At 58.4% G+C, this 57,248-nt stretch carries 50 protein-coding genes and 1 tRNA gene (2 of these 51 only partly in view); 19 read left to right on the top strand and 32 right to left on the bottom strand.

Annotated features, from left to right (window positions below; genetic code table 11):
• The 7 genes from D7S44_RS10590 to D7S44_RS10625 form a co-directional block, all read right to left on the bottom strand.
• A protein-coding gene (locus D7S44_RS10590) for a siderophore-interacting protein (protein ID WP_120454642.1) crosses the window boundary here: on the bottom strand, positions 1-208 show its beginning. It extends 584 nt beyond the left edge of the window; 208 of the gene's 792 nt are visible here — the first part of the coding sequence; it begins with the start codon at positions 206-208; its stop codon lies off the left edge, out of view.
• Positions 209-437: 229 nt separating this feature from the next.
• Positions 438-641 (bottom strand): hypothetical protein, encoded by a 204-nt coding sequence (locus tag D7S44_RS10595; RefSeq protein WP_120454644.1) that lies wholly within the window; start codon positions 639-641, stop codon positions 438-440.
• 183 nt (positions 642-824) lie between these two features.
• Positions 825-1,688, bottom strand: coding sequence for a helix-turn-helix domain-containing protein (locus tag D7S44_RS10600; RefSeq protein WP_120454646.1), 864 nt, complete (start codon positions 1,686-1,688; stop codon positions 825-827).
• A 630-nt stretch (positions 1,689-2,318) separates the two neighbouring features.
• A complete protein-coding gene (locus D7S44_RS10610; protein ID WP_120454651.1) occupies positions 2,319-2,486 on the bottom strand; it encodes a DUF2474 domain-containing protein in 168 nt (55 codons plus the stop codon).
• Between the two features lies 1 nt (position 2,487).
• Positions 2,488-3,492, bottom strand: a complete 1,005-nt coding sequence (cydB, locus tag D7S44_RS10615; RefSeq protein WP_120454654.1) for a cytochrome d ubiquinol oxidase subunit II — start codon at positions 3,490-3,492, stop codon at positions 2,488-2,490.
• 1 nt (position 3,493) lies between these two features.
• Positions 3,494-4,918, bottom strand: a complete 1,425-nt coding sequence (locus D7S44_RS10620; RefSeq protein ID WP_120454656.1) for a cytochrome ubiquinol oxidase subunit I — start codon at positions 4,916-4,918, stop codon at positions 3,494-3,496.
• An 842-nt stretch (positions 4,919-5,760) separates the two neighbouring features.
• Positions 5,761-6,132: a winged helix-turn-helix transcriptional regulator gene (locus D7S44_RS10625; protein WP_120454658.1), complete on the bottom strand. Its 372-nt coding sequence runs from the start codon at positions 6,130-6,132 to the stop codon at positions 5,761-5,763.
• Positions 6,133-6,234: 102 nt separating this feature from the next.
• Here D7S44_RS10625 and D7S44_RS10630 point away from each other — a divergent pair, with 102 nt between their 5' ends.
• The 4 genes from D7S44_RS10630 (at position 6,235) to D7S44_RS10650 (ending at position 11,539) form a co-directional block, all read left to right on the top strand.
• Positions 6,235-7,089 carry an SDR family oxidoreductase gene (locus tag D7S44_RS10630; protein WP_120454660.1) on the top strand — a complete coding sequence of 285 codons (855 nt, stop codon included), beginning with the start codon at positions 6,235-6,237 and terminating at the stop codon, positions 7,087-7,089.
• A 204-nt stretch (positions 7,090-7,293) separates the two neighbouring features.
• Positions 7,294-8,394 carry an NADH:flavin oxidoreductase/NADH oxidase gene (locus tag D7S44_RS10635; protein WP_120454662.1) on the top strand — a complete coding sequence of 367 codons (1,101 nt, stop codon included), beginning with the start codon at positions 7,294-7,296 and terminating at the stop codon, positions 8,392-8,394.
• 429 nt (positions 8,395-8,823) lie between these two features.
• Positions 8,824-10,482, top strand: a complete 1,659-nt coding sequence (locus tag D7S44_RS10645) for an alpha,alpha-trehalase (RefSeq protein ID WP_120454666.1) — start codon at positions 8,824-8,826, stop codon at positions 10,480-10,482.
• A gap of 103 nt (positions 10,483-10,585) precedes the next feature.
• Positions 10,586-11,539, top strand: coding sequence for an aliphatic sulfonate ABC transporter substrate-binding protein (locus D7S44_RS10650; protein ID WP_120455118.1), 954 nt, complete (start codon positions 10,586-10,588; stop codon positions 11,537-11,539).
• 828 nt (positions 11,540-12,367) lie between these two features.
• Here the strand turns inward: D7S44_RS10650 and D7S44_RS10655 are convergent.
• Positions 12,368-12,532, bottom strand: a complete 165-nt coding sequence (locus D7S44_RS10655) for a con-10 family general stress protein (RefSeq protein WP_071997459.1) — start codon at positions 12,530-12,532, stop codon at positions 12,368-12,370.
• A 93-nt stretch (positions 12,533-12,625) separates the two neighbouring features.
• Here D7S44_RS10655 and D7S44_RS23315 point away from each other — a divergent pair, with 93 nt between their 5' ends.
• Positions 12,626-12,862 carry a hypothetical protein gene (locus D7S44_RS23315; RefSeq protein WP_147402099.1) on the top strand — a complete coding sequence of 79 codons (237 nt, stop codon included), beginning with the start codon at positions 12,626-12,628 and terminating at the stop codon, positions 12,860-12,862.
• Between the two features lie 269 nt (positions 12,863-13,131).
• On the opposite strand, the gene D7S44_RS10660 is transcribed toward D7S44_RS23315, so the two are convergent.
• Positions 13,132-13,953 carry an alpha/beta fold hydrolase gene (locus D7S44_RS10660; protein WP_120454668.1) on the bottom strand — a complete coding sequence of 274 codons (822 nt, stop codon included), beginning with the start codon at positions 13,951-13,953 and terminating at the stop codon, positions 13,132-13,134.
• Between the two features lie 239 nt (positions 13,954-14,192).
• Between D7S44_RS10660 and D7S44_RS10665 the strand changes: the two genes are divergently transcribed.
• The gene (locus D7S44_RS10665) at positions 14,193-15,782 is read left to right on the top strand and encodes an MFS transporter (RefSeq protein ID WP_120454670.1); all 1,590 of its coding nucleotides are present in this window, start codon (positions 14,193-14,195) and stop codon (positions 15,780-15,782) included.
• A 37-nt stretch (positions 15,783-15,819) separates the two neighbouring features.
• Here D7S44_RS10665 and D7S44_RS10670 read toward each other — a convergent pair whose 3' ends face one another.
• Positions 15,820-16,728, bottom strand: coding sequence for a LysR substrate-binding domain-containing protein (locus D7S44_RS10670; protein ID WP_120454673.1), 909 nt, complete (start codon positions 16,726-16,728; stop codon positions 15,820-15,822).
• Positions 16,729-16,860: 132 nt separating this feature from the next.
• On the opposite strand from D7S44_RS10670, the gene D7S44_RS10675 reads away from it, so the two are divergent.
• Positions 16,861-17,418, top strand: coding sequence for an antibiotic biosynthesis monooxygenase (locus tag D7S44_RS10675; RefSeq protein ID WP_120454675.1), 558 nt, complete (start codon positions 16,861-16,863; stop codon positions 17,416-17,418).
• Between the two features lie 49 nt (positions 17,419-17,467).
• On the opposite strand, the gene D7S44_RS10680 is transcribed toward D7S44_RS10675, so the two are convergent.
• Positions 17,468-18,412 carry a sensor domain-containing diguanylate cyclase gene (locus D7S44_RS10680; protein WP_120454677.1) on the bottom strand — a complete coding sequence of 315 codons (945 nt, stop codon included), beginning with the start codon at positions 18,410-18,412 and terminating at the stop codon, positions 17,468-17,470.
• Between the two features lie 238 nt (positions 18,413-18,650).
• Between D7S44_RS10680 and D7S44_RS10685 the strand changes: the two genes are divergently transcribed.
• The 3 genes from D7S44_RS10685 (at position 18,651) to D7S44_RS10695 (ending at position 21,168) form a co-directional block, all read left to right on the top strand.
• Positions 18,651-19,436, top strand: coding sequence for an MBL fold metallo-hydrolase (locus D7S44_RS10685; RefSeq protein WP_120455120.1), 786 nt, complete (start codon positions 18,651-18,653; stop codon positions 19,434-19,436).
• Positions 19,437-19,510: 74 nt separating this feature from the next.
• Positions 19,511-20,035: a TetR/AcrR family transcriptional regulator gene (locus D7S44_RS10690; protein WP_120454679.1), complete on the top strand. Its 525-nt coding sequence runs from the start codon at positions 19,511-19,513 to the stop codon at positions 20,033-20,035.
• Complete coding sequence (locus D7S44_RS10695; RefSeq protein ID WP_120454681.1) at positions 20,032-21,168, top strand: MFS transporter; 1,137 nt, start codon at positions 20,032-20,034, stop codon at positions 21,166-21,168. The genes D7S44_RS10690 and D7S44_RS10695 overlap by 4 nt, the downstream gene beginning before the upstream one ends.
• A 58-nt stretch (positions 21,169-21,226) precedes the next feature.
• Here the strand turns inward: D7S44_RS10695 and D7S44_RS10700 are convergent.
• A tRNA-Phe gene (locus D7S44_RS10700) sits at positions 21,227-21,302 on the bottom strand.
• 193 nt (positions 21,303-21,495) lie between these two features.
• Between D7S44_RS10700 and D7S44_RS10705 the strand changes: the two genes are divergently transcribed.
• The 5 genes from D7S44_RS10705 (at position 21,496) to D7S44_RS10725 (ending at position 25,883) form a co-directional block, all read left to right on the top strand.
• Positions 21,496-22,818 (top strand): methyl-accepting chemotaxis protein, encoded by a 1,323-nt coding sequence (locus D7S44_RS10705; protein ID WP_120454683.1) that lies wholly within the window; start codon positions 21,496-21,498, stop codon positions 22,816-22,818.
• Between the two features lie 151 nt (positions 22,819-22,969).
• Positions 22,970-24,199 (top strand): SpoIIE family protein phosphatase, encoded by a 1,230-nt coding sequence (locus tag D7S44_RS10710; RefSeq protein ID WP_120454685.1) that lies wholly within the window; start codon positions 22,970-22,972, stop codon positions 24,197-24,199.
• A gap of 16 nt (positions 24,200-24,215) precedes the next feature.
• Complete coding sequence (locus tag D7S44_RS10715) at positions 24,216-24,779, top strand: SiaB family protein kinase (protein WP_120454687.1); 564 nt, start codon at positions 24,216-24,218, stop codon at positions 24,777-24,779.
• Between the two features lie 10 nt (positions 24,780-24,789).
• Positions 24,790-25,176, top strand: coding sequence for a DUF1987 domain-containing protein (locus tag D7S44_RS10720; protein ID WP_167456968.1), 387 nt, complete (start codon positions 24,790-24,792; stop codon positions 25,174-25,176).
• On the top strand, positions 25,173-25,883 hold the full coding sequence (locus tag D7S44_RS10725; protein WP_120454691.1) for a GGDEF domain-containing protein: 711 nt from the start codon (positions 25,173-25,175) through the stop codon (positions 25,881-25,883). The genes D7S44_RS10720 and D7S44_RS10725 overlap by 4 nt, the downstream gene beginning before the upstream one ends.
• A gap of 135 nt (positions 25,884-26,018) precedes the next feature.
• Here the strand turns inward: D7S44_RS10725 and mrdA are convergent, their stop codons facing one another.
• The 13 genes from mrdA to D7S44_RS10790 all read right to left on the bottom strand — a co-directional run bounded on the left by mrdA (position 26,019) and on the right by D7S44_RS10790 (position 39,780).
• A complete protein-coding gene (gene mrdA, locus D7S44_RS10730) occupies positions 26,019-27,896 on the bottom strand; it encodes a penicillin-binding protein 2 (protein ID WP_120454693.1) in 1,878 nt (625 codons plus the stop codon).
• Between the two features lie 189 nt (positions 27,897-28,085).
• Entirely contained in the window at positions 28,086-28,799 is a 714-nt protein-coding gene (deoD, locus tag D7S44_RS10735; RefSeq protein ID WP_033752378.1) for a purine-nucleoside phosphorylase, read from the bottom strand.
• Between the two features lie 34 nt (positions 28,800-28,833).
• The gene (gene deoB / locus D7S44_RS10740) at positions 28,834-30,057 is read right to left on the bottom strand and encodes a phosphopentomutase (protein ID WP_120454695.1); all 1,224 of its coding nucleotides are present in this window, start codon (positions 30,055-30,057) and stop codon (positions 28,834-28,836) included.
• Positions 30,058-30,169: 112 nt separating this feature from the next.
• Entirely contained in the window at positions 30,170-31,498 is a 1,329-nt protein-coding gene (gene deoA / locus D7S44_RS10745; RefSeq protein WP_120454697.1) for a thymidine phosphorylase, read from the bottom strand.
• A 59-nt stretch (positions 31,499-31,557) separates the two neighbouring features.
• Positions 31,558-32,337, bottom strand: a complete 780-nt coding sequence (gene deoC, locus D7S44_RS10750; protein WP_120454699.1) for a deoxyribose-phosphate aldolase — start codon at positions 32,335-32,337, stop codon at positions 31,558-31,560.
• 173 nt (positions 32,338-32,510) lie between these two features.
• On the bottom strand, positions 32,511-33,287 hold the full coding sequence (locus D7S44_RS10755) for a TatD family hydrolase (protein ID WP_120454701.1): 777 nt from the start codon (positions 33,285-33,287) through the stop codon (positions 32,511-32,513).
• On the bottom strand, positions 33,284-34,336 hold the full coding sequence (locus tag D7S44_RS10760; protein WP_120454703.1) for a patatin-like phospholipase family protein: 1,053 nt from the start codon (positions 34,334-34,336) through the stop codon (positions 33,284-33,286). The genes D7S44_RS10755 and D7S44_RS10760 overlap by 4 nt, the downstream gene beginning before the upstream one ends.
• Before the next feature lie 213 nt (positions 34,337-34,549).
• Positions 34,550-34,711 (bottom strand): DUF1328 domain-containing protein, encoded by a 162-nt coding sequence (locus tag D7S44_RS10765; RefSeq protein ID WP_065426276.1) that lies wholly within the window; start codon positions 34,709-34,711, stop codon positions 34,550-34,552.
• A gap of 99 nt (positions 34,712-34,810) precedes the next feature.
• Positions 34,811-35,425, bottom strand: coding sequence for a molecular chaperone OsmY (osmY, locus tag D7S44_RS10770; RefSeq protein ID WP_120454705.1), 615 nt, complete (start codon positions 35,423-35,425; stop codon positions 34,811-34,813).
• A 259-nt stretch (positions 35,426-35,684) separates the two neighbouring features.
• A complete protein-coding gene (gene prfC / locus D7S44_RS10775) occupies positions 35,685-37,268 on the bottom strand; it encodes a peptide chain release factor 3 (protein ID WP_120454707.1) in 1,584 nt (527 codons plus the stop codon).
• A 263-nt stretch (positions 37,269-37,531) separates the two neighbouring features.
• Complete coding sequence (locus D7S44_RS10780) at positions 37,532-38,635, bottom strand: M20 peptidase aminoacylase family protein (protein WP_120454709.1); 1,104 nt, start codon at positions 38,633-38,635, stop codon at positions 37,532-37,534.
• A gap of 10 nt (positions 38,636-38,645) precedes the next feature.
• Positions 38,646-39,119 carry a YjiG family protein gene (locus D7S44_RS10785; RefSeq protein ID WP_120454711.1) on the bottom strand — a complete coding sequence of 158 codons (474 nt, stop codon included), beginning with the start codon at positions 39,117-39,119 and terminating at the stop codon, positions 38,646-38,648.
• Positions 39,109-39,780 carry a nucleoside recognition domain-containing protein gene (locus D7S44_RS10790; RefSeq protein ID WP_120454713.1) on the bottom strand — a complete coding sequence of 224 codons (672 nt, stop codon included), beginning with the start codon at positions 39,778-39,780 and terminating at the stop codon, positions 39,109-39,111. Before D7S44_RS10790 ends, D7S44_RS10785 begins: the two co-directional genes overlap by 11 nt.
• Positions 39,781-40,223: 443 nt before the next feature.
• Between D7S44_RS10790 and ftnA the strand changes: the two genes are divergently transcribed.
• Positions 40,224-40,736, top strand: a complete 513-nt coding sequence (gene ftnA / locus D7S44_RS10795) for a non-heme ferritin (RefSeq protein WP_120454715.1) — start codon at positions 40,224-40,226, stop codon at positions 40,734-40,736.
• 160 nt (positions 40,737-40,896) lie between these two features.
• Here the strand turns inward: ftnA and D7S44_RS10800 are convergent, their stop codons facing one another.
• Positions 40,897-43,257: a glycoside hydrolase family 31 protein gene (locus D7S44_RS10800; protein ID WP_120454717.1), complete on the bottom strand. Its 2,361-nt coding sequence runs from the start codon at positions 43,255-43,257 to the stop codon at positions 40,897-40,899.
• 10 nt (positions 43,258-43,267) lie between these two features.
• Positions 43,268-44,578, bottom strand: a complete 1,311-nt coding sequence (locus D7S44_RS10805) for an MFS transporter (protein WP_120454719.1) — start codon at positions 44,576-44,578, stop codon at positions 43,268-43,270.
• Positions 44,579-44,816: 238 nt separating this feature from the next.
• Here D7S44_RS10805 and D7S44_RS10810 point away from each other — a divergent pair, with 238 nt between their 5' ends.
• A complete protein-coding gene (locus D7S44_RS10810) occupies positions 44,817-45,881 on the top strand; it encodes a LacI family DNA-binding transcriptional regulator (protein WP_120454721.1) in 1,065 nt (354 codons plus the stop codon).
• Here D7S44_RS10810 and D7S44_RS10815 read toward each other — a convergent pair.
• From D7S44_RS10815 to D7S44_RS10835, 5 genes are all read right to left on the bottom strand, one after another.
• Positions 45,878-48,739, bottom strand: a complete 2,862-nt coding sequence (locus tag D7S44_RS10815; RefSeq protein ID WP_120454723.1) for an EAL domain-containing protein — start codon at positions 48,737-48,739, stop codon at positions 45,878-45,880. The genes D7S44_RS10810 and D7S44_RS10815 overlap by 4 nt on opposite strands.
• Before the next feature lie 315 nt (positions 48,740-49,054).
• On the bottom strand, positions 49,055-50,779 hold the full coding sequence (gene olsF, locus D7S44_RS10820) for a bifunctional ornithine lipid synthase OlsF (RefSeq protein WP_120454725.1): 1,725 nt from the start codon (positions 50,777-50,779) through the stop codon (positions 49,055-49,057).
• A 73-nt stretch (positions 50,780-50,852) separates the two neighbouring features.
• Positions 50,853-51,494: a cupin domain-containing protein gene (locus D7S44_RS10825; RefSeq protein ID WP_120454727.1), complete on the bottom strand. Its 642-nt coding sequence runs from the start codon at positions 51,492-51,494 to the stop codon at positions 50,853-50,855.
• A gap of 148 nt (positions 51,495-51,642) precedes the next feature.
• Positions 51,643-53,766, bottom strand: a complete 2,124-nt coding sequence (locus D7S44_RS10830; RefSeq protein ID WP_120454729.1) for a putative bifunctional diguanylate cyclase/phosphodiesterase — start codon at positions 53,764-53,766, stop codon at positions 51,643-51,645.
• A gap of 155 nt (positions 53,767-53,921) precedes the next feature.
• Positions 53,922-55,967 (bottom strand): putative bifunctional diguanylate cyclase/phosphodiesterase, encoded by a 2,046-nt coding sequence (locus D7S44_RS10835; RefSeq protein WP_120454731.1) that lies wholly within the window; start codon positions 55,965-55,967, stop codon positions 53,922-53,924.
• 533 nt (positions 55,968-56,500) lie between these two features.
• Between D7S44_RS10835 and D7S44_RS10840 the strand changes: the two genes are divergently transcribed.
• Together D7S44_RS10840 and D7S44_RS10845 are read left to right on the top strand one after the other, a co-directional pair.
• Complete coding sequence (locus D7S44_RS10840) at positions 56,501-57,070, top strand: spore coat protein U domain-containing protein (RefSeq protein ID WP_120454733.1); 570 nt, start codon at positions 56,501-56,503, stop codon at positions 57,068-57,070.
• Between the two features lie 49 nt (positions 57,071-57,119).
• Positions 57,120-57,248, top strand: partial view of a Csu type fimbrial protein gene (locus tag D7S44_RS10845; protein ID WP_240629459.1) — the 5' portion only. The gene runs 360 nt beyond the window's last position; 129 of the gene's 489 nt are visible here — the first part of the coding sequence; its start codon is at positions 57,120-57,122; its stop codon lies off the right edge, out of view.

The raw sequence follows: 57,248 nt of genomic DNA on the forward strand, positions 1-57,248 counted from the left end.
CGTCGTCACTGTTCTGCGGGAAAAAGAGCTTGATATGGTCGTCAAAGCCCGGCGAATTAAAGCCTGCCAGATCGCTGCCGTGAAAGGTGACGCGCCAGAATTCACCCGCAACCAGCGTTTTGCTGGCGACGGTGATATGGCGAAAACGCAGCTCGTTGCGCACGCGCTGCGGCGCGCGGCTTCGGGACGCTCTGTTGTCGGAATGCATAGGTTCTCCTTTTACGAAGCCGGTCAGCGTCGCCGGCTGCGGACGTCAATGCGTAAGAATGTCAGAAATGATTCTCATTTGAGAGGCTCAGATTACTCATGATATATCTTAGGCGCAAGGATCGATTGTGCTATTTCCGCGCAGCCGAACAGGCGCACAGGCCAGCGCCTGCACGCGTTAAGGAGAAAGGGTAAAGCGAAGGCGCGCGCTGAACCGGCGCGCGCAACGATCAGACGTTGTCGTTTAAGGTATCTGAGCTGAAGTGCTTCTGCGATTGCTGCGGCAGCGCGTTGTCGCCCTGGATTTCGTGCTGGGTCGGCTGGGCGTGCGGATGCAGGCCAGCAGGCGGCGTAAAGGGTTCAGCCATCTGGGCGCCGGCAAAAAGCGGCAAAGCAGCAAGCGCCGTAGTAAGTAACAGCGAAGAAAGTTTCATGGTTGTCGTCGTTTTATATCTGGTTCGGAAAGAACCTGAAAGGCAGATGAATATCCAGTCCGGCCAGCCTTATGCACGATATCCGCATGGCTTCCGGGTTAAGACAGGAATTTTACGCCAGAAAGCGCATCTGTTTTATAGAATCGTGCGGTTTATCACGTTTCACCGCACGAAAAGCCGCTGTCAGCACTGGGTGACAGGCACAGAGAAGAGGCCGACCAGCGCATCGGGGGTGGAGGCCTTCATATCCAGCCGCAGCAGATCTTTTCCCTGACGGCGCGCGACGCCCAGCGCAGGCAGATGCACATAGTAAAGATCGGCGATAAAGCGCGTGAGCTGCTCCGGCGAGCCTTGCCAGGGGATGGTGGCGTAAAGGCCGCGCGCCGACGTCCAGTTGACGATATTCGGTCCCAGGATATCGGCGTGCTGGCTCTCCAGCGCCTGGAACAGGCTGATATGCTGCTGTTCCGCCGAGTTGCCGGGGCCATACTGAAAGCCGAGCCAGCCGCGATCGACCTGCTGCCCAGCCAGACGAACAAAGTTGCGCGCCTGCTGCGCGACGGTCTGCGCATGGTCGCGCACGTAGTCGCCGAATTTACACTCCCACTCGATCAGCTCGCCGCGCAGCTGCAGCTCATCGCGCTCTACCAGCTGCGCCTGCATCATTTCGCCGTGAATGGAGATAGGCCCGTGGAAGCTTTTCAGCTGCAGGTCGGGCACGCGGCGGAAAGCACCTGGCGTGAGGGAGAAATGGTTCTTGAAGACGCGGGTGAAGTTCTGCTGGTTATCAAAACCAAAACGCACCGCGATATCGATTAGCGGCATGCGGGTCAGACGCAGCGCCATAGCGGACATCGTCAGGCGACGCTTGCGCGTATAGGCCGCCAGCGTCTGGCCGGTCATCTCTTTGAACATGCGCTGCATGTGCCATTTGGAGTAGCCGGATTTCAGGGTAATCAGATCGATATTAAGATCGTCGGTCAGATTCGCCTCAATCCAGTCCACCAGATCGCTGATGTACTGTTTTTTTACGTTCAGGCTGAGCATTTCTGTGAAGATCGTAGAAAGTAGTGCGAGATTAGTCACATAATCATAACAAAAACGTCTTACGCATGTAAGAAAGGGTAAAGAAAGCGCAAGCAAAGCGGCGGTAAAAGGCATTTAATGTTTAGCCTGTCAGGGGAGAGGCTAAGAAATGAAACGCCGAGAGCATCAACAGAAGAGCAAAGCGTCCCGCGAAGAGCTGTTTGAAACAATATGGCACTCGCCCCACGCCTGAAACGCTAATGACGTGGGCAGAAGAGCAAAGCCCCCGCAACAAAACTGTTTAAAACAAAGTCGCAATCGCACCCATGTCTGAAACGCTAATGGCATGGGCAGAAGAGCAAAGCCCCCGCAACAAAACTGTTTAAAACAAAGTCGCAATCGCACCCGTGTCTGAAACGCTAATGGCATGGGCAGAAGAGCAAAGCGTCCCGCGACAGGGATGTCGCGGGCCGAGCGAGCATGGATGCCTTGAGCGACTTTGCGATCGGCCCATGCCATTGGCGTCAGCACCGGCCCTGCCCCAGCACCGGCCCTTGCCCTTGCCCTTGCCCTTGCCCTTGCCCTTGCCCTTGCCCATATAAAGGCATAAAAAAAGGCTGGCAACGCCAGCCTTTATATCAACCAAAACTGTTAGTGACTTCGCATACCTGCTGCGGTCATCATCATCCGGAACAGCATGGCCACGACACCGAGCGCCAGCACGCTTGCTCCATAGATCACCACCAGCCACAGAATGCGTTTCCACAACGGGGCTTTGGCTTCATTGTGGTTTTTCATGCTGTCGACTTCGGTTCGCATATCAATGGTATCCTTCGTCTGCTTTGACTTTCCCGCGGAACACGTAGTAGCTCCAGAAGGTGTAGCCAAGAATCATCGGAATAATCAACAAACTGCCCACCAGCATAAAGGCCTGGCTAATCGCCGGAGACGCTGCCTGCCAGATCGTAACGGAAGGCGGAATGATATTCGGCCATACGCTAATGCCAAGACCGGAAAAGCCGAGGAAAATCAGCGCCAGCGTCAGCAGGAACGGCGAATAGTGCGCCTCGCGCTTAATGGCGCGAATAATGCCCCACGAGCAGAGCAGCACCAGCACCGGTACCGGCAGGAACCAGTAAAGGTTCGGACGGGTAAACCAGCGCTGCGCGATAGCGTCATGGCTGAACGGCGTCCACAGGCTGATAATGCCGACCACTACCAGCAGCGCGATCACCAGCGGCGTCGCCAGCGCAGACATCTTACGATGCAGCTCATGCTCGGTTTTCATAATCAGCCAGGTACAGCCCAGCAGCGCATAGGCGATAACCAGACCCACGCCGCAGAACAGCGGGAACGGCGCCAGCCAGTCCATTGCGGAACCGCTGAAATGACGACCTGTTACCTGAATGCCGTCAAGCATCGCGCCAACCGCCACGCCCTGGCTGAAGGTCGCCAGAATAGAGCCCGCCACGAAAGACTTGTCCCAAAACGCGCGGTGCGTTTCGGTCGCCTTAAAGCGGAACTCAAAGGCGACGCCGCGGAAGATCAGGCCAATCAGCATCGCCGTCAGCGGAATAGAGAGCGCATCGGCGATCACGGAATAAGCCAGCGGGAAAGCGCCATACAGACCCGCGCCGCCCAGCACCAGCCAGGTCTCGTTGCCATCCCATACCGGCGCGACGGTGTTAACCATCATGTCGCGCTCGACCGCATCCTTATTAAAGGGGAACAGCAGCCCGATACCGAGATCGAAACCGTCCATGACGATATACATCAGGGTGGCGAAAACAATAATCGCGAACCAGATAATGGAAAAATCGATCATCTTATTTTCCCTCCTGCGGATCGTTCAGACTTTCATGTGCCGCAGAGAGCGGACGAGCCGGAGTTTTGCCATGGCCTGGACCGCCGTGACGCACATCCTTGCCTTCGCCGGTGAGCGGGCCTTTCTTAATCAGACGGATCATATAGATATAACCTACGCCAAACACCGCGGAGTAAACCAGGATAAAGGCCAGCAGGCTGATGCTCATATGCAGATCGCCATGACCAGACACCGCATCAATGGTGCGCTGCACGCCGTAAACGACCCAGGGCTGACGACCAATTTCCGTCGTGAACCAGCCCGCCAGCAGTGCGATCAGACCAGAAGGCCCCATCAGCAAGGCAAACCACAGGAACGGACGCGACTGATAAAGACGCCCTTTATAACGCAGCCACAGGCTGACCACGCCAAGCGTAATCATCAACAGCCCCATCGCCACCATCACGCGGAATGACCAGAAGATGATCAGCGAGTTAGGACGATCCTCTTTCGGGAACGTCTTCAGCGCTGGCACCTGCTTATCCAGGCTGTGCGTCAGAATCAGGCTGCCGAGGTAAGGGATCTCCACCGCATATTTGGTGCGTTCTTCATCCATATCCGGGATACCGAACAGGATCAGCGGCGTCGCTTCGCCCGGCGGGTTTTCCCAGTGTCCCTCAATCGCGGCGATCTTCGCTGGCTGATGCTCAAGGGTGTTCAGACCGTGCGCATCGCCAATCATCGCCTGAATCGGCGCGACGATCAGCGCCATCCACAGCGCCATAGAGAACATCTTGCGGATAGCCGGGTTATCGTTGCCGCGCAGCAGATGCCATGCGCCGGACGCGCCGACAAAGAAGGCGCTGGCAAGGAAGGCGGCGACCGACATATGGAACAGACGGTAGGGGAACGACGGGTTGAAGATAATTTTCAGCCAGTCCTGCGGCACCACAATCCCGTTCTGGATCAGATAGCCCTGCGGCGTATGCATCCAGCTGTTAGAGGCGAGGATCCAGAACGTAGAGATCAGGGTGCCCAGCGCCACCATACAGGTCGCGAAGAAGTGCAGCCCCGGTCCGACGCGGTTCCAGCCGAACAGCATCACACCGAGGAAGCCCGCTTCCAGGAAGAATGCGGTCAGGACTTCATAAGTGAGCAGCGGACCGGTAATACTGCCCGCGAACTGCGAGAAGCCGCTCCAGTTGGTGCCGAACTGATAGGCCATCACCAGACCTGATACCACACCCATACCAAAGTTAACGGCAAAGACTTTGGACCAGAAGTGATAGAGATCGCGGTAGGTTTCGTTACGGCTTTTCAGCCACATGCCTTCGAGCACTGCCAGAAAGCTGGCGAGGCCGATGGTAATGGCGGGAAAAAGGATATGAAAGGAGACAGTAAACGCGAACTGTATCCTGGCCAGGTGAAAGGCGTCTAATCCGAACATTGCTTACCTCGTTGCCACATATAACACCATATATTTACTTATAGTTAACAACCAAAGCACAGCGTTAATATTTACGCTGTGCTTAAGCCTATTGCTGACGCGAATTTATAGGAACTCGCGCCTGACAAACAGAAACAGTCTGGGATGCGAAAACTATAACAGCGTTTTTTGATTTTGGTCATTGTTTTTGTCCGTAATTACCTATTTTAACGCAAGGTTTTAGGTTAATTCACAGGCTTTAATGTGACATCTTTGTTATTTATTGTTGCGTGATTATGTGAGGGGAGTGACGAAAGTCACATAGCAATTCTTTACATACGCAACGCCATGTTTTGGCGTGTTATTTTCCCTATACCCACAGCAGAAAAACGGGCAATTCTTTAGTTTAGTACAGGCCTTAATTAATGCAAATTAAGCATTTAGGCCCTTAAGAACCCCTTTTAAGGCGTTACGTTTAAAAAGCGTGATTTATGACACACAGCCATTATTCGCTATTCCGTCACGCTTAATTAATCCGTCACAAAAAGATGAGATAAAGTTGTTAATAAAAATCTAACATGGCGCAGCGGTAATAACCGATGCAGCGACGCTTTTTATTCAGGCGGATATTGGCGCGCCTCGTTTTGGCCGCTTGCTTTTCGCTTTTTTGTTTAGCGCCTGCTGGTACGACGCTGAATGAGAGCCGGGGGAACAGAACCTCTGGATCCCTTCTCGCGCGGGCCTCTGTTTTGATAAGGATGTAAAGCCGCGCCGCGAAAGCGAAGCGGTAAAGCCCGCCGGGAAAGCAGGCTGCAGGGGATGAGGCCGATTCAGAATGCGCGCTGTAGCGTAACGGCGCGCCGTCAGGCTTTCTCGCGCTGCGCCAGAATACGGTTCACGTTAAGTTCCAGCCAGTCCGCGAGGCCGACCACCTGCCCTTCCAGCTCGCGACCAAGCGGCGTCAGACGATATTCCACATGCGGCGGCACGACATTGTAGGCGATGCGCTCGACGAACCCGTCCTCCTCCATGTGGCGCAGCGTCTGCGCCAGCATACGTTCGCTGATGCCACCAACGGCGCGGCGTAGCTCGCTGAAGCGCAGCCTGTCGTTACGCAATGCGAGGAAAATCAGCACGCTCCAGCGGCTGGTGACCCGTTTAAGCACCTCGCGCGACGGACAGTTAACGTTTAACAGCTCACCGCGGCTAAATTTTTCACTTATTTTTTCAGACATTTAACTTGTTTCTTCCAAACTAACAAAGTTGTAAGTACTTACGAAAAGTTAGCCTTTATCCTACTCTGGCTTTCGACAACCACAAATACCAGGGAGCGAAAAATGATTGCAGTAACAGGCGCAACCGGCCAGCTAGGCCGTCTGGTCATTGAAGCATTACTGAAAAAAGTGCCGGCGGAGCAAATCATCGCCGCCGTGCGATCGCCGGAAAAAGCCGCCGATCTGGCGGCAAAGGGCGTAACGGTGCGTAAAGCGGACTACAGCCAGCCCGAGACCCTGATGTCAGCCCTGTCCGGCGTGGATAAGCTGCTGCTGATCTCCGGCAGCGAGGTGGGCCAGCGCGAAGCGCAGCATCAGGCGGTCATTAACGCAGCCAAGTCGGCCAGCGTAAAATTTATCGCCTATACCAGCCTGCTGCATGCGGACAGCTCGCCGCTGGGCCTTGGCGTCGAACACCGCGCCACCGAGGCGCTGCTGCAGGCGTCTGGCATTCCTTTCGCGCTGCTGCGCAACGGCTGGTACACCGAAAACTATGCGGCCAGCATCGCCCCTGCCCTGACGCACCACGCGTTTATCGGATCGGCTGGCGAGGGACGTATCGCCTCGGCGGCGCGTCGGGATTACGCCGATGCCGCGGCAGAGGTCATTAGCCGCGACGATCAGGCAGGCAAAATTTATGAGCTGGCGGGCGACGACAGCTACACCCTGGCGGAGTTCGCCGCTGAAATTGCGCGTCAGTCCGGCGAGCAGGTGGACTATGTCAATCTTTCCCCCGCCGAGTTCGCCGCCGCGCTCAAAGGCGCCGGTTTGCCGGATGGCCTGGCGGAGATGCTGGCGGATTCCGACAAGGGCGCGTCGCAGGGCGGCCTGTTTGATGACTCCCGCAGCCTGAGCAAACTGATCGGGCGCGCTACCACACCCTGGCAAGAGGTGATTAAGGCGACGCTGGCGAAATAAGCCCAAGGCGGGCGCCTGGCGGCCTTCCCCGCCTGTCGCGCTCCCTCGCTGTCTGCCCCGCGCAGCACAGGGAGCGTAGGCTGCGGGAAAGCTCTCAGGGTACATTGCACAGCGAATCGCTTCTGGTTGCCGCTGCACGACGCAACAGCGCCGTAGCCTTGCGGCAAGCAGGCGATCGAACTGATCAATGATTAAGAGGGTGCTATGTCTCTGTTTTCTGAATTCCGTCTGAAAGACGTTACGCTGCGCAACCGCATCGCGGTGCCGCCTATGTGTCAGTACAGCGCTGAACAGGGCCTGGTCAATGACTGGCATCACGTCCACTACGCTGCGCTGGCGCGCGGCGGCGCAAGCCTGGTGATCGTTGAAGCGACCGCCGTTTCACCGGAAGGCCGTATCACTCCCGGCTGCCTTGGCTTATGGAATGATGCGCAGGCTGAAGGCCTGGCGCAGGTCGCGCAGGCGATCAAAGCGGCGGGTGCCGTGCCGGGCATCCAGATCGGCCATGCCGGTCGTAAAGCAAGCGCAAACAAACCCTGGGAAGGCGACGATCACATCGCAGCGGACGACGGACGCGGCTGGGAGACCCTCTCTCCTTCTGCTGTCGCCTTCGGCAACAATCTGCCGCAGGTGCCGCGCGCCATGACGCTCGACGATATCGCGCGCGTCCGCAACGACTTCGTGCAGGCGGCTATCCGCGCACGCGATGCCGGCTATGAGTGGCTGGAACTGCACTTCGCTCACGGCTATCTGGCGCAGAGCTTTTTCTCGGTGCACGCCAACCAGCGTACCGACCAGTATGGCGGCGACGCCGCAGGCCGCAGCCGCTTCCTGCGCGAAACCTTTGACGCGGTGCGTGAAGTCTGGCCGGAAAATCTGCCGCTGACCGCCCGTTTCGGCGTGCTGGAGTATGACGGTCGCGACGAAGAGACGCTGTCAGAGGCGATCGACCTGACGCGCTACTGGCGTACCAACGGTCTGGATCTGCTGAGCGTCAGCATTGGCTTCTCTACGCCGGACGCTAATATTCCGTGGGGCACGCCTGCTTTCCTGGCGCCGATTGCCGAACGCGTACGCCGCGAGGCGGATATTGCGGTCGCTTCCGCATGGGGCATTGATTCGCCAGCTATTGCCAACGCCACCGTTGAAAAGGGTCAGCTTGATCTGGTGATGGTAGGCCGCGCTCACCTGAAAAACCCCCACTGGCCTTACCAGGCCGCGCTGGCGCTCGACAAGCCGCAGCCGTCATGGGTGCTGCCTGCTCCCTACGCGCACTGGCTGGAGCGCTACCGCGTCAGCGAATAAGGCCTCAGGCCGCAAGCGGCTGGCATACTCCGGTCGCGCATGGATGCCCCGCGCATCTTTGCGCCCGGCTCCTGCCCGCCGCGCTGGCACCTGACCCGCCATTTTCAGACGCCCTTTACCGGGCGTTTTTTACAGCTGCGTAAAAATGCCACAAATAGCTCATTCCACAGCGCGGCGACAACGTCGGTTTTTGTCAATTTTTGCCGCTTTTTTTCAACTCTCCGCTAGTTATTTTCTTTCTTCAAAGATTACTCCTAAATAAATGTTTCAAGCGCACGCGTTATTTGCTTGATAACCAGAGCAATTCCGCTAAATAAGCTATTGATAGACAATTTTTATTACGTTCATAGATATTCTGCATTGTTGTTTGGGCCAGCCATAAGTCTATAATTTTTCTTTTATGAAACCCTCAGACTCCAGGAGGCCGCTATTAATACTTATCGCCAGCAACTCAACGCATTCGATGAGGTTCGCAAAGGGGCGGAAGTTGAGTATCAATACGATCCCCACGAGCTCAAGCTAGATCGTATGCAGGATTCCGAGCCGGAACCGGAGCTGATTGAAGGCTTGCCGGCGCCCGATGCGCTCACGCCTGCCGATCGCTACATGGAGCTGTTCGAGCATGTGCAGATGTCGCGCATCTTTGAAGACAGCAAAACGTTTCCAGACTGCTCGCCTAAATACGATCCGCTGGACGTACTGATGCGTTATCGCCGTCAGAAACGCAGCCGCGATTTTGATCTGGCGCGCTTTGTGGCGGACCATTTTTATTTACCGGCGATAAATGAAAGTTTTTACGTTTCAAACCCGGATAAAACGCTTAACGAACATATTGACGCCCTGTGGCCAGTATTAACGAAAATGCCGCAGCAGCATCTGCCGCATTCATCGCTGCTGCCGCTGCCGAAACCTTACGTGGTGCCTGGCGGCCGCTTCGGCGAGACCTATTACTGGGACTCCTACTTCACCATGCTCGGCCTGGCGGAGAGCGGACGCGACGATCTGCTGCGTCATATGGCGGATAACTTCGCATGGCTGATCGATAACTACGGTCACATTCCCAACGGCAACCGCACCTACTACCTGAGCCGTTCACAGCCGCCGGTCTTCGCGCTGATGGTTGAGCTGTTTGAAGAAGATGGCGTGCGCGGCGCAAAACGCTATCTCGAGCAGCTGATGAAAGAGTATCAGTTCTGGATGGATGGCGCGGGCGCGCTGATGCCACGTCAGGCGTATCGCCACGTGGTGCGTATGTCCGACGGCTCGCTGCTGAATCGCTACTGGGACGACCGCGATACGCCGCGCGATGAATCCTGGATTGAAGATGTCGAGACGGCGCGTCACTCCAGCCGTCCGGCGAGCGAAGTCTATCGCGATCTGCGCGCGGGTGCCGCATCCGGCTGGGATTACTCCTCCCGCTGGCTGCGCGATCCTAAGCGTCTGGCAAGCATCCGTACGACGCAGTTCATCCCGATCGACCTGAACGCGTTTCTCTACAAGCTGGAGCTGATGATCGCCACGCTTTCTCATGCTAAAGGAGAAGAGCTGACGGCGCTGGCGTGGCAGAAGAAAGCCGAAGCGCGTAAGCGCGCTATTAACCGCTACCTGTGGGACAGCACGGCAGGCGTATATCGCGATTATGACTGGCGACGCGAGCGCTTTGGCGCATTTACCGCCGCTGCCGTCGTGCCGCTGTTTGTCGGTCTCGCAACGCCGAAACAGGCGCATCTGCAGGCTATCGCGCTGCGTCAGCTGCTGCTGACCAGCGGCGGACTGGTCGCCTCTATGGTCGAAAGCGGCGAACAGTGGGATAAACCCAACGGCTGGGCGCCGCTGCAGTGGATGGCGATTATCGGCCTCAATCAGTACGGTGAAGAGACGCTGGCGACGGAAATCGCAGTGAACTGGCTAACGACGGTCAATAATTTCTATCAGCTGCACCATAAGCTGGTGGAAAAATATGACATCAGCGGCGATCGCGCGCGTCCTGGCGGCGGCGGCGAATACCCGCTGCAGGACGGTTTCGGCTGGACCAACGGCGTGACGCGTCGCCTGATGGCGATGTATGGCCATCTGATGGCGAACTAGTCCTTTCCCGCTCTGCCGCAAAGCTTATGCAAAAAAGGCGTTTAGCGCGTCCCTGATGCGCTTTTATCATCATCTGATGATTAACCTTCCCCGGGAAACGCCCATGAAACCTTTCCGCTCGTTATCGGGCAGTGCGCTTTTGCTCACTGCCCTTTTCGCTTTCTCTGCGCACGCAGATGAAACGCTCCGTATCGGCTACCAGAAATCCTCGACGCTGCTTACGCTAATCAAACAGCGCGGCGACCTCGACAAATCCCTGGCCGCGCAAGGGGTAAAAGTGAGCTGGCATGAGTTCTCCAGCGGGCTGCCGCTGCTGGAAGCGCTCAACCTCAATAACATCGATCTTTCAGCCGACGTCGCGGATACCGTGCCGCTGTTTGCCCAGGCGGCGGGAGCGAACCTCACTTATTATGCGCGTGAAACCCCATCGCCGCAGGCGCAGGCGATTCTGGTGCCCGCCGACTCGCCAGTAAAAACACTGCAGGATCTCAAAGGGAAAAAGATCGCCGTCACCAAAGCGGCAGGCAGCCACTATCTGCTGATCGCTGCGCTCAGAAAGGCGGGTTTAACGTTCAGCGACATTTCCCCGGCCTGGCTGACGCCCGCTGACGGACGCGCGGCGCTGGAGAATGGCAGCGTAGCGGCATGGGTGACATGGGAACCCTACGTTACCAGCGCGCAGGTAGAGCAGCATGCGCGCGTGCTGACGAGCGGCGAAGGCCTGGCGAGCTATCAGCGCTATTATCTCGCCTCGACGTCTTACGCCAGCACGCATCCGCAGGTGCTGAATAGCGTTTATCAGGCGCTGACGCAGGAAGCGGCATGGCTAAAAGCGCATCCGGCCGATGCGGCCGCGCTGCTTTCGCCGTTATGGGGCAAGCTGCCGGTAGCCACCATTGAGAAAGCCAATACGCAGCGCAGCTATCAGGTCGAACCGGTGAAGAAAAGCGATCTGTCGGAACAGCAAACCATTGCGGACGCGTTTTATGACGCGAAACTCCTGCCGAAGCGCATTGATGCTAAAGCGCTCAATACCTGGCAGCCCACCACGCCTTGAAAATATCGCTGGCTCACCAGGGCCAGCGTCTTAATCCCCAGCCTCTCCAATATAGTAAGCACACACTTTCATTTTGATTACCGCTATCTCTGAATGTGTGCTGTAGCTTAATTTATGTCCTTTACGTTTTTCTTATTCGCCCCGCGCGTTCTTAAGGCCACTTTTATTTAAATGAACAGGTAATAGCCAGCCGTGACGTTCATAGCATCCTGGAGAAGGTGAGTTGTAGTGCCTCCCTCTGTGGCCAGATGCCGTGGAGACCGCCTGCTCCCTTCCCTGCTTCAAACTGCCGCCTGTTGTACGAAACCTTTCCTTTTCTCCTGGATAGAAAGTGATGGTCTCCACTTTTTCTGTCTACTTTCAGGCGCCCAGATAAAAAGCCCTCTCTTTTCTGAGGCAATATCATAAAAAATTAACGCTGTTAAAGAAAAAGTGGCATGTAAAATGCATTTTCCTATTTATACCAAAGGGTTAGCTAAAAATTTATTCATAGTTGCTGTACAATTTAATTGTTATTTCTTTCTGAAAAATTGTACAACTCACCATGTTGTTGTATAAATTAAAACAGAGTTGAATTGCTTCACACGTCAGTGTCAGAAGATGTAAATCTCAAACTAAAGCTTGTGAATTTTCCATTTTTATAAACGAGCTTTAAAAAACCGGACAAGGAACAGACCGAGTCCGGTTTAATTAGGGCGATCCTGGTTCTTAAAAAAAGACAGGAACATGCTATTGTCAGGGAAGTTTCGCAAGGAGAACTAAAAGAGAAAAAATATGACTCACCCGCGGTCAAATGTTGACAGCTTATCCATCTAACTTGCTGATATTTCAGCTACGACGGCTAATCTTCCCTCCTTTTCTCCCGGCTTCGATAGCGCGTTCAGGGTTGTTTTTGAAATTGCCGCCGCTCTTCTGGCCGCCTTTTCTACCCGCCTCCGCTGCTCGCTCACGATCAACCGCAAAGTTTCCAGCTCCACCACGATATTGAGACATACTGTGTTCCTCTTAAGGATTAATAATAAAAATATCACAGCCTACGCTTCATCAAGTTTGATAGCGCAGGGTTAAATGTAGCTTTTAAAAATAATGAATCAAGTATTCCGTGCCTTTGTGTTTAGCAAAATCGCTCGCAATAGCAAACAAATCAACAAGCCAACTGTTTCTGGAGGAAATCATGCGTTCACGTTATCAGCGTGTAAAAAACCTCAACGGCAATCCCTTATTTATCCTTATAACGGCGCAAAACGAGTCTATTTAACCGTTATTCTGGACGAATGGGATCATTTAAGCGGAGCGGTAAGAAAAGAAAGAGAATTTTTATAAGCGAAGCCGCTGATCATAAAACGATCACTTTTTGTTGAAAAATAAGATAATTCCTCAATAAATAAGCGAACCGTGAATAGTTAATAAAGCGAAGCGGCTGAAAGCGTTATTTCATTCCTGATGTCGTCAGATGTGATCAATAAATAATCAGAAGGTTGATTTCAGAGAAACCTTGCTCCCTGTTTTATATTCCACGTGATAAAGCGGGTGAAGTGAAAATAAAAAACGCCCCTGAGGGCGTTTGGCAGCGAGATTTACAGAAAACGGTATTAATGCTGTTGTAAAAATGTCAGAAGATCCTGGTTGAGTTGATCCTGATGCGTGACGGCGAAACCGTGCGGGCCGTTATCGTAAACTTTCAGCTCCGACCCGGCGATCAGCTCGTGCGCCAGCTTGCCGGTCGCTTCAAACGGCACAATCTGGTCATTACTGCCGTGAATGATCAGCGTCGGCACGTCCACTTTCGCCACGTCGGCGCGGAAGTCCGTTTCTGAGAAGGCGGTAACACAGTCGATGGTGCCTTTCAGCGAAGCGAGCAGCGCAATGTTCAGCGTCTGCGTCAGTACGCCGTCGGAAACGGTCTGCCCGGCGTTAATGCCATAGAACGGCGTGGCGAACTCTTTAATGAACTGCGCGCGATCTTTACGCAGTCCGGCAATAATGCCGTCGAATACCGCTTTTTCTGGTCCTTCCGGGTGGTCGGCAGTTTGACCGAAGATCGGCGTGACCGCGCCAAGCAGCACCAGGCTTTTTACTTTTTCCGTGCCGTAGCGGCCGATGTAGCGCGTTACGTCGCCGCCGCCCATTGAAAAGCCCACCAGCGTGATATCGCTCAGCCCCAGATGCTCAATCAGGCCGTGAATATCGTCGGCAAAGGTGTCGTAGTCATACCCTTCCCACGGCTGATCGGAACGACCAAAACCACGACGGTCGAACGCGATTGCCCGGTAGCCGTTCTCGGCCAGGTGAACCAGCTGGCTCTCCCACATATCGGCATCCAGCGGCCAGCCATGGCTGAACAGCACCGGCTCTCCCTTACCGTAATCTTTGAAGTAAATGCGTACGCCATCTTTTGTCGTTAAGGTGCTCATGTCTGGTCTCCGTTATCAGTGATGTTGTGTCTTGTTAATCAAGCTAACCTGGACGCGAGATAAAACCTAAAGCAGAAATTTTGATAAGACGTTAAAGGATTTTAGCGATCGAAAGTTGTGAAAAAATCCTGGGCATCTTGCCGCAGATATTCCGCTATCAAGCCTGGCAGAGCGCCCGTAATGTTCCAGCCATCACCACTAAATAACGCTGCGCTAACCGGCGCGGTCGGAGACAGAAGATGAGCCAGAACATGACCCCCTCGCCTGCGGGCGGCGCTTTCTCCCCTTTTCGCTACGCCATGTTCGCCCTGATATGGGGCGCGTCGGTGCTGGGCAATACCGGCAGTTTTATCCGCGACGTCGCCAGCTCCTGGCTGATTACCGGCCTCTCGGACAATCCCACGGCGGTCGCGCTGATGCAGACCGCCGCCACGCTGCCGGTCTTTCTGCTGGCGCTGCCAGCGGGCGTGCTGTCGGATATCTTTGACCGCCGCCGCCTGCTGATTGCGATACAGATACTGATGGCCAGCGTCAGCGGCACGCTGCTGATCCTCTCCCACAATAACTGGCTGACGGCGGAGTGGCTGATTGGGCTGACCTTTGTCGGCGGCATCGGCGCGGCGCTGTTCGGCCCCGCCTGGCAAGCGATCGTGCCGGAACTGGTGCCGCGTCAGGAGATGAAAAACGCCGTCGCGCTCAATTCACTCGGCATTAATATCGCACGCGCTATCGGCCCGGCGACCGGCGGCCTGCTGCTGGCAAGCCTCGGCGCCATGGCTGCTTACGGCGCGGATGTCGCCAGCTATTTCATTGTGATTGCCGCGCTGCTGGCCTGGAAGCGTCCGGCAAAAGCGCAGGATGAGCTGAACGAGCACTTCTTCGGTGCGTTCCGCGCCGGTCTGCGCTACGTCAAAGCGAGTCGCGAGCTGCACCGCGTGCTGTTTCGCGCCGCGATGTTCTTTATCTTCGCCAGCGCGCTCTGGGCGCTGCTGCCGCTGATAGCGCGCCAGCTGCTGCAGGGCACGGCCGGTTTCTACGGCATGATGCTCGGCGCCGTCGGGATCGGCGCCATTGGCGGCGCGCTGTTGCTGCCGCGCCTGCGCGCCAGGATGCGCGCCGACGCGCTGCTGCTGCTTGCCGCCGCCATCAACGGCCTGGTGATGCTCGGCCTGGCGCTCACACCGCCGCAGTGGCTGGCGCTGGTGCTGATGCTGGTGCTCGGCAGCGGCTGGATCATCGCGCTGACCACGCTGAACGGCGTCGCCCAGGCGGTGCTGCCGGACTGGGTGCGCGGCCGCGGGCTGGCGGTTTATCTGATGGTGTTTAACGGCGCGCTGGCAGGCGGCAGCCTGCTGTGGGGCCTGGTGGCGCAGCAGGCGGGCGTAGTGGCGACGCTGGTTATCGCGGCGGCGGCGCTGATGCTGAGCGCGCTGCTGCTGCGCCGCAAAGCGCTGCCGCAGGGCGAGGCGGATCTGCAGCCCGCGCTGCACTGGCAGGAACCGGCGGTGGCGCAAAGCATTGATGGGCGTCGCGGTCCGGTGATGGTGCAGATCCACTACCGCGTAGCGGAGGAAGATCGCCCGGCTTTTCTGGCGGCGATCAATAAGCTGGCGCTGGCGCGCCGTCGCGATGGTGCTTACGCCTGGGGGGTGATGACGCACACCGAAGATGCGGCGTTTATTCAGGAGTGGTTTTTAGTCGAGTCGTGGCAGGAGCATCTGCGTCAGCATCAGCGCGTGTCGAAAGCGGACGCCGAGCTGCAGGCGGCAGTGCTGGCGTTCCATCAGGGCGAAGGCGCGCCCAAAGCGCACCACTTTATCTCGCTGTAACCTCAGGCGCGCGGTGCTTCGGCCGCGCGCTTTTGGCTTAAGGCGCGGCGTAGATCTCGCGCAGCCCCTCCAGCGTTTGCAGCCTGTCGCGCCACCAGCGCGCCGCATTACCGCTGGCGCTCTCATTCCAGGCCAGGTAAGCCATGTCGCGCCGCGTTTCGCTGTCGAGCTGGCGCGCCACCAGCGTGCCGTTCGCCAGATGCGGCGCGGCAAGATAGTACGGCAGATAGCCGCATCCCAGCCCGGCCAGCTGCGCCTGCAGCTTGGCATGAAAATCATGCACGCTCAGCGTTTTTTGCTCATCCAGCACGCGCAAATCCATACCGGCGCCGTGGCGTGACGAGTCGTGCACCGTAACCGCGCGATACTGACGGATCTGTTCGCGCAGCAGCGGCTCCGGCATCTGCGCCAGCGGATGGGTTGGCGCGACGGCGAACACATAGTCGAGCCAGCCCAGCGCCACGCAGCCGATATCTTTACGCGTCGCCGGCTCCTGCACCGCGCCGAACACCAGATCCGCCTCGCCGTAGCTCAGCGCTTCCCAGCAGCCCGCCAGCACATCCTGGCGAAACTGCAGCTGGGTATGGGGATGCTGCTGATAAAACTCGTCAATCAGCGGAGACAGCAGCGAAAACGGCACCGAGGCGTCAACGCTAATGGTCAGGTTGCTCTCCCAGCCGCTTTCGACGTAGCGCGCCTGCTGCTCCAGTTCGTTTACGGCGCGCAGCAGCGCGCGTCCTTTTTCCAGCATCAGCCGCCCGGTTGGGGTGAAGGTAGCGCGATGACCGGAGCGATCGAGCAGCGTGATCTTCATGTCGCTTTCCATCTTCTGCACCGTATAGCTTAACGCCGACGCGGTTTTAAACAGCCGCGCCGCCGCAGCCGCGAAGGTGCCGTGACGGTCGAGCGCATCCAGAATCAGCAGCGCCTCGAGGTTTAATCGCATTCCTCAGTTCTCCCCAAAAATTGTTGAACAACAACCCAAAATCATTCCGCTAACAATAAATGTTCTCATCTCGTATTTTTGTATCCAACAGCGCCACTGCTGTAAATCACTTTTAGCGCGCCGGGAGGCGATATGAATAATCCGCATCAGGCCAGCCACGTTACGCTGGTGATCACCCACAGCGTGCAGGCGGAGAAACAGCAGGCTTACGAGCAATGGCTGGAGCAGATCATGCCGCAGGCGGCGCAATTTCCCGGTCATCTTGGGGTGAATGTATTGCGCCCGGTGCATGGCGAAAGCGTCTACACCGTCCTGATTCGCTTCGACAGCCTCGATAACCTGTTTAACTGGACGCAATCCGACGCACGCAAGAAGCTGATCGCCGAACTGCCGCTGCTGCTCTCCGGCCCGGAGCATATCGACGTGCGTCCCGGCGCTGCGTTCTGGTTTACGCCCACCGCTAAGACAGCGCCGCGTCCGGCGAAATGGAAACAGTACTTGCTGACGCTGGGAGTGATTTTCCCTTCAACGCTGCTGATCCCGCCGCTCTGGAGCACCCTGTTGCCCGCCAGCCACGGTACGCTGTGGGGACATTTTTTAGGTGATGCGACCGTGGTCGCGCTGGTGGTCTGGCTGTGGATGCCGCTGCTGACGCGTTTACTGAAAAACTGGCTAATCCCGCGTGGATAACGGCTCGAGAGAAGAGAGATAAACCGGGGCGGAAGCGACGCCAGGCAGATTATCCCAGCCCGATACCGTTTTTCCCGTTGCGCTTAATGCGGTACATCGCTTCATCGGCGCGGCTCAGCGCCGCGTTAAACCCTTCATGCGGCTGCGCCTGCACAATCCCGATAGAAGCGCCGATGGTCGCTGTCCCGTTCTCCAGTTCAAAAGGCGTGAGCGCTGCCTGCAGACAGGCGCGACTCACCTGCGCCACCCGAGCGTCGTCCTGACCGAACGGCATCAGCAGCACAAACTCATCGCCGCCCAGTCGGCCAGCCAGTACCGGCTCCGGACAAGCGTCGCACAGCCGCTGGCTGAGCTGGATCAGCAAACGGTCGCCGCTGCGATGGCCGAAGGTGTCATTGACATGTTTGAAATCGTCGAGATCGATAAAGGCGACGCAGAGCGCGTTCTCCTTGCGCATCTGGCTGTAGGCGTTACGCAAGGCATGGCGGTTGGCGAGCTGCGTCAGCGGATCGTGATTCGCCAGCATCGCCAGCTGCGATTCGTACTGTTTCTCTTTGGTCATATCGATATGGGTGCCGGTTACCTTCAGCGGCCTGCCCTGCTCGTCCCATTCGCTGATACGGCCGCGATCCAGTACCCAGGTCACGCTGCCGTTTTTGGCGATCATCCGGTGCAGTGCCTCATAGTAAGGCGCTTTGCCATCGATATGGTCGTAGAACGCTTTCAGCACCTCTGCGGCATCGTCAGGATGCAGGCTCTCTTTCCACTCGGAGAAGAGCGCTCTGCTCTCTTTCGGCTGATAGCCCAGCATCGCGCCCCAGCGCCGGTTGAAGATCACCAGCTTGCCGCTGGGGATATCAAGCTGCCACAGGCAGAGCCCGGTGCCGTCCAGCGCCGCGTCGAGCTTGCTGCGGGCGTCATGCGCTATACGCTTGAGCCGCGCATTATGCTTTTTCAAAATCTGTATCTGCTGGCGTAACGCTTCGTCAGACATGGCACGCGGACGTTAAGAAATAAGATGTATTTTGCCTGTGCGGATATTCCTGTAAAGAGAAGCGCTGGAAACATGATGAGCCGCGCTTTATCCGCTTAACCACAAGATTTTATCCGGTTTAAATCGGGCTTTCCGCATACTCAGCGGCAGCGCGTCATATTTCCCCTCTATGCAGGACGATCGTTTCCCTGCGCGGTCACCGGCTATAGTCAGAGTAAGGTTAACCCTGGAGGAGGTAATAATGAAACTTTGCGCCACATGCGGCACGTCATATGCCGAGGTCTCGCCGCAGCGCTGCAAAATCTGCGAGGACGAACGGCAGTGGGTGCCCGCCGCCGGGCAGCAGTGGATCGATTTCGCCACGCTAACCCGCAGTCATCAGAACAAATGGCAGCAGCTTGAGGCGGGTCTGCTCAGTATTAAAACCGTGCCGAGCTTCGCCATTGGGCAGCGCGCCCTTTTGCTGCGCAGCAGCGGCGGCAATATTCTCTGGGACTGCATCGCCAGCCTGGATCCCGCCACTATCGCGCTCATCCATGCCCTCGGCGGTATCTCCGCCATCGCTATCTCGCATCCGCACTACTACACCACCATGCAGGACTGGGCGGCGGAATTTAACGCGCCGATCTATCTGCACGCTGATGATGCCGAATGGGTGATGCGTGACAGCCCCGCCATTCAGTTCTGGCAGGGCGAGACGCTGCCGTTAAACGAGGAGGTTGATATCGTGCGGCTTGGGGGGCATTTCGCCGGCGGCAGCGTGCTGCACTGGAAAGCCAACGGCGGCGTAGTGCTGGCAGGCGATATTATTCAGGTCGCGCCGGGGAAGGATGCGGTCTCGTTTATGTGGAGCTACCCCAATATGCTGCCGCTTTCCGCCGCGACGGTGAGCGAGATGCTGCGCCGCTGCGACGCGCTGACGTTTTCGCGGCTTTACGGCGCGTTTGAAGGGCAGGATGTGACGCAAGAGGCGAAGGAGGTCGTTATGCGCTCCGGGGCGCGCTATCTGCACTGTCTGGGGTAATTTTCGCGCCGCCCAAAAAATAAATCGTCTGCGCCACTACGCAAAAGTAAAACGATCGGTTTACTTTTAATGGTATGAACAAACGCGACGATATTTTGCAGGCGGCTGAAAGGCTGTTCTACACCAACGGTTTTCACGCTACCAGCACCGACCAGCTGTGCCGGGAAGCGGGCGTCTCAACGCGCACGCTTTATCATCACTTTGCCTCGCGCGAAGCGCTGACCCTCAGCGTGATGGCGGCGCGCCGGGCGCGGTTTTTCGGCGATCTCCTGCCTGCGCAGCATCCGCAGGCGCTGCGACGGCTGTTTGAGACCCTAGGCGAATGGACGGAACAGTATGGGGCGCAGGGCTGCTTTTTCATCAAAGCCTGGGGCGAATATGCGGAGAAAGAGCCGATGCTGGCGGCACATGCGCTCGACTATCGCTATGCGCTGCGCCGCTATATCGGCGACTGCGTGCCGGATGAGGGCATGGCGAATGCGGTCTGGATGTTGTTTGAAGGAGCGGTGATCTCGGCGCTAATGCTGGGGCCGGACGCGGCGAAACACGCGGGCGATGCCGCCGCACGGCTGCTGCTGCCGCGCGAGGAGCAGCCGTGAGATCTTCCGTGGCGCTGGGCGTCACCGGCTTTTCCCTGATTGCCGTTACCTACGGTATGGCGCGCTTTTCATGGGGCCTGATGATGCCTGCGGTAATGCAGGAAATTCCGTTCAGCATCCATCTCGCCGGGATTGTCACCGCCTGTAGCTATATCTCCTACTGTCTTTCTACCGCCGCCGCGCCCTGGCTGGTGGCGCGCTTTGGTGCCAGAGCCTCGGCTTACCTCGCCGCGCTCTGCGCCGCTGGCGGCCTGCTGCTGCTCGCCTGCGCTTTTTCGCCGCTGATGCTCGCCGCCGGACTCTTTATCGCCGGGCTGAGCGCGGGCGTCGCCTCGCCTGCCATCGCCAGCGCGGTCGGCGACACGCTGCCGCCTGCGCAGCAGGAGTCCGCCAATACGGCGATTAATGCCGGTACCAGCGCGGGCATTATGCTTTCCGTGCCGGTGCTGCTGATGCTGCCCGGCGGCTGGCGCGCGGCCTGCGTCGCCTTTGCGCTGCTCGCCTTGATCTGTTTGCTTCCGGCGCGCCGCTATCTGCCCGCCGATCGTCGCGCCCGAGAGCCGGATCGTGCTGGCTGGTGCGATCTGGCGCGGCAAGGATCGCTGATACGTCTGGCGATCGTGGCTTTTATTAGCGGCTCCGCCAGCGCGGCCTGGTGGAGCTTTGGCCCGGATATGCTGCGTAATCACCTTCACCTGGATGCGCGCGCCAGCAGTCTGCTCTGGCTGATAAGCGGCGGCGCGGGGATTGCGGGCGCGCTGACCGGTGTAGCGCGACGCGCGCTCAGCCTGGTGCAAATCTATCGTCTGTCGCAAATTTGTATGGCGCTGCCGCTGCTGCTGCTGGCGAGTCTGGATGGCTTTTCGTGGTGGCTGTTTCCCGCCGTAGCGCTGGGCGGCGCGGGCTACGTGACGCTTTCCGGCGTGCTGCTGGTCTATGGCGCGGCCGCCACGCCCGCCTCGACGGCATCGGGCGTTGGCATCGCCTTCTTTATGCTGGCGGCCGGACAGGTCGCAGGCTCGGCGCTGTTTGGCTTAGCCTCTGCCGGACTGGGCGCAAGCGCGGCGTTACTGGGCTTTGCCGCACTGGCGCTGGGGATGGTGGTAGTGCTGCCGGGCGCGCACGAGCGCTAACTGGGGCGGGTTCCGCACAAAAGCAAAAACCCCCGCCGAAGCGAGGGTTTCAAATTTGTGGTGCCCGAACCCGGAATCGAACCAGGGACACGGGGATTTTCAATCCCCTGCTCTACCGACTGAGCTATTCGGGCAACGGGGCGCATTAAACCTTAATGCCCTCACAGCGTCAAACGCTTTTCATCAAATTGTCACTGACTGCTGAGTTTTATAGCAACCCACCGAACGGCTGACAAAAAAACGCGCACTCGCGTGCCGCTGCGCTGACTTATTCACCACTTTTGCCGATAACGATAGCGACACTTCATACTCATAATAAGGTGCACCATGTTTTCCACTATTTCATCAGGTCTTCTGTCACGCCTTGCGTGGCAAAAACAAACGCGCCCCTCGGCGACGCTTAACTCGCTCAACGACGCTATCGCGATGATCGAGTTCACGCCGGAAGGCATCATTCTTAACGCTAACTCGCTGTTTCTCGACCGAATGGGCTACGCGCTGAACGAGATTATCGGCCAGCACCACAGCCTGTTCTGTACCGCCGACTTTGTGCAGTCGTCTCAATACCGTGACTTCTGGCTGCGCCTGAAGCGCGGCGAAAGCTTTAGCGACAAGTACTTACGCCTGGCGAAAAACAGCCGTCCGGTCTGGCTGGAGGCGAACTATGTGCCGGTACGGGACCGCGTCGGTCGCGTGGTGAAAATCGTTAAGCTCGCCACCGATATTACCGCGCGCATTACCGACGCTCAGGAGCAGCGTGCCATGACTACCGCCATCGATCGCTCGATGGCGGTTATCACCTTCAACCTCAAGGGCGAGGTGCTGAAGGCGAACGCTAACTTTCTCAACACCATGGGCTATCGCGCCGATGAGGTGATCGGCCTGCCGCATAGCCGCTTCTGCTCCGAGGAGCTGCGTCAGAGCGCCGAATACAAAGCGTTCTGGGAAAAGCTCAATCGCGGCGAGTTTATCTCCGGCCAGTTCCAGCGCGTGAATAAACAGGGCCGCACCGTCTGGCTGCGCGCGACTTATAACCCGGTCTTTGATGCAGAGGGCATCCTTTATAAGGTGGTGAAGTTCGCCACCGATGTGACGGCGCAGGTCGAGAAAAACCAGCAGGAGCGCGACGCCGCGCAGCAGGCTTATAAGACGGCATTGCAGACCCGCGAGAGCACCCGTCACGGCGCCAGCGTGATTGAAAATAGCGTGCAGACGATTAACGCGCTGGCGGGCGAGCTGCATGGCATCTCAGACGATATCTCCGATCTCAGCGACTCCTCAGATCGTATCGGCGAAATTGTCGCCAGCATTCGCCGCATCGCCGATCAGACCAACCTGATCGCGCTTAACGCCGCGGTGGAGGCGGCGCGCGCGGGCGCGCACGGACGTAGCTTCGCCGTAGTGGCGAATGAGGTACGCACGCTGGCAGCCAATATCAATCAGGCCACCAGCGAGATCGAAAGTCGGATGCAGCAGAATCAACTGCTGGCGACCAAAGCGCTGCAGGGCATTGCGTCCAATATGAAGCGTGCCGATGAGGGCGTGGTACTGGCCCAGCAGGCTGGCGACGTCATTAGCGAGCTGCGCGACAGCTCGTCGGAAGTGGTGCGCGCCATCAGCCACGTCACCGAAACGCTCAGTCAGGCGTAGTCAGTGAAGCCGGCATTTGCCGGCTTTTCCGCGGGAATTTGCCTTAGCGCACGATAAACCCACTCTTTTTATCTGCCTTCTTTTTTGACATAAAAGCGTCATCAAGCGCCTTTAATCTAGGATTAATCTTAACCAACCTGTTCTGGTCATCATGCAGCTGCCCGACAGCCTTTCGGCGATGACGTCCGCCTCCAGCCGCTACAGCGCCCGCGTGCTTTGCATCAGCGTTCCTTTCGTCACGCCCGATACCGACAACGCCGCGGTGATGGCACTGTTTACGGAGCATAAGGATTTGATTGGCCTGCCGGTGGTGGAAGCGAGCAAGCCCTTCGGCATGATCAACCGCCATATTTTTCTGTCGCAGATGGCGCGTCCCTTTTTCCGCGAGCTGTATGACCGAAAAAGCTGCATCGCTTTTATGGACAAGTTTCCACTGGTGATTGATATCGACAGCTCGCTGGAGAGCGTCGCGCAGCAGGTAGTGGAAAACGGCGACAAATCGGTTGCGGACGGTTTTATTCTTACCGAGCAAGAGCGCTACGTCGGCATTGGATTAGGCGTCGATCTGATCCGCCGCGTGTCGGATCTGCAGGCGCAGCAGCATCAGCAGATCCTGCAAAGCATCGACTACGCTCGCGTGATCCAGGACGCCATGCTGGATCGTTCGACTCGCCTGATGGATCGCATGCTGAACGACTGGTGTCTGCACTGGCAGCCGCGCGACGGCGTCGGCGGCGACTACTACGCCTTTCACCGCCACGAGACCGGCTGGATGGCGGTGATTGCCGACTGTACCGGCCACGGCATCCCGGGCGCGTTTATGACGGTCATTTTGCAGTCGGCGCTGGAGAATGCGATGAAGCAAGGCGATCTCGCCTCGCCCGCCGCTATTTTGCAGGCGCTGAACCACCATATAAAACGAACCCTCGGTCAGCTGAGCGCGTCGCAGCAAACCTCGCTGTCGAACGACGGCTGCGACGCAATGGTGCTGTCGGTGGATACCGAACAGCATCAGCTGCGCTGGGCCAGCGCACGCACCCAGGCCTTTCTGCTGGGACAGGTCAGCGACGGCGCCATCTCGCTCAACAGCGATCGCGTCGGCGTCGGCTATACCGATACGCCGGAAGCCTATGCGTGGCGCGAATATGTGCTGCCGCTACAGCCCGGCGACATGCTGTTTATCTTTACTGACGGCGTCAGCGATCAGCTCGGCGGCGAACGCAACATTATGTTCGGTAAAAAGCGCATTCAGCGGCTGCTTACTCAGTATCAGCATCTGCCGATGCCCGAGCTGTCGCAGGCATTTCAGCAGGACTATTTACAGTGGCAGGGTAATCAGGCGCGTCGCGACGATGTGACCTGGTTCGGCCTGCGTTATTAACCGCACCGGGAAAAGTATGAACAACGGGTCGTTGAGGGAAGCGCCCTGTGTCGCCGGATCGCAGAGTCTGGTCGCGCTTCAATACACAGGTTTTTTCTCGCCGCAGAATATTACGGCAATGGGCGAAGTCGTCAGGCTGTTTCTGGAGAATCACGAAGGGTCCGCCAAAGTGCGCCGCCGCCTCTTCTCCAGCTTTGTTGAAATCGCACAGAATATCCTGCGCTATTCGCAGGACAGCCGCGCCTTGCCGCATCAGGAGCAGCTTTACCGCTTCGGTTCGGTCTGTCTACGCTATGACGCGGGAAAGTATACGCTGGAAAGCACCAATCTGGTCGATCACGACGCCTGCGATCGGCTGCGTGACAATCTGGAATCGCTGCGCGTAATGAGCAGCGAGGAGATTAAACAGGCCTATCGCCATGGTCTGCGCGCGGAAAGCCCCGCCTGGAGCAAAGGCGCCAATATCGGTCTGTTAACCCTGGCGCGCGACGTCAGCGAACCGCTGGAGTATGACCTGCGTCCGCTGGAAGCTGGCGAATTCTCCGCTTTCTGGCTTAAGGCCACCATCTGTCATGATTAAAGATCCCTCTATGCAAACCATTCAACTTGCTGCCACCGACTGCACGCCCCACGTCGATTTCGACTTCGACGCGCAGCGTTTTACCCTTAAAGGGGAATCCTGGCCGGAGAACGCCGCCGCGTTTTATCGCCCGTTACAGAGCGCGCTGGAGAGCTGGCAGCCGCGCCAGGACGAGCCGGTCATCGTGGAGATCGCGCTGAGCTACTTCAACAGCTCCAGCACCAAGATGCTGTTTGGGCTGTTTGACCAGTTCAACCAGCTGGCGCAGCGCGGCAATACCATTCTGCTGAACTGGCATTACGACGAGGAAGATGACGTCTCTGAAGAGTTTGGTCAGGAACTGCAGCTCGATTTCGACGCGCTGACGGTGCAGCTGCATGCGGAAACGCCGCAATGATGGAGCTGAAAGAGCTGTTCAGTGAAGAGACCCAGGCGCTCAACCGCGCCAGCGACGTGGCGGCGCAGCCCAGCCTGAAGGCGGAGGATTACCGCGCCGCGCTGCAGCAGTTAAATCAGCACTATCAGCGGCTGATGCGCGAAACCTGGCGCATGATTTCGCGCAGCGACCGCGCCGAACGCGAGCTTAACCGCGCCAATGAACGCCTGGCGCAGCTGGCGCGCGAGCTGGAGTATAAGGCGACGCACGATCCGCTGACCGATGTCTGGAACCGCAGCGCCATTATTCAGCGCATTACGCAGACGCTGGCCCGCTCGTCGGCGGCGCTGATTATTCTGGATATCGATTTCTTCAAGCGCATCAACGATGAGCATGGTCATCCGGTTGGCGACAGAGTCATCTGCGAAATGGTGGCGCGTATTCAGCGCAACCTCCCGCCGCTTGCCAGTATCGGTCGGATCGGCGGCGAAGAGTTTACGGTGCTGCTGCCCAATACCTGGCTGGCCGATGCGGTAATAGTAGCGGGCGCGATTCTCGCCTCGCTCAACGCTTCGCCGCTTAATGCGCTGCCGGAGCGTCTGGTGACCGCCAGCCTGGGCGTCAGCTATTGCGCGCCCGGCAGCGATTTTGAAACCCTCTACTACAACGCCGACGCCGCGCTTTACGACGCGAAAAAGCATGGTCGCAACCGGGTATTTTTCCGCTGATCGCGCTGCCGCGCACCGCCAGCCAGATGCTTCGTCTGGCTGGCGGCGGGTGAACAGATAAACAAAGGTTGCGTCAGCGCGGGCGCAAATGAGAGGACTTCGGTAACGCTCTGCCACGGCAGATAAGCCGCTGCTTTACGGCTGATGCACCGTCTCGACCGGCGCCGGGGTCGGCGGCGGCAGGAAGATATGGTCGAGGATCTCGCGCATAACCGGCGCGGCGGTTATGCCCTCATTGCCGCCGTTCTCCAGAATCAGCGCCACCGCGACCTTTGGATTGTTAAAAGGCGCGAACGCGGTATAGAAGATATGGTCGCGCAGGCGCACCGGGATCATCTTCGCGTTATAGGTCTGGTTCTGCTTCAGGCTGAACACCTGCGAGGTGCCGCTCTTCGCCGCAATGCCGTAAGGTGCGGTGTGGAAATATTTATAGCCGGTGCCGTTCGGCGCGTTAGCCATGCCGAACATCGCGCGGCGCACCAGCGCCCAGTAAGGCGAGCGCGCGTCACCGATCTGCGGCTGAGGCAGCGCAGGCTGATAAAGCTCCACCGATTTGCCGCGCTCCGCTTTCGCCAGCAGATGCGGCGCAATCACTTTACCGTTATTGATCAGCGCCACCATCGCCTTCACCATCTGAATCGGCGTGGCGATCCAGTAGCCCTGCCCAATACCCACCGAGACCGTGTCGCCCTGATACCACCCTTTTTTATGCACCTTGAGCTTCCAGTCGCGGCTCGGCAGCAGGCCGTTGTACTCTTCGTTTAGGTCGATGCCGGTTGATTTGCCGTAGCCGAACTGGCTGAGCATGCTGTGAATACGGTCGATGCCCATCATAAACGCCACCTGATAGAAGAAGGTGTCGGCGGACTCCTCAATCGCTTTGGTGACGTCCAGCATGCCGTGGCCGCTCTTTTTCCAGTCGCGGTAGCGGCGGTCGGTGCCCGGCAGCGTCCAGGTCGGCGCGCCAAAGAAAGTGGTCTGCGGCGTAATAACGCCGGTCAGCAGCGCCGACATCGCCATATAGGGCTTCACCGTTGAAGCGGGCGGATAGAGTCCCTGAGTGACGCGGTTAATCAGCGGCAGATTCTTGTCCTGCAGCAGCGTCTTGTAGGACTGATAGCTGATCCCTTTTACAAAGGGATTAGGATCGTAGCTGGGGCTGGAGACCATCGCCAGCACCGAGCCGTCGTGCGGATCCTCCACCAGCACTGCCGCGCGCTGCCCGGCCAGCAGGCTCTCTATATACTGCTGCAAATGCAGATCGATGGTCAGGGTAATATTTTTACCCGCGACCGGCGGCACCTCTTTCAGCACGCGCACGATGCGGCCGTGGTTATCCACTTCCACTTCCTGATAGCCGGGCTTACCGTGCAGCAGCGATTCGTAATAGCCCTCAATGCCCTGCTTGCCAATATTATGGTCGGCGGCGTAGTTCTCAGCGATGCCCGCGGCGTTCAGACGCTTATAGTCGTTGTCGTTAATCTTGGAGACGTAGCCGACGACGTGCGCTAAGTCCGCGCCGTAAGGATATTCGCGATCCTGATAGGTATCGATGCTGACGCCGGTGAAGCGATACTGATTCACCGAGAAGCGCGCCACCTCTTCGTCGGTCAGCTCCTCTTTCAGCATCACGGGTTTGTAACGGCTGCTCTGCTTCAGCGCGTGGGTAAAGGCGTCGATCTCGTCCGGCTTCAGGTCAACGATCGGCGTCAGCGCTTTCAGCGTCGCCTGCATATCGTCGATTTTGTACGGCGTCAGCGTAATGTCATACCAGGTGACGTTATGCACCAGCGGAATACCGTTGCGATCGTAGATCAGCCCGCGCGTCGGCGCGACTGGGATCATTTTAATATCGTTCTGGTTAGATCGCGTCTGATAGTAGCCGTGATCGCGCACCTGCAGTCGATAGAGGTTAACGGCGAGAATAGTGAAACAGATAACGACCAGCGCAAAGGCGACCAGCGCGCGACGCGCGAAGAGCTTTTCTTCAGCTTCGAAATTACGAAAATTCATTAGGCGGCATTGGCGGACAGGTTATTTTTTGTTGTCGCGCTAATGATAGGCAGCTAAGAGGTGAGCACCAGCAGGAAGATGCACAGGAGTGGTGAAAAGTGTGTCATTTGGTGAGAATGTTACGAAAATCGCCTGATATTCCCCGTCTCGTGCTTTATACGGACGAGACGGGGAGAGGCAAGCGCAGGCTTAGTCGCCCAGCAGCACCGACTCCAGCGCGATCTTAATCATATCGTTGAAGGTGGTCTGACGCTCGGCAGAGGTGGTCTGCTCATGGGTACGGATATGGTCAGAAACGGTGCAGATGGTCAGCGCTTTCGCGCCGAATTCTGCCGCCACGCCGTAGATACCCGCCGCTTCCATCTCTACGCCCAGAATGCCGTACTTTTCCATCACGTCGAACATCTGCGGATCTGGCGTATAGAACAGGTCAGCAGAGAAGATGTTGCCGACGCGCGCGTCCACGCCCAGCGCCTTAGCCGCGTCAACCGCGTTGCGCACCATGTCGAAGTCAGCAATCGCCGCGAAGTCGTGATCCTTGAAACGCATGCGGTTGACTTTAGAGTCGGTGCAGGCGCCCATGCCGATAACGATATCGCGCAGCTTAACGTCTGCACGTACTGCGCCGCACGAGCCGACGCGGATGATCTTTTTCACGCCAAAGTCGGTAATCAGCTCTTTGGTGTAGATCGAGCAGGACGGGATGCCCATGCCGTGGCCCATAACGGAGATTTTGCGGCCTTTATAGGTGCCGGTATAGCCCAGCATGCCGCGCACGTTGTTTACTTCAACCGGATTTTCCAGAAAGGTTTCCGCGATGTGCTTCGCGCGCAGCGGGTCGCCAGGCATCAGCACGACGTCAGCGAAATCGCCCATTTCTGCATTAATGTGAGGAGTTGCCATTGTTGTTTATCCTTTTTAAATTCAGCGGCTCTGTTTACAGCATGCTCTTGCCGTAGTCCATATCGGACAGGCCAAAATAGTGCGCAATCGTCTGACCGATATCGGCGAACGTCTCGCGATAGCCCAGCGAGCCGGGTTTAACTTTCGGTCCGTAGATCAGAATCGGAATATGCTCGCGCGTATGCTCGGTGCCCTGCCAGGTTGGATCGCAGCCGTGGTCAGCCGTCAGGATCAGAATGTCATCCTCTTTTACCAGCGCCATCAGCTCCGGCAAACGACGGTCGAACAGCTCCAGCCCACCCGCGTAGCCAGCAACGTCACGGCGGTGTCCCCAGGTCGAGTCGAAATCGACGAAGTTGGTAAAGACGATCGACTGGTCAGGCGCGTTTTTCATCTGCTCGATAGTGGCATCAAACAGCGCGTCCAGACCGGTGGCTTTGACCTTTTGCGTAATGCCCTGGTGAGCATAGATATCGGCGATTTTACCTACCGAGATCACTTCGCCGCCCTTCTCGTCCACCAGCTTTTTCAGCATGGTCGGCGAAGGCGGTTCGACAGCCAGGTCATGGCGATTGCCGGTACGCTCGAAGCTGCCCGCTTTGTCGCCGACAAACGGACGCGCGATAACGCGGCCGATGTTGTAGCCGCCTTCGGTCAGCTCTTCGCGGGCGATCTCGCACAGTTCATAAAGGCGATCGAGACCGAAGGTCTCTTCATGACAGGCGATCTGGAACACCGAGTCCGCCGAGGTGTAGAAAATCGGCTTGCCGGTTTTCATATGCTCTTCGCCCAGCTGGTCAAGGATCACCGTGCCGGAAGAGTGGCAGTTGCCCAGATAGCCCGGCAATTTCGCGCGCTCGACCAGCTTGTCGAGCAGTTCCTGCGGGAAGCTGTTCTCTTTGTCGCTGAAGTAACCCCAGTCGAACAGCACCGGCACGCCCGCAATTTCCCAGTGGCCAGAGGGGGTATCTTTACCGGAAGAGAGTTCGCTGGCGTAGGCGTAGGCGCCTTTGATTTCCGCATTGGGATCGAGGCCCAGCGGGAAGCGGCCAGTCGAAAGCTCGGCGGCTTTACCCAGCCCCAGCGCGGTCAGGTTCGGCAGATGCAGCGGGCCTTTACGGCCTTTGTCCGCTTCGCCGTTAAAGCACGCCTCGGCGATATGTCCCAGCGTGTCCGATCCTGCGTCGCCGAATTTATCGGCGTCTTTGCTTGAGCCGATTCCGAAGGAATCAAGCACCATAATAAAAGCACGTTTCATGCAAGTCTCCTGCGCATATGCGCGTGACAAGTCAAAAAAAAGCGATCAGATCAGTATACCCGAATGCCTGCTCAGAGGCAGCATAAAGCCGCACTTTTGCGGCCTGTTAAGGTCAGGTGCTGGCGCTAACCCGGCGATAGACCACGGGCGTGGCTTCCGGCGCGCTGTCGCTCAGCGTGACTGCAGCCTTCACCGCCGCGGCCGCCTGCAGCCAGCCCGCCTCGCTGCTGGCATGCACGATCGCCAGCGGACGCTGCGTATCGGCGCGTTCGCCCAGGGTAATCATGTCGCTGAGCCCCACGCTGTAGTCGATAGCGTCGCTGGCGCGCTGGCGCCCGCCGCCCATCGCGACCACCGCCATTCCCAGCGCGCGCGTATCCATGCTGCTGACGATGCCGGAGCGATCGGCGTAGACCGCCTTGCTGAGCATCGGCTGCGGCAGATAAGCCTCATGGCGCTCGATAAAATCAGCCGGGCCGCCCTGCGCCGCGACCATCCGCGCGAATACGTCCGCCGCCTGGCCGTCTTCCAGCACCTGCAACAACTTACGGCGCGCCTCTTCTTCGCTGGCCGCCAGCTTGCCGGAGATGAGCATTTCGCTGCACAGCGCCAGCGTGACCTCCAGCAGGCGCGGATTGCGCTCCGCGCCGGTGAGGAAGCGCACCGCTTCGCGCACTTCCAGCGCATTGCCCGCGCTTGAAGCCAGCACCTGATTCATATCGGTCAGCAGCGCGGTGGTCGTGCAGCCCGCGCCGTTCGCCACGCCGACAATCGCCTGAGCCAGTCCAAGCGAGGCGTCGAAGGTCGGCATAAAGGCGCCTGACCCGACTTTAACGTCCATCACCAGCGCATCCAGCCCTTCCGCCAGCTTTTTCGCCAGGATAGAGGCGGTGATCAGCGGGATAGAATCCACGGTCGCGGTGATATCGCGCGTAGCGTAGAAGCGCTTATCCGCCGGCGCGAGCGAGCTGGTCTGGCCGATAATCGCCACGCCGGTCTGTTTGATGATCTGACGGAAGCGCTCGTCGTCCGGGAAAATATCAAAGCCAGGAATAGCCTCCAGCTTGTCCAGCGTGCCGCCGGTATGACCGAGGCCGCGTCCGGAGATCATCGGCACATAACCGCCGCAGGCCGCCACCATCGGGCCCAGCATCAGCGAGGTAACGTCACCGACGCCGCCGGTAGAGTGCTTATCCACCACCGGCCCGTTGAGATTCAGCGACTGCCAGTTCAGCACGGTGCCGGAGTCGCGCATCGCCATGGTGAGCGCCACGCGCTCCGGCAGCGACATATCGTGAAAAAAGATGGTCATCGCCAGCGCGGCGATCTGTCCTTCGGAAACGCTGTTGTCGCGCACGCCGTTGATGAAGAAGCGGATCTCCTCTTCACTCAGCGTCTGGCCGTCGCGTTTTTTACGAATGATTTCTTGCGGCAGAAACAAAGTCGCCCCCTTAATCAGGGTTGTGATGAGAATGGCGGCCCGCGGCCGCCGTCACGCAATCAGTAGCCCGCTTTGCTGGAAGCGGTCTGATGGCCCAGTGCATTCAGCAGGCTGGCTAACAGGCTGGACGCGCCAAAGCGGAAGTGGCGCGCGTCGGCCCAGCCTTCGCCCAGGATATCGTCCGCCAGCTTGAGGTAGATAGCTGCGTCTTCCGCGCTGCGCACGCCGCCCGCCGGTTTAAAGCCGACCTTCTCTTTCACGTCTTTATCGCGGATCACGCTCATCATGATCTGCGCCACTTCCGGCGTGGCGTTGACCGGCACCTTGCCGGTGGAGGTTTTAATAAAGTCCGCGCCTGCGTCGATAGCGATTTCAGAAGCCTGACGGATCAGCGCTTCATCTTTCAGTTCGCCGCTTTCAATAATCACTTTCAACAGCACGTCAGCCTGCGCGCACGCCTCTTTACAGGCTTTCACCAGCTCAAAGCCGATCTGGGCGTTGCCGGCGATCAGCGCGCGATAAGGGAAGACCACGTCCACTTCGTCCGCGCCATAGGCGATGGCCGCGCGGGTTTCCGCCAGCGCGATATCGATATCGTCGTTGCCGTGCGGGAAGTTAGTCACGGTGGCGATGCGGATATCGGGCGTGCCCTGCTCGCGCAGCGCTTTACGCGCGACCGGGATAAAGCGCGGATAGATGCAAATCGCGGCGGTATTGCCCGCTGGCGATTTCGCCTGGCGGCAGAGCGCGATCACTTTTTCGTCGGTATCGTCTTCATTCAGGGTGGTCAGATCCATCAGTTGCAGCGCGCGCTGCGCTGCAGCGGTAATATCGGTCATGGTGTTCTCCAGATAACAAACTGGCGTTAAAGCGCCGGTTGAATGTGATAATTCTAACAATACAAAGCGGCTGTTTATGTGGGATTCATCACACTGCCGCCATGAACAGATAGCAGTAATGGTAATTATAACGCAGAGAAGCGCGATGTTACTATTATCACATCAGGAGAGCATTAATCAGGCAGGTTGAACAGGCGTTGCGTGTTGCGCCACAGTGCCTCGGCGATCGCCTGCGGCGGCTCCGGGCGCAGTTCGCACAAGGTTTGCCACACCAGCCGCGCGCGCTCCGGCCGGTTCGGCTGCCCCTGGAAACCGTGCAGCGGCATATCGGGCGCGTCGGTTTCCAGCAGCAGCGCTTCCAGAGGCAGCTGCGCCAGAGTGTTGCGGGTTTTGCTGGCGCGCGCATAGGTCAGGGTACCGCCGACGCCGATAGCGTAGCCGAGCCTGATAAAAGCCTGCGCCTGCTGCAGGCTGCCGGCGAAGCCGTGTACCACGCCGCGACGCGGCAGATCGTGACGGCGCAGATGCAGCGCCAGCTTGTCGTGGGTGCGGCGCGAATGCAGGATCACCGGCAGTTCATACTGCTTCGCCAGCCGCAGCTGCGCATCCAGCAGGAATTCCTGACGCGCAAACGCTGGATTTTCCATATAGAGATCGAGGCCGATCTCGCCTATCGCCACCAGCTTCGCCGGTTTGCGTTGCAGCCAGCTTTCCAGCTGGTCGAGATGCGCATCCTCGTGGCGATCGATGGCGATGGGATGCAGGCCGAGCGCTGCGTAAAGCGCCTGATGCTGCGCCGCCAGCGCGGCGATACCCGCGAAACGGCTGGCATCGACCGCCGGTACGATAATGCGCTCCACGCCCGCCTCGGCGGCGCGCGCAATGCTTCCCGCTTCATCGCCGACAAAGGGCGGGAAATCGAAATGGCAGTGGGTATCGGTAAATCTCATGCCAGCGAACCTTCATCATAATCTGCGTCGTTGCCCGCGACCGGCGGCGTCATGATTGGCCGGTTGTCAGGCGCATTAGCCACAGGTGCGGGCGGCGTGACGGTGGTATAGCGCGTGAACGGCTCGGCGTCGCTTAACCACTTGCCCAGCGTGGCGAGAAAGTAGCGGCCGCAGCGTCGTCCCAGATGATAATCCTGATTTAGAGAGGAGATGCGGCTGCCCAGCGCCATGCTCGCCAGCACATGCGGCGGATAGATTTCGATAATACGCAGGTCGTCGGGCGGCTGCTCAATAAACTGCTGAATTTCACGGTAGCTCGCTTCGTGATGATGCAGGATATTGATCATCGGCTGCAGCGCGCTGGCGCTAAGCCAGCGTTCCATACGCTTCACCCATTTTGGCGTGTAGAACATCTGCGACGGCACGGTGCGGATCACCACAATGGTGTCTGCGCCGCGTCGCGCGGCTTCCCGCACCGGAATGGCGTCGCTGATGCCGCCGTCGAGATAGCTGATGCCTTCCAGATCGACGCCGAGCCGGTAGAAGCCGGGTATGGCGCTTGAGGCTTTAATCAGATCGTGCCAGTTGGCGCTGGTGGGCGCGAAGTAGCCGGGCGTGTAGTCGTCGCTGCGGCAGGCGCACATGTAAAACTCGCGTCCGCCATCGAACAACAGTCTGCCGCTCTCCAGCGCCAGCGGGAATTCGCGCTGCGTAACGTCGATGAGCCAGTCGAGATCGATCAGATTACCGCCGCGCACGAAACGCAGCGGATCGAAAAAGAGTTTGCTGGTGGTATAGCGCGTGATAACGCGTCGCGCGTAGCCTTGCTGCCCGCAGACAAAGGCTGAGAGATTCTGCGCACCCGCCGAGGTGCCGATAAAAAGATCGAAGGGATTGAATTTCGCTCGCTGGAACTCATCCAGCACGCCTGCGGTAAAAATGCCGCGCTGACCACCGCCTTCGCAGACCAGGGCGATTTTGCGCGCTTTAAACGGGGATTGTGCTAAGGGCTCTGTTGCGCCCAGCGTTACAGGGATCCTGATACCCACTTCTGTTCCTCAGAAGGGTTCTGAGGTTTACTGTCGCATCAGTCCACTCATGCAACGGCATCCCGGAGAACCAGCCATGTTCTTCTCCCGACCCGCCGCCAGTCTCTCTGGCGACGGCTGCCGCGCGTAGTGCGTTATCCTTAACGCCGCACGGCAGCTGGCTGGCCTCCGCTTTATGCAAGCTCGCTGCAAAAATCAGAATGACACAACCGGTCAGGGTCGTTTGCGGCCGGTAAACAGGCTCACGAGGAACAGGATAATACCGACAACGAAGACAACTTTAGCCGCCCATGCTGCCGTACCGGCGAGGCCGCCAAATCCTAACGCCGCCGCGATAAGTGCAATTACCAGAAAAATAATACCCCAACGAAACATAAGCCTCTCCTTACCATAGTGAAATCGAACTGCTTGTTTCTTCCCAGTTTGGGTCTTGTTTTGTCAGCACGGCGTCACGAAGACGCCGCGCTCACGACGTTAAGACTTCACGGTCAGGTCATTCTTAACGCTTTTAACGCCTTCAATGGCTTTCGCGATGCTTTCAGCGCGATCCGACTGCGCTTTAGTCGCGACGGTTCCTGAAAGCTGGACGACGCCGTCGGTGGTTTCTACCTTGACGTTACGCGACGGGACAATGTCATCGGCTAACAGTTTAGCTTTAATTTCGCTAGTCGTTGCCGCATCGCCGGCATATCCCTTCATACTTTGTGATTTGCTGTCTTTAACGTGCAGTTTGTCGCTGACGGATTTCACACCTTCCACTTTTTTCACGGCGGCGACGGCTTTTTCAGCCTGATCCTGCGAGGTGACAAAACCGCTCAGGGTCACTACGCCATCGTGCGTTTTCACGGAGATATCCGTACTTTTTATTGCCTTGTCATCCACCAGAGCCGCTTTGGCTTTTGCGGTGACGGCGCTGTCATCCATAAATCCATCGACTTTTTTCATAGAACTATTGATTTTCGCACCGGCGTTATCCGCGCTTTGCTGCGCTTTTTGCGTCAGCGAGTCGTCAGCCAGGGCGCTGCCGCTTAACAGGGCGGAACCAACCATTACCGCCATCAGCGTTTGGGCAATCTTAGTCTTATTCATCGATATCTTCCTTCTGTCAGTGAGCTCACCCACACCCGTGGGCGCAACAGCAGCAAACGGCGCTGCTGCATCGTTGGACGTCATTAAGAAGCAACTTCTCTTTTGCCGTCCGACAGAATAATCATAGTCGGTGTTTCGCGTTCTGCTTGAATAACTGGTTGATCACACGCCAGTTAAGAGAAAAAACAGCATTTTTAGGAGGAGTCTGGAGAGGGAGAACAGGGCCAGCCAAAGCTGGGCGGCCCTGTTGTAGCGCGGATTAATGCTCGCGGGTTTTGCGGAAGATCACGTCAGGATAGCGTTCCTGCGTGATGTTCAGATTCACCATGGTCGGTGCGATGTAGGTCAGGTTGTCGCCGCCGTCCAGCGCGAGGTTGACCTCGTTTTTACGCTGGAACTCGTCGAATTTCTTCGCATCGCTGCACTCAACCCAGCGCGCCGTGGAAACGTTAATCGCTTCGTAGATCGCCTCGACGTTATATTCGCTTTTCAGACGCGCCACGACGACGTCAAACTGCAGCACGCCCACCGCGCCGACGATCAGGTCGTTGTTGTGCACCGGACGGAACACCTGTACCGCGCCCTCTTCCGACAGCTGTACCAGCCCTTTCAGCAGCTGTTTCTGCTTGAGCGGATCGCGCAGGCGGATACGACGGAACAGCTCAGGGGCAAAGTTCGGAATGCCGGTGAACTTCATGTTCTCGCCCTGAGTAAAGGTGTCGCCGATCTGGATGGTGCCGTGGTTGTGCAGGCCGATGATATCGCCCGGCCAGGCCTCTTCTACGTGCGAGCGGTCGCCCGCCATAAACGTCAGCGCGTCGGAGATCACCACATCTTTGCCGGTGCGCACCTGGCGCAGCTTCATGCCCTTCTCATATTTACCAGAAACGACGCGCATAAAGGCGACGCGGTCGCGGTGTTTCGGGTCCATATTGGCCTGAATCTTGAACACGAAGCCGGTGAACTTCTCTTCCTGCGCGGTAACGGTACGCACGTCGGTCGCGCGCGGCATCGGCGCAGGTGCCCAGGAGACCAGGCCGTCAAGCATATGATCGACGCCAAAGTTGCCCAGCGCGGTGCCGAAGAAGACCGGCGTGATTTCACCGCTCAGGAACAGCTCACGATCGAATTCGTGCGAAGCGCCTTTTACCAGCTCCAGCTCCTCGCGCAGCTGCGCCGCCAGCTCTTCGCCGACCGCGTTGTCCAGCTCCGGGTTATCCAGCCCTTTGACAATGCGCACTTCCTGAATGGTATGGCCCTGTCCCGTCTGGTAGAGATAGGTTTCGTCGTTATAGAGGTGGTAAACCCCTTTGAACAGTTTGCCGCAGCCGATAGGCCAGGTGATCGGCGCGCAGGCAATTTTCAGCTCGCTCTCCACCTCATCCAGCAGCTCCATCGGATCGCGGATATCGCGGTCGAGCTTGTTCATAAAGGTCAGGATCGGCGTGTCGCGCAGGCGGGTTACTTCCATCAGCTTGCGGGTGCGATCCTCGACGCCTTTCGCCGCGTCGATCACCATCAGGCAGCAGTCCACCGCCGTCAGGGTGCGGTAGGTATCTTCCGAGAAGTCTTCGTGCCCTGGGGTATCGAGCAGGTTGACCAGGCTCTCGCGATAGGGGAACTGCATTACCGAGGTGGTGATAGAGATGCCGCGCTGCTTCTCCATCTCCATCCAGTCCGATTTAGCGTGCTGGCTGGAGCCGCGGCCTTTTACCGTACCGGCAGTCTGGATAGCCTGTCCGAACAGCAGCACTTTTTCAGTGATGGTGGTTTTACCGGCATCGGGGTGCGAAATGATCGCAAAGGTGCGGCGGCGCGCCACCTCTTGCATGAAATTAGACATGAGTGAGTTCTTCTCATCGAGGCAACGTCACACGAGAGGACGCTGCAGAGTAATCATGATGGCCGGAAATCCGGCAGGTAAACGGAGCCAGGCGTGACGCAACAGCGTCAGAAGGCGGTGGTTGATGCGCGTTCTACATTGGCGGCGATTCCGGTTACCCAGTCTTCGTTAAGGCGGCATAGCATACAATATTTTGCGCGCGGCGGCGAACAGCGGCAGGGAAAATTTCAGCACAGCCCGCCCTCAGGCGGGCATTCGCCGGGTTACCCCAGCACTCTTTTTACGCAGGATTTAAAAATATTCACGCCATTTTCCAGCGCGTTAAGATCGAAGTGCATATCGGGATGATGCAGGCCCGGCACCAGGTTAGTGCCAAGACCCCAGAAGCCCGCCTTCACGTTCGGGCGCTTCACCGGATAAAAGAAGAAGTCTTCGCTGCCCGGCGTGGTTTTCGCCTCCAGCAGCCCCTCTGCGCCCAGCACCTCGGTAATCGCCGCACGGATCACCTCCGTCGCATCATTATCGATCTCCGCCGCAGGCATCTCTTTCAGCATCACGACATTCGCCGTGGCGCCCAGCGCCGCGACGCTGTGCTGGATCGCCTGCGTGACCTTCTCTTTCAGCGCCTCCATCGGCGCGTTCTCCTGCGAACGCAGATCCCATACCACCCGCGCCTCGTCAGGCACCGAGTTGGTGACGCCTGCATCGCAGAGAAAACGGGTCGCCTTCACGCTCCAGTTAAGCCCCGGCGAGAGATGAATAGCGTTTACCGCATTGACCGCCTGTACCGCCGCGTCCAGCGCGTTAACGCCGAGATGCGGGCGCGCGGCGTGCGCGGGCGCGCCTTTGATAGTGGCTTCCAGCGTCGAGCAGGCGGAGTAGAGCACGGCAGGCGTTGCCTGGCCGACCACGCACTCCTCCAGCGGACGCAGATGGAAACCGAAGATCATCTCTACGTCATCCAGCGCGCCACCTTCAACCATCGCCAGCGCACCAGCGCCCAGCTCTTCGGCTGGCTGGAACAAAATTTTCAGGCGACCTTTTTTGACCGCGCCTTCCGCCAGCAGCTCCTGCGCGGCGGTCAGCACCACGGAAGAGTGGCCGTCATGGCCGCAGGTATGACGCGCGCAGGCCACGCCGTCGATGATATGGCCGAGCGCGTCCATGTCGGCGCGCAGCGCCAGCACCGGCCCGGGCACGCCGCTGTCGATCTCCGCCACGATGCCGGTGGTCTGGTTGATATTGCGCGTCACCTTCAGCCCCGCCGTTTCCAGCTGTTCGGCGATATAAGCAGAGGTTTTAAATTCCTGAAAGCCCAGCTCCGGGATTTCATGCAGGTTGTGATAATGCTCTAAGACCTTTGACACCGCTTCTCTCCTAAATAAAAAGACGCATAACGACCATTGCGATCGCCGCATTGATAACGCTTACCAGCATCAGCAGCGGCCAGTATTTTTTCGGCACATCGGCCACGCCCAGCAGACGCCCCATGTATTGCAGCTGCGATCCCATCAGGAAAATCGCGGGCGCGAGGATAGTAATGTCCGCGCCGGTCAACACGCCTTTAACCAGCAGGCTCACCGCCACGCCCGTGCCAGCCGAGGAAGAGAGCCAGGCGGTCAACAACACGGTGATGGCTTCGCCCGGCAGGCCGAACAGCCCCATTACCGGCGCGAAAACCGTGCCGAGAAACGGCATGATGCCGAGCAGGTTGAGCACTTCCGCCAGCACATAGGCCATCACCACATTAGGCATCAGGTTATGAATAGCGATGTGGAAACCCTTGCGCGCGCCGGTAACGAAAATATCAAAGGGATTCTGGCTGACTTTTACCGCGCCGTTATTTTCCATGGTCGAAGTCCTTTTTATAAACACTGTTTAACACACAACGCGTCAGCGCCGCACCGACAAATTTAAGAACGAACATTAACGCGAGCGGAATAATAATCGGCAGCGTCATCGAGGCGAACAGTGCCGATCCGATGGCGAAATAGTTATTGATTAATCCCGCGCCGGAATATTGCCAGGCGCTCATGACCACAATATCTTTTTTGCTGACCTGGCCGCGGTCATACATCTCTTTCGTCAGCGCCGCGCCCGCGTCAGTGCTCTGCAGATCGGTGATCAGCGCCAGCCCGCAGCGACCCGGCAGCCCCATCAACGGGCGCAGTAGCGGCGTCAGCAGCTTGTGCGCCGCGCGCATGGCGCCGTAGTGGGTGAAAATCTCCAGCACGCCCAGCGCCAGCATCACGGTCGGCGTCAGCGAGAGTGCGAACAGAAAACCCGCTTTGGCGCTCAGTCCGCCCGCGCCGAGAAAAGTATTGCTGGCGGGATCTTTCATGGTGCCGAAGCTGCCGCCCAGCGTGGTAAAGTCAAAGGCGCCCAGCCAGCGAAAGCCGTCGACCTTATAGAGCAATCCTGAAAAAAAGAGGACCGCGACAAACAGCGCCAGATAACTTCCTTTGCTGGCTGAGACGCGCTCGCTTCTCAGCGCTATTTTTTCGTCAGACATGATTATTCCCGCGAAGTCGTTTATTAGTTGCAATATATGGAACTCTGTTGATTGCAGGTTTTATGCCAACCGCCCTAAAACCTTTCTTTTGAAAATAAAGTTCTTCTCTCCCTGCGTTTTAAATAAATAATCGATTAAATCTGCGCCGATTTATATTTCTCAGCGACCTGATGACGCAGCGAATATCGCTCTGCTTCTGTTATCGAACGGCGATGCAGGCGGTACTGCACCGATAGTGTGCAGATGCGCCGCACCGATTGGGCGTAGCGGGAAACGTACCGAAGAATGATAATCGCTCGTATTCAAATAACTAAATAATTCTATTTAAATCAATTGGATAAAATGTAATTTTTTAGTAAAAAGCTATCTTTTGTCCGGCATCATGGTGCATAATTCACCACTTCTCCCCTGCTAATTATTTTGCCTCTTTAAAGGAATCGACCATGCTGACTGCTGAAATGACCTCGCGTCTTAATGATCAACTTAACCTCGAATTTTTCTCCGCTAATCTCTATTTACAGATGAGCGCGTGGTGCAGCGATAAAGGTCTGGAAGGCGCAGCGGCATTTCTGAAAGAGCACTCCCGTGAAGAGATGGAGCACATGCAGCGCCTGTTTGAATACCTGAGCGATACGGGCGCCATGCCGGTGCTGGGCACCATCGCCGCGCCGCCGGTCGCCTATAACTCGCTGACGGAACTGCTGGAGCAGGCGCTGGATCATGAAAAGCTGATCACGCGAAAAATCAACGAGCTGGCGCATGCGGCTATCACGTCGCTCGACTACTCCACCTTTAATTTCCTGCAGTGGTATGTTGCAGAACAGCATGAAGAAGAGAAGCTGTTCAAAACCGTACTGGATAAGCTGGCGCTGGTAGGCAACAAAGGCGAAGGCCTGTTCCTGGTCGACAAAGATCTGGGACGTATGAATACGGAAAGCCACGGCGCTAACGGCTAAGGTGCCGGCACGGGCCAAACGGCCCAATCGCAGCGTTGCTTAAGGCTTCCATGCTTGCTCGGCCCGCGCCATCCTTGGTGCGGGCCGTTTTGCTTTTCAGGCCGTTCCGCCTGCGCTTTCTGTTCATTGCAGCCGGGTTTCCTTCGCGGAACGCTGCGCCTTACAGGCTAAACCGCGCCTTTTTCTCGCCGTTGATCCACAGCTCGCGCGTCTCGCCATCGGGCAGCAACACCTCAATTTCACGCCACGCGGGTTGATAATCGCCGCGCTTCTCCAGCGTCAGTTCAAGGCGTTCGCGACTGCTCTGCAGCGTCCAGCGCATCCAGAGTGCGTTGCCCTGCTGCCAGCCGTGGCTTTCGCCGTCGTCATCGAAAAATTCGCCCTCCGTGCGCGCCTCGCCCGGCGCAGGCCACAGCTGAAGCTCGCGCACCCTGTCGAGCCGCGCATCGGTGGTGGTTTCGCAGCGTCCCAGCGGCATGGCGGAACCGGCGCGCGCCAGCAGCGGCAAGCGGTCGAGCGGCGCGTCCAGCGTGACGGTTTGTCCGCCCGCCAGCCACTGGCCGCTGTGCCAGTCATACCAGCCGTGGGCGTTGCGCGGCAGATAGACCTCGCGCTCGCGGCTGCCCTCTTCCACCACGCTGGCGACCAGCAGATCGCGGCCCAGCAGAAAGTCGTCATTTTCCCGGTAAGTCTCGCTGTCCTCTTCATGATCGAGGAAGGTTGGGCGCAGCATTGGCTCATCCTGCGTGCTCGCCTGCCACAGCAGCGTGTAGAGGTAGGGCATCAGACGATAGCGCAGACGGATCGCCTCGCGGATCAGCGGCGTCACCTCCGGATACATCCAGGGCTCGTTCACGGTGTGATCGTCGTTCCACGAATGGATGGTAAAGCGCGGATGCATCACGCCATTCTGCACCCAGCGCACAAACAGCTCGGCGTCCGGCTTGTCGCCAGAGAAGCCGCCCACATCGTGGCCGACGTTAAACAGCCCGGACAGGCTCATGCCCAGCCCCATGCGGATGTTGTAGCGCAGCGTCTGCCAGCTGGTGCGGTTATCGCCGCTCCATGTCTGCACGTAGCGCTGCATGCCGGCGCAGCCGGAACGGGAGATCAGATAGGGACGCTTCTCCGGCGCGAACCGCTGCTGCGCCTCCAGCGAGGCGCGCATCATCAGCAGCGGCATCACCGGACGAATATGCTTAATGGCGATGCTCTGGCCGAAGCCGTAGCAACGCGCTTCGCCGTCCCAGACTTCATATTCGTTATTGTCGTTCCAGGTGGCGTCGATACCCTTCTCCAGCAGCTGCGTGGTCACGTTCTCCTGCCACCAGCGCACCGCCTGCGGATGGGTAAAATCGAGGTGCGATCCCTCATCATCCCAGAACACCGAGCGCTCCGGACGATCCTGCTCCGAGTCGCGAATAAAGAGCCCCTGCGACGCCACTTCCTGATAGCGCGGATGATCCTGCAGCAGACAGGGTTTGATATTCGCCGCCAGCTTCATGCCCGCAGCGTGGAACGCCTCGCTCATGCCGTTGGGATTTGGCACCTTGTCGTAGTTCCAGTTAAAGACATAGCGCTTGTTGTTGATGGAGGTGTAGCCCGACGAAAGCTGGAACGAGTCGCAGGGAATTTCGTGCTCGCGGCAGAGACGGATAAAGCCCTGCAGCTGCTGCTGCGCGTCGGGCGCGTCGGTGTAGTGCATGGTCGAACCGCTGTATCCCAGGCTCCATTTCGGCTGAAAAATAGTCCGGCCGGTCAGGCGCACAAAAGCCTGCGTCACATCCAGCAGCTTCGGCCCCAGCATCAGGTAGTAGTCGAGATCGCCCGCTTCGGTGCGGTAGCGTCGATACGGCAGATGGTAGTTGTCCAGCTCGTTGCCGAGATCGAGCCAGCTGCTGCTCAGGTTGTCATAAAACAGGCCGAAGCTGACGCCGTCGCGCTGCGTCAGGGTAAAAGGAATGTGTTTATAGAGCGGATCGGTGCTGGCGGCGTTATAGCCCATGGCGTCGAGGTTGCGCATTTCGAAGCGACGGCCGCTGCGGTTCAGATCGCCTGTTTTTTCGCCGAGACCGTAGACGCGATCCTGCGGCTGGCGACGCTGGTAGTGCTCTACGCCGTCGCCGTGCGCGTTCAGCAAATAGGCACCGGTATGGCGATCGGCCGCCAGCGGCTGCCACTGTCCCTGATGAAAATGATCCCAGCTCAGACAAAGCGGATGATGCACCGTTACGCGCAAACGGTCGGTGCTGATACGCAGCTGGTTCTCTTCATGCTCCAGCTGAAACGCGGGCAGCGTAAAGCCGTCGAGGGATTCACGATCGCGCCCTTCCCACGGCACATCGTCGCCCGGCGCGATGCTCCAGGTGCGGTTTAACGCCAGCTTGCCGTCGCGCTTCAGCAGCACGCGTATCAGACCCGGTTCCAGCACGTACAGGCGCAGCAGATGCCGGTTATCCACTTTCAGCTCAACAAAATGATCCGCGTGCTGACTCAGCGTCCAGTTCTTCAGGGTTTTCATCAAAGTGTCCTTATTGTTCAGCGCTGCGCTGACGACGTTCGGCGATAAACATCACCAGGAAAATCGCGCCCACCAGGTCGAAAAAGCCCATGGCGACAAACAGCGGGTTAAAACCAATGGTGTCGGCAGTCACGCCGATAATCAGAGAGAAGATAAAGCTGGCGATCCAGGCGCAGGAGCCGCGCATGCCGTTAACCGTCGCCATCTGACGGCGATCGAAACGCTCTACCACCAGCGCGCTGAGCATGCAGGAGATAACCTGGTGGCCGAAGCCGCCGATAGAGATCAGGGCGATCGCCAGATAGGGATCTTTAACGAGCGTCATCAGCGCCAGCGAGATCATCAGCGCCGCCCCGGTGATCGAGCTGGCAACGATAGAGTTGACGCGGGTCAGGCCGAACCACTTCACGTAAATTTTGGTCAGATAGCCGCTGGCGACGCTGCCAAGATCGGCGGCCAGAAACGGCAGCCAGGCGAACATCACGATCTGCTTGAGATCCATGCCGCGTTCGTTAGCCAGGTAGAGCGGCACCCAGAAGCTGAGCACGGCCCAGGCGGGTTCGGCGAGAAACGCCGGTATGGCGATACCGTAGAACTTTTTCTCTTTCCCGATGGTTTTCAGCGCCTGAAAGAACGGCAGCTTTTCGCCCACGGCTTCATTGTCCTGGGTGATCCAGGCGCGCTCTTCATCAGAGAGGCGGCCATGTTTTTCCGGCGACTGGTAGCCCCACCACCAGAGACCGACCCACAGCAGCCCCAGCCCGCCGGTCAGCAGAAAGGCGCCCTGCCAGCCGAATGTAATATGCGCCACATAGATAATCGGCGGCGCCAGCATCGCGCCGACCGAAAAACCGACGCCCGCCCAGCCTGCGGCGACCGGCCGCTCTTTTTTCGGGAACCAGTCGCCGATCGCCTTGGCGTTGGCGGGCGTCGCCGCCGCCTCCGACGCGCCCATCACAAAGCGCAGCAGCGCCAGATGCAGCCAGCTGCCTGCGCCCGCGTGCAGCAGACAGGTTACCGACCAGACAAGCGCGCAGATGAGGAAGCCCATCTTCAGGCCGATCAGGTCAATCAGCCAGCCGCAGAGCGGCTGAAACAGGGTATAGGCGAGCTGAAACGCCGCGACGACCCAGGAGTAGTGCTCGGTGCTCATATTCAGGCTGGTTTTCAGCTCCGGCGCCAGAATGCCGAGCGAATTGCGCGTCACGTAATTAACGGTCACGCCCAGCAAAAACAGCCCCAGCATCCACCAGCGCAGATTTTTGATTGTGCGCATCGTACGCGTCGCGCCGATAGGCTTAGTTGTTGATTCAAGGCTCATTTGTCAGCTCCTGTGCAGGCTTTTAACGGCCAGATTGATCCTTCACACCGCCCTCTGGCGTACCGCGTGTACCTGTCTGGCACCTTAAAAAAGCGCGAAACGTCGGTATAGCCTCTTTTTTGCAACTTTTTTCATGGCAAACTTTTCGACGCGTTTAAAGCTGCTTCTTTGCCTTATCTGACGCGATTCAGCATGCAATGAAAAATTTTTCATTGGCAGATTTGAGGACGATCACAAAATGAAACAAAGGCTGAAAATCAGCGAAATTGCGGCGCTCAGCGGCGTGTCGATCAGCACCGTTTCGCGCGTGCTGGCGGGCAAAGCCAATACCCGCGCCAGCACGCGCGACAAGGTACTGGCAGTGGCGCAACAGCAGGGGGTGCTGGATAACCTGCACAGCGGGCGCCTGCTGCTGAATAATTTGATGGTATTTGCGCCGCCGCGCGCCTTCGACGTGCGCAGCGATATCTTTTATTACAAGGTTATTCAGGGCATCGCGCAGGCGATCGCGCCGCACGAGGTGCGTTTACGCTACTGCGCGCTGGAAGAGAATGAGAGCGACACGTCGCTGTTTCTGGAGAAGATGCAGCAGACCGACGCCGCGCTGCTGGTGGGTATCGACGACGATCATATCCACCAGCTTGCGGCGGAGATAAACAAGCCGTGCGTGTTGATTAATGCGATGGACCGCCGTATGCGGCTCTCTTCAGTCTCTCCACATCATCAGCTGATTGGCGAAAGCGCCGCGCGCTATCTGTTTGAACAGGGACACCGCCAGATTTTGTCGCTGCACTGCCTGCGCCGCTACACCATGGAGCAGCGTTTACAGGGGGTGCGCGACGCCTGGCACGCCATGAATCTGCGCTTCGACAGCCGTCAGCATCTGCTGACGCTGACCAGCTTCAGCCGTCTTGAGGCGGCGGAAAGGCTGGGCGAATACCTGAAGCATTGCCCGCTCGCCCAGCGGCCGACGGCGATTCTGGCGAGCGGCGACTATATCGCCGCTGGCGCGGTGGAGGCGTTGCAGCAGGCGGGACTGCGCGTGCCGCAGGATGTCTCGGTAATGAGCATGGATGGCTTTAACCTTGCCGCCATCCACGATATTCCGCTGACCTCCGTGCAGGTGCCGCGCGACGAGCTGGGCGCAGAGGCGGTACGCATAGTGCAGAGCATGCGCCTGAACGCGCAGGCGCTGCCCGGCACGCTGCTGCTGCACGGCAAGCTGGTGGTGCGCGAGTCGGTACGCCGCATTCGCGACAACCCCAGCCACGCGCCGGTGCAGCAGCACGGCCTCTATGATTAGGCCGGGGTGTGTAGCGCTTTCAGCCGCAGCTCCGACGGCTGCGGGCGGCCAAAATAGTAGCCCTGGAACAGCGTACAGCCCTCTTCGCGCAGCTTCGCGAACTGTTCGCTGCTCTCCACCCCTTCGGCAGTGATTTGAATATCGAGGCTGCGGCTCATGCCGGTAATGGCACGGATAATCGCCAGCGCCTCGCGACTGTCGCCCATATCGCTGATAAAGGATTTGTCGATTTTGATCTTATCGAACGGGAAGGATCGCAGATAGCTGAGCGACGAATAGCCGGTGCCAAAGTCATCCAGCGCAATCTGCACGCCGAGTTTTTTCAGGCTCTCCAGCGTGCGGATATTACCGAGCGAGTCGTCGAGCAGCACCGACTCGGTGATTTCCACTTCCAGCCGGTTCGGCTCCAGCCCGGAGTCACGCAGTGCAGCCTCTACGACCGATACCAGCGAGCTGTTTTTAAACTGCAGCGGCGAGAGGTTTACTGACACCGTCTGCTTGCCTTCCCAGCTTGTCGCCTCGCGGCAGGCTTCGTAGAGCGCATAAGCACCGAGCATATGAATCAGGCCGCTCTCCTCTGCAATGGGAATAAAGTCGTTCGGCATAATCAGCCCTTTCACCGGATGGTGCCAGCGCATCAACGCCTCGTAGCCGATAATCGACTGTACCGCCTCGCCGTCAGTAATCGGCTGGTAGTAGAGCTTAAGCTGATGGCCGCCGATCGCCTCGCGCAGATCGTTCTCTATCACCCGGCGGCTGCGCGCCACGTCATCCATCACCAGCGTAAAATGCTCATAGCGATTGCGCCCGTTACGCTTGGCCTCATAAAGCGCCATATCGGCGCAGCGCAGCATCTGCTCCGGCGTATTGGTGATAGTCCCGCTCAGGGCGATGCCGACGCTGAGGCCGACGCTCAGGTTATGGCCTTCGACGTTAACCGGCGGGCGTATCGCTTCGATCAGGCGCTGGGCGACGAGCGCCGCCTCCTCCGCATTCCCCACGGACGGCAGGACGATAGCGAACTCGTCGCCGCCGATACGTGCCAGCGTGTCGCGATCGCGCAGCGCGGCGCGCAGCCGTTTGGCGACCGCGCGCAGCAACTCGTCGCCGATCTGGTGGCCAAGCGCATCGTTTACGTTCTTGAAATTGTCGAGATCCAGACAGAGCGTGGCGGTCTGTCGGCTGCCCTGCGCATCATGCCGCAGCGCCTCGCTTAGCCGCTGCCGGAACAGAATGCGGTTCGGCAGGCTGGTGAGGTTATCGTGATGCGCCATATGGTGGATGCGCGCATCGGCGGCGCGCTGGTCGGTGACATCCTCGACGATCAGCATAATGTAGTTCTGGCGCGCATCCTGTCCGGCGATGGTGGTGGCGCGGGTATGCAGGATGCGTTCGCCGCTGGCGGTGAGCAATAGCTGCTCGCGCTGGTGAATGCCCTCGTTGCGCAGCGCAATATCCGCCAGGCTGTTGAAGTAGTCGCTGAGTTCAGCCGACATGCACTCGTGCGGCTTTTTGTTGACCAGCAGCGCTTTAGACAGGCCGAACAGCTTTTCCGACCGATCGTTGACCAGCAGGATCTCGCGCGTAATGGCGTCTTCGACCACCACGCAGGAGGGAATATTGGTGATGATATTATCGAGGAATTTCGACAGCGCCGACATTTTTGCGCTCTGCGCTTCGGCCAGGTCTTTGGCGCGCAGCAGCTGCTGCTCCTGCTCGCGGCGCTCGGTAATGTCGCGGGTGATCTTGGCGAAGCCGATCAGCTTTCCTTCGTCGTTATGGATGGCGTCGATGACCACATGCGCCCAGAAGGCGCTGCCGTCCTTGCGGTAGCGCCAGCCCTCATCCTCGAAGCGGCCGTTCTTCAGTGCAGTCGCCAGATTTGTCTCCGGGGCGCGCTGCAAACGCTCCTGCGCGCTGTAAAACACCGAAAAGTGCTGGCCGACAATCTCTTCGGCGACATAGCCTTTGGCGCGCTGCGCCCCGGCGTTCCAGTTCACTACGCAGCCGTTGATATCCAGCATATAGATGGCGTAATCGGTGACGCCTTCCACCAGCAGGCGAAAGCGCTGCTCCTGCTCGCGCTGCGCGCGCAGCATCGCCTGCTGCTCGGTGCAGTCGCGGGTGATTTTGGCGTAGCCGATAAGCTTGCCACCGTCGTCGCGCACGGCGTCGATAATAACGTGCGCCCAGAACGCGCTGCCGTCTTTGCGGTAGCGCCAGCCCTCATCTTCGAAACGGCCGGTGCGATAGGCTGTCTGCAGGTTTTTTTGTGGAATAAGCGCCTTGCGATCCTGGGCGCTATAGAAGCGGGAGAAGTGCTGGCCGACAATCTCTTCGGCAACATAGCCTTTGGCGCGCTGCGCCCCGGCGTTCCAGTTTACGACCAGCCCGTCGTGATCCAGCATATAAATGGCGTAGTCGGTTACGCCCTCCACCAGCAGGCGGAAACGCGCCTCCTGTTCACGCTCTTTGCGCTGCTGCGCCTGCTGTTCGGTGCAGTCGCGCGTAATCTTGGCGAAGCCGATCAGCTCGCCGTGGGGGTCGCGGATGGCGTCGATAACCACATGCGCCCAGAATGCGCTGCCATCTTTACGGTAGCGCCAGCCTTCGGTTTCGAAGCTGCCGGTGCGCGCGGCGGTATCCAGGCCGCGCTGCGGCACACCCTTCTGCCGATCGCTTTCGCTGTAAAACAGCGAGAAATGCTTACCGACGATCTCATCTGGCGTGTAGCCTTTCGCCCGTTGCGCCCCTGCATTCCAGTTAGCGACAGTGCCGTCTGGTTTAAGCATATAGATGGCGTAATCGATCACGCTTTGTACCAGTAACCGATACATGACATCTGCATTTTTATCCATTGTTATTAGCCTGTTGCTGCGCTGTCTGAGGTTGTCCCCAAAAATTAAGAAAGCTCTTAATGAGGCCCCGACTACATCCGAAATGCCCTGTTTTGACAAGCACTAATAAGCGGATGACGAAAGTTAGTAGGTGTTTTATCGGCAGTGGCGAGAAAATGTTCAACTGTAAATAAACGTGTGTAATGGCGGGTTTAAGACGGTAAAGAATAAGCAGGTAAAAGCGAAAATGCACGAAAAGCCCGACGCCGAGGGTCGGGCTTAACGCTCAATAAAATCAGTCACCTGTGCCGCGGCGTGGGCAAAACGCCTGGAGGCTTACCCTTCCGTCTTCTCCGCCGCTACCTGATGCACGGCAATATACCGTTCGTAGCGCGACGCCTTCAGCCGCGTTAAATCCACTAGTACCAGTCCGTCGATGCAGTGATTGAACTCGGGATCGCTGCCGAAATCGATAAACTGCACGCCGCCAGGCTCGCACAGCTCCGAATACTGCTTATAGAGCGTCGGAATAGCGCAGCCGAGGTTGCTCAGCAGCAGCTTGAGCCTGCGCAAATCTTCCTGATAGTCGTCGCCGCTGAACTGCGCCAGCACGTCCGGCAGCGAAGCGGGATAGGGCCGACGCGACGTCGCCAGCGGCAGTTCGGTGGGGAAATAGAGCCGGTAGAAAGCCACCAGCAGATCGCGCGCCGCCAGCGGCATGCCACCCGAGATGGAAACCGGTCCAAACAGATAGCGCGTCTGAGGATAGCGCGCCAGATAAGCGCCGATGCCGAGCCAGAGATAATCGAGCCCGCGCTTGCCCCAGTAGGCAGGCTGAATAAAGCTGCGCCCCAGTTCAATGCTCTGCTGCAAAATTGGCATCATGCGCTCGTCGTAGTGGAACAGGCTGTGGCTGTAAAATCCTTCCAGACCGCGTCTGGAGAGCTGTTCGTCACCGGGAATAAAGCGGTAGGCGCCGACGATCTCCAGCTGCGCGTCATCCCACAGGATAAGGTGGTAATAGTCGTCGTCGTAGTTATCCAGATCGCGACGGCGGCCGCTGCCCTCGCCCACCGCGCGAAAGGCGATTTCACGCAGTCGCCCCAGCTCGCGCAGCAGCGGTACCCAGGTCGCGCCGTTGCGCCGCCACAGATAGATCTGTTTACCGTCGCCGGTGGTGCCGAGATGCTCGCTCTCGCGCAGCGCCCGCTTCAGCTCCGCGCGATCCTCGGCGCGGGCGATCGCTTTTTCAGTCTGGAACAGGCCGGGACGCTGCTGGCCGATACGGTAGAGGTGTTTGCGCAGCCGTTTTGCCAGCGCTTTGCCCGGCGTATGGCCGTCATGCCAGTGCGCAAAGGGAATTTGCGCGCCGATATGCAGCTTGATGCGGGTGCCGCGCTGGCGGAACATCTCGCGCACCAGCATCAGCAGCGCCAGCGGCTGAGCGATTTTGGCCGCCGCGTAGAAGAGTCCGCTGTTGCGCCCGTCGATAAATACCGGCACCAGCGGGGCGCGGGCGCGGGCGGCAAGACGCAGAAAGGTGTGGTGCCAGCGGCCGTCGCGCACGCCGCGGCTGCTGAGGCGCGACACTTCGCCCGCCGGGAAGATAATCAGCACGCCATCATTGCTGAGGTGCTGCTGCATGCGCTGAAGCTGGTCACGGCTGGTACGGTTGCCCATATTGTCTACCGGCAGCATCAGCGTATTAAGCGGCTCCACCATCATCAGCATGCGGTTGGCGACGATTTTCACGTCGCGCCGCACCTGCGCCACCGCTGACAGCAGCGCCAGACCGTCGAGCGCGCCGAGGGGATGGTTGGCGACGATAACGACCGGCCCGCGCGGCGGGATCTGCTCCAGATCGCGTTCGCTCAGCTCGCAGCGCACGTCGAGGTGCTCCAGCACCTGCTCGATCATATCGAGCCCTTTCAGATGGGGATAGCGCGCGGCGAAGCGCTGGAACTCCTCTTCATGCAGGGCCCAGCGCAATACCCGACGCTGCCAGCCAGTGGGGTGAGCCTGTGGCCAGAAGCGTTCGACAACCTGATCGACAGAGAACATAACGCGCCTTTTTTCGACGATGGTGACGCCAAAAATAAGACGAGATGTTTTCAAATTTATGACGCGGCGCGGCTCAGAAACGGTCGGCGATCGGCATCCAGATATCGGTCATCGCGCCCTCTTTGCCGGTAAAGGGATCGCGCGTTGGCAGCGGCACCTCCTTCACCTGCTGCTGGGCCACGTGCAGCTTGTCCGGCTCATCGCGCTGCGTCTCTGGCGCAAAGCCCTCCGGGTAAGCACCGACCACCATAAAGTCTTCGCTGGCATAGACCTGCTTATGGCCGACGCCCGCCGGGATCAGCACCGCATCGCCCGCGCGCAGCGTTACCATACGGCCCGTTTCGCCGCCGAACAGCACTTCCGCCCAGCCCTGCGCCACGCCCAGCAGCTCATGCGTATTGGGATGGAAATGCGTATAGGGAAAGATGTCGTAGCGCCATGAGGGCGGCCAGCCGTTACGCGCGAAGGTCTGTTCAAACCAGCCGGCAAAGTCGGGTTCTTCCTCCTGCGTTTCATTTTGCGCATCATTCTGCATTTCATCCTGCATCTCATCCAGCGCGATGCTCGGCCAGATGATAAGCGGCAGCGGATTGTTCGGCACGCCGCCCGATGGGCTGGCGAGCATCAGATGCTGCGGGTTATTTGACGAACCGGCGGCAAAGGTGCCCGCCGCGAAGGACATCAGTAACAACAGACTGGAAGAGGGGGCAGTCATACAGGTTCTCCGGTTAGCTTTCAGCTAAGTGTGGCAAACCTCATGACCGTTGCAATGTGCGCGCGCCAGCAAAAACACCATAAAAGCAGGTATTTGCTAACCAAACACAAATAACAACGCAACAATCCTGTCACTTTGTGCTGCCGGTTTATCCCGGCAGCGCTTCGCAAAGGGTATGAGGCGACGTGACGCTGTTTTTCTGCTCCGACAGCGGCGCGAAATCAGGCAGTTCAGCGACTTTCTCCGGCGGCACAGGCTTACCCAGTAAATATCCCTGCAGCGTATTGCAGCCTAAACCGGTTAAAAACGCCTGCTGTTCAGCCGTTTCCACCCCTTCCGCCACCACTTTCAGATCCAGCGACTGCGCCAGCGCGACGATGGCGGAGACGATGGTGGCATCCTCGGAGTGATGCTGTAGCTCATTGACGAACGCCCGGTCGATCTTGAGTTCGCTGGCCGGCAGGCGCTTGAGATAGAGCAGGCTCGAATAGCCGGTACCGAAGTCGTCAATCGAGGCTTTGACCCCCAGCCGCGTCAGTTCGGTAAGAATACGCACGCTCTCGTCCGGATCGCGCATCGCGGTGGTTTCCGTCACCTCCAGCGTCAGCAGCTCGGGCGGAATGTCATGCGTCGCCAGCGCCGCCATCACCGTTTCCACCAGACTGCTCTGCTCAAACTGCAGCGCCGAGAGGTTCACCGCCACCGACCAGTTGCTGTGCCCCTGCTGACGCCATTCGTGCAGCTGGCGGCACGCTTCGTTGATGACCCAGCTGCCGATATTGACGATCATGCCGGTCTTTTCCGCCAGCGGCAGGAAGATATCGGGCGTCAGCAGGCCGCGCGTCGGATGCTGCCAGCGCAGCAGCGCTTCAAAACCGATAATCGGGCCGCGCGGCGCACAATATTTCGGCTGGTAGAACAGGCGCAGCTCCCCGTTTTCCTGGGCGTGCCACAGATCGTTATTAAGCTGCAGCTGGGTCTGCGCCAGCGTATTCATTGAGGGCTGGAAGAAGTTATGTCCGTTGCGCCCGTTATTTTTGGTGTGGTACATCGCGGCGTCGGCGTTGAACATCAGCTCGCGCTCATCTTTGCCGTCGCCGGGGTAGACCGCAATGCCGATGCTCAGCGACACCATCAGCTCATAGCGGGAGATAGCAAACGGGCGCTCAATGGCCTTGACCAGCGTATCCGCCACCGTGGCGGCGTCGTTGGGATCGTTAATTTCAATCAGCAGCACAAACTCATCGCCGCCCATGCGCGCCAGCGTGTAATACCCTTTCATCTGATCGCTCATGCGTTCGGTGACGGCGATCAGCAGATTATCTCCGACGTGATGGCCGAAGGCGTCGTTTACCGCCTTAAAGCCGTCGAGATCCATAAACATCAGCGCAAACTGGGTGCGTTCGCGGTTGGCTTTATTGATCGCCTGCTCCAGACGATCCTCCAGCAGAATGCGGTTCGGCAGGCGCGTCAGGTTGTCGTGCAGCGCCAGCTGCGCCAGTTCGCGGTTCGCCTCTGCCAGCGAGCGCGCCAGAATCGCGGTACGCGCCTGCATGCGCGCGTCGAGCATCGACACCAGCAGCGTAATGCCGAGGATCGCCAGCGTGACCACCGTCACCAGGATCGCCAGCCAGTTGCTGTTGACGCCCATCTTGATCGTATGGCTGTGCGCCGGAAAGTTGGCCGCCGCCATGCCGGTATAGTGCATGCCCGCGATAGCGAGGCCCATCACCACCGAAGCGCCGAGACGCAGCAGCGTCGTACGGCCCGTGGTGCCGTCACGCAGGTTAAACGCCAGCCACAGCGCCGCGCCAGACGCCACCAGCGCGATAACCACCGAGAGCGCAATCCAGTTCCAGTTCCAGCTGATGCCGGGTGAAAGCATCAGCGCCGCCATCCCGGTGTAGTGCATCGCCACCACGCCGCTGCCCAGCACCAGCGCGCCGCCCAGCAGTTTTTTTATCGGTAATTCGCCCTGGCAGACCAGCCAGAGCGCGAAGATCGAGGCGATCACGGCAATCGCCATCGAGATGCCGGTGAGCGACGCGTCGTAGCTCATCACCATCTCCATGGTCATAGAGAGCATGCCGATAAAGTGCATCGCCCAGATGCCGACGCCCATGGCGAAGCCGCCGCCAAACAGCCATATCAACGCGACTTTTCCTGTTGAAGTGGCCACGCGGCCCGCCATATCCAGCGCGGTAAAGGACGCCAGCATCGCAACAAGAATGGAGACGATGACGGTAAACGAATCGTATGAGGTCACTAACATAGTGAAGTCCCGTTAAAGCGCAAAAACGCAGCCATGGAGTTGTAATGAAAAAGTCACGCGGATGAATTATTTGCTCAGGTTATCGGCAAAAGGCAAAAGGTAATTAGCTCACATCGATGAAAGCTTCCGATGTCTGTGAGCGTTAAAATCTATCGTCAAACGGCGGCGAAGTCGGCAATGCGCTCGGCAGGCGTCGGTTTACCCAGAAGATAACCCTGCAGCGCGTCAAAGCCGAGCCGGGTCAGCAGCGTCTGCTGCTCTTCGGTTTCGACTCCTTCCGCCACCATTTGCAGGTTGAGCGTCTGTGCCAGCGCCAGCATTGCGCTTACCACGGTGGCATCCTGGCTGTCGGCGCGCAGGCTGTTGATAAAGCTGCGGTCAATCTTCAGCTCGCTGGCGTCAAGGTTTTTCAGATGCAGCAGATTAGCGTAGCCGATACCGAACTTATCGATCGCCACCCTGACCTGAATTTTTTGCAGCTCGCTGATGCGCTGCTGGCTGAATTGCGGATCGCGCATGGCGATACTCTCTGTGATCTCCAGCGTCAGCGACCCGCCCGGCAGCTGATGGCGCAGCAGCGCCTGACGCACCGTCTCCAGCAGATCGCGCTGGTGAAACTGCAGCGCTGACAGGTTAACGGAAACCGTCCAGCGCGCGTGTCCGTCGCTGTGCCACTGTTTAAGCTGGCGGCAGGCTTCGTTGATCACCCAGTTACCCAGCGCGACGATCTGCCCGGTCTTTTCCGCGCGCGGCAAAAAAATGTCGGGCATCAGCAGACCGCGCGTCGGGTGCTGCCAGCGCAGCAGGGCTTCAAAGCCGATCAGCTCGCTGCTGCTGGAACGAAACTTCGGCTGATAGAACAGCCGCATCTCCTGACGCTCCAGCGCCAGCCACAGATCGTTGGCCAGCGCCAGCTGATGCTGCGCGCTGGCGCTCATCGCCGGTTCGAACAGACAGTAGCCGTTACGCCCGCTGTGTTTGGTGTGGTACATCGCCGAATCGGCGTTGAACATCAGCTCCTGCTTGTTGCGCCCATGCTGCGGATAAAAAGCGATGCCCACGCTGAGCGAGACGCGCAACAGGTAGCGATCCAGCTCAAACGCCGCATCGATCGCCCTGACCAGCCGCTGCGCCAGCGCCACGGCGTGTCGACTTTCATTGCCCTGGGTCAGCAGTACGAACTCATCGCCGCCGAGCCGCGCCAGCAGCATCCCGTCGTCGCTGAGCTGGCCACGCAGGCGCTCGGCGACGGCAATCAGCAAGCGATCGCCGACGTAGTGACCCCAGGTGTCGTTGACAGCCTTAAAGCCGTCGAGATCCATATACATCAGGGTAAAGCCGCTATCGTCGTCCAACGCCTGGCTAAGGGCGGCTTCCAGCCGCTGCTCCAGCATCACGCGATTAGGCAGCGCGGTGAGATTGTCGTGCATCGCCAGCTGATGCAGCTCCTGATTCGCCTGTTTCAGACGCTGCGCCAGACGCGCGGCGCGCAGCTGAGCATCCAGCATTGAGGCGAGCAGCGTAAAGCCGAGGATAGAGAGCGTCACCAGCGCGACCCATACCGCCAGGCCCTGCCCGCTGACGCCCTGCGCCAGCATCATGCTGTGGCGATCGAACTGTGCCGCCGCCATGCCGGTGTAGTGCATGCCCGCGATGGCGACGCCCATCACCAGCGCGCCGAGCGCGCGCATCGTCAGCAGATTTTTTTCGCCCTGACGCAGGTGAAAAGCCAGCCAGAGCGCGGCGGCGGAGGCGCAGTAAGCGATGGCGACGGAGAGCGCAACCAGCGGAAGGCGCCAGTGTGGCGCAGGCGTGATAAGCAGCGCGAGCATGCCGGTATAGTGCATCGCCACCACGCCGCTGCCGAGCATGGCGCTGCCGATAAGCCAGCGGCGACGGCTAAACTGCCCGCCCTGAGTCTGGGCAAACGCCAGCATACAGGCGACGCAGGCCGCCAGCAGGGAAAAGACCGTCAGGCCAATGTCGTAGCGCATCGGCATCACCATCGCCAGCATACCGATAAAGTGCATCGCCCAGATGCCGATGCCCATTGCCATGCCGCCAGCCATCAGCCACACGCGCGCCATCCAGCCGTGAGACACCGCGACGCGCCCTGCCGTGTCCAGCGCGGTAAACGCGGCAATAAAAGCGACGATCAGCGAAACGCCGACCAGAACGCTATCCCAGGTGACCAGCAGCATGTGCAACTCCTCACACCCCGCCCATGAGCAGGCGCTGTGTTGTAATCAACAAAGATTTCAAAAAACAGACGGATAAATAGCGGTCAGCCGTGCAGTTTATTATTTTCAGGGCCGTATAACGCTGTACCGGTCAGGTCGACATGCGATTAAGGTTTTTCCTGGCATAGCCTGTTAAAGCGTAACTGGTTCTGATTAATGTATGAACATATCACTGTTAGCGAAGCGACGGTAGAGGGCAAAATGTCCCCCGCTTTGCTTTTTTTTTGGCTCGCCCAACGCCTTGGTATTACAGGTTTATCGACCGGATAAATTAATTGATTAATGAAAAGTTGCGGTATCGCTTCACCGGAGCTTGTGCGCTGTTCTATATTAAGTAAAATTTATAAAAAGCACTTAGCTTAAAGCTAAGATTTTCCTCAGGATGAGGCGTAATCTCTGGCCTGGCCGGGGCCGCTACGCCAGATCTTGCTTGTGTTACTAATTAATCACCGGGCGAAAAAGCACTGACTCTACATAATCGGTAAGGATTAATTATGAAATTCAAGCTTTTTCTGTTTGCCGCTGCGGGCCTGACCTCGGCATTATCCTCTGTTACTTTTGCCGCCACCACGACAGGGACAATTAACGCTACCCTGACGCTGACCACGGGCTGCCTGGTGAACGGCCAGTCCGCCACCAGCGGCGTTAACTTCGGTACCCTGAACTTCGGCAGCAGCGCGGCGACCTTCGACACCCTGAACGCCACGCTGGTCGGTGCGGCCGGCAACGGTATTTACGTGCGCTGCACCACCGGTCAGACCTACAACGTGCAGGTGACCAGCAGTAACGCAGCACCTGCCACTGTCTTTGGGACGGTTTCCGGCCAGCCGCGCTACCTGATCCTCGGCTCCAACAATACGCAAGGGATCGCCTACACGCTGTACAGCGACGCGGCCTTTACCACCGCTATCGCCAACAACACCAATATCCCCGCCACCGATACCACTGACCCTACGCTTGGCACCAACTACGCCATCTACGGGCGCGTCGTGGGCGGCGGCTTCAACCCGCTTATTCCGGCAGGTACCTATACCGACACCATTAACGTCGCCGTGAACTACTGATCGCGCGTTCAGGAGCATTCGGGTGGCTGCGCTGCGCGCTTTGCGCAGGCTGATCTGCACGCTGCCCCTGCTGACAGGAAGTCTTAGCGCCTGGAGCCTGCCTACCAGCACGTTTCAAGTCTCTGCTTCCATTGTGGCGGGCTGCGTCGTCTCCGGTACGAATACCGGCGTTTTCGGC

This window comes from Pantoea piersonii (assembly GCF_003612015.1).
Taxonomy (GTDB): domain Bacteria; phylum Pseudomonadota; class Gammaproteobacteria; order Enterobacterales; family Enterobacteriaceae; genus Pantoea; species Pantoea piersonii.

Excerpts from the sequence above, each read along its gene's own strand:
- D7S44_RS10595 (WP_120454644.1), bottom strand. The coding sequence starts at position 641 with ATGAAACTTTCTTCGCTGTTACTTACTACGGCGCTTGCTGCTTTGCCG.
- D7S44_RS10600 (WP_120454646.1), bottom strand. The coding sequence starts at position 1,688 with ATGCTCAGCCTGAACGTAAAAAAACAGTACATCAGCGATCTGGTGGAC.
- D7S44_RS10610 (WP_120454651.1), bottom strand. The coding sequence starts at position 2,486 with ATGCGAACCGAAGTCGACAGCATGAAAAACCACAATGAAGCCAAAGCC.
- cydB (WP_120454654.1), bottom strand. The coding sequence starts at position 3,492 with ATGATCGATTTTTCCATTATCTGGTTCGCGATTATTGTTTTCGCCACC.
- D7S44_RS10620 (WP_120454656.1), bottom strand. The coding sequence starts at position 4,918 with ATGTTCGGATTAGACGCCTTTCACCTGGCCAGGATACAGTTCGCGTTT.
- D7S44_RS10625 (WP_120454658.1), bottom strand. The coding sequence starts at position 6,132 with ATGTCTGAAAAAATAAGTGAAAAATTTAGCCGCGGTGAGCTGTTAAAC.
- D7S44_RS10630 (WP_120454660.1), top strand. The coding sequence starts at position 6,235 with ATGATTGCAGTAACAGGCGCAACCGGCCAGCTAGGCCGTCTGGTCATT.
- D7S44_RS10635 (WP_120454662.1), top strand. The coding sequence starts at position 7,294 with ATGTCTCTGTTTTCTGAATTCCGTCTGAAAGACGTTACGCTGCGCAAC.
- D7S44_RS10650 (WP_120455118.1), top strand. The coding sequence starts at position 10,586 with ATGAAACCTTTCCGCTCGTTATCGGGCAGTGCGCTTTTGCTCACTGCC.
- D7S44_RS10655 (WP_071997459.1), bottom strand. The coding sequence starts at position 12,532 with ATGTCTCAATATCGTGGTGGAGCTGGAAACTTTGCGGTTGATCGTGAG.
- D7S44_RS23315 (WP_147402099.1), top strand. The coding sequence starts at position 12,626 with ATGAATCAAGTATTCCGTGCCTTTGTGTTTAGCAAAATCGCTCGCAAT.
- D7S44_RS10660 (WP_120454668.1), bottom strand. The coding sequence starts at position 13,953 with ATGAGCACCTTAACGACAAAAGATGGCGTACGCATTTACTTCAAAGAT.
- D7S44_RS10665 (WP_120454670.1), top strand. The coding sequence starts at position 14,193 with ATGAGCCAGAACATGACCCCCTCGCCTGCGGGCGGCGCTTTCTCCCCT.
- D7S44_RS10670 (WP_120454673.1), bottom strand. The coding sequence starts at position 16,728 with ATGCGATTAAACCTCGAGGCGCTGCTGATTCTGGATGCGCTCGACCGT.
- D7S44_RS10675 (WP_120454675.1), top strand. The coding sequence starts at position 16,861 with ATGAATAATCCGCATCAGGCCAGCCACGTTACGCTGGTGATCACCCAC.
- D7S44_RS10680 (WP_120454677.1), bottom strand. The coding sequence starts at position 18,412 with ATGTCTGACGAAGCGTTACGCCAGCAGATACAGATTTTGAAAAAGCAT.
- D7S44_RS10690 (WP_120454679.1), top strand. The coding sequence starts at position 19,511 with ATGAACAAACGCGACGATATTTTGCAGGCGGCTGAAAGGCTGTTCTAC.
- D7S44_RS10705 (WP_120454683.1), top strand. The coding sequence starts at position 21,496 with ATGTTTTCCACTATTTCATCAGGTCTTCTGTCACGCCTTGCGTGGCAA.
- D7S44_RS10710 (WP_120454685.1), top strand. The coding sequence starts at position 22,970 with ATGCAGCTGCCCGACAGCCTTTCGGCGATGACGTCCGCCTCCAGCCGC.
- D7S44_RS10715 (WP_120454687.1), top strand. The coding sequence starts at position 24,216 with ATGAACAACGGGTCGTTGAGGGAAGCGCCCTGTGTCGCCGGATCGCAG.
- D7S44_RS10720 (WP_167456968.1), top strand. The coding sequence starts at position 24,790 with ATGCAAACCATTCAACTTGCTGCCACCGACTGCACGCCCCACGTCGAT.
- D7S44_RS10725 (WP_120454691.1), top strand. The coding sequence starts at position 25,173 with ATGATGGAGCTGAAAGAGCTGTTCAGTGAAGAGACCCAGGCGCTCAAC.
- mrdA (WP_120454693.1), bottom strand. The coding sequence starts at position 27,896 with ATGAATTTTCGTAATTTCGAAGCTGAAGAAAAGCTCTTCGCGCGTCGC.
- deoD (WP_033752378.1), bottom strand. The coding sequence starts at position 28,799 with ATGGCAACTCCTCACATTAATGCAGAAATGGGCGATTTCGCTGACGTC.
- deoB (WP_120454695.1), bottom strand. The coding sequence starts at position 30,057 with ATGAAACGTGCTTTTATTATGGTGCTTGATTCCTTCGGAATCGGCTCA.
- deoC (WP_120454699.1), bottom strand. The coding sequence starts at position 32,337 with ATGACCGATATTACCGCTGCAGCGCAGCGCGCGCTGCAACTGATGGAT.
- D7S44_RS10755 (WP_120454701.1), bottom strand. The coding sequence starts at position 33,287 with ATGAGATTTACCGATACCCACTGCCATTTCGATTTCCCGCCCTTTGTC.
- D7S44_RS10765 (WP_065426276.1), bottom strand. The coding sequence starts at position 34,711 with ATGTTTCGTTGGGGTATTATTTTTCTGGTAATTGCACTTATCGCGGCG.
- osmY (WP_120454705.1), bottom strand. The coding sequence starts at position 35,425 with ATGAATAAGACTAAGATTGCCCAAACGCTGATGGCGGTAATGGTTGGT.
- prfC (WP_120454707.1), bottom strand. The coding sequence starts at position 37,268 with ATGTCTAATTTCATGCAAGAGGTGGCGCGCCGCCGCACCTTTGCGATC.
- D7S44_RS10785 (WP_120454711.1), bottom strand. The coding sequence starts at position 39,119 with ATGGAAAATAACGGCGCGGTAAAAGTCAGCCAGAATCCCTTTGATATT.
- D7S44_RS10790 (WP_120454713.1), bottom strand. The coding sequence starts at position 39,780 with ATGTCTGACGAAAAAATAGCGCTGAGAAGCGAGCGCGTCTCAGCCAGC.
- ftnA (WP_120454715.1), top strand. The coding sequence starts at position 40,224 with ATGCTGACTGCTGAAATGACCTCGCGTCTTAATGATCAACTTAACCTC.
- D7S44_RS10800 (WP_120454717.1), bottom strand. The coding sequence starts at position 43,257 with ATGAAAACCCTGAAGAACTGGACGCTGAGTCAGCACGCGGATCATTTT.
- D7S44_RS10805 (WP_120454719.1), bottom strand. The coding sequence starts at position 44,578 with ATGAGCCTTGAATCAACAACTAAGCCTATCGGCGCGACGCGTACGATG.
- D7S44_RS10810 (WP_120454721.1), top strand. The coding sequence starts at position 44,817 with ATGAAACAAAGGCTGAAAATCAGCGAAATTGCGGCGCTCAGCGGCGTG.
- D7S44_RS10815 (WP_120454723.1), bottom strand. The coding sequence starts at position 48,739 with ATGGATAAAAATGCAGATGTCATGTATCGGTTACTGGTACAAAGCGTG.
- olsF (WP_120454725.1), bottom strand. The coding sequence starts at position 50,779 with ATGTTCTCTGTCGATCAGGTTGTCGAACGCTTCTGGCCACAGGCTCAC.
- D7S44_RS10825 (WP_120454727.1), bottom strand. The coding sequence starts at position 51,494 with ATGACTGCCCCCTCTTCCAGTCTGTTGTTACTGATGTCCTTCGCGGCG.
- D7S44_RS10830 (WP_120454729.1), bottom strand. The coding sequence starts at position 53,766 with ATGTTAGTGACCTCATACGATTCGTTTACCGTCATCGTCTCCATTCTT.
- D7S44_RS10835 (WP_120454731.1), bottom strand. The coding sequence starts at position 55,967 with ATGCTGCTGGTCACCTGGGATAGCGTTCTGGTCGGCGTTTCGCTGATC.
- D7S44_RS10840 (WP_120454733.1), top strand. The coding sequence starts at position 56,501 with ATGAAATTCAAGCTTTTTCTGTTTGCCGCTGCGGGCCTGACCTCGGCA.